This is a genomic window from Streptomyces sp. NPDC048473 (genome assembly GCF_043200155.1).
GTDB lineage: Bacteria > Actinomycetota > Actinomycetes > Streptomycetales > Streptomycetaceae > Streptomyces.
In genome coordinates, this window is record NZ_JBICXE010000006.1 from 228,615 (window position 1) to 284,973 (window position 56,359).

General features: G+C 70.7%; 49 protein-coding genes and 1 pseudogene (2 of these 50 only partly in view). 29 read left to right on the forward strand and 21 right to left on the reverse strand.

Annotated features, from left to right (window positions below):
* Together ACGFU7_RS13465 and ACGFU7_RS13470 are read left to right on the forward strand one after the other, a co-directional pair.
* On the forward strand, positions 1-695 hold the 3' portion of the coding sequence (locus tag ACGFU7_RS13465) for a diacylglycerol kinase (protein ID WP_393695266.1). 214 nt of this gene lie to the left of the window's left edge; only the last 695 of its 909 coding nucleotides appear in the window; its start codon lies beyond the left edge, outside the window; the stop codon is at positions 693-695.
* A 44-nt stretch (positions 696-739) separates the two neighbouring features.
* A complete protein-coding gene (locus tag ACGFU7_RS13470; protein ID WP_393695268.1) occupies positions 740-3,574 on the forward strand; it encodes a DEAD/DEAH box helicase in 2,835 nt (944 codons plus the stop codon).
* A gap of 206 nt (positions 3,575-3,780) precedes the next feature.
* Here the strand turns inward: ACGFU7_RS13470 and ACGFU7_RS13475 are convergent, their stop codons facing one another.
* From ACGFU7_RS13475 to ACGFU7_RS13495, 5 genes are all read right to left on the reverse strand, one after another.
* Positions 3,781-4,884 carry an LLM class flavin-dependent oxidoreductase gene (locus tag ACGFU7_RS13475; RefSeq protein WP_393695270.1) on the reverse strand — a complete coding sequence of 368 codons (1,104 nt, stop codon included), beginning with the start codon at positions 4,882-4,884 and terminating at the stop codon, positions 3,781-3,783.
* A gap of 187 nt (positions 4,885-5,071) precedes the next feature.
* Entirely contained in the window at positions 5,072-6,724 is a 1,653-nt protein-coding gene (atzF, locus tag ACGFU7_RS13480; RefSeq protein WP_393695272.1) for an allophanate hydrolase, read from the reverse strand.
* 11 nt (positions 6,725-6,735) lie between these two features.
* Entirely contained in the window at positions 6,736-10,260 is a 3,525-nt protein-coding gene (locus ACGFU7_RS13485) for a 5-oxoprolinase/urea amidolyase family protein (RefSeq protein ID WP_393695274.1), read from the reverse strand.
* Entirely contained in the window at positions 10,257-10,925 is a 669-nt protein-coding gene (locus ACGFU7_RS13490; RefSeq protein WP_393695276.1) for an urea amidolyase associated protein UAAP2, read from the reverse strand. The genes ACGFU7_RS13485 and ACGFU7_RS13490 overlap by 4 nt, the downstream gene beginning before the upstream one ends.
* On the reverse strand, positions 10,922-11,740 hold the full coding sequence (locus tag ACGFU7_RS13495; protein WP_393695278.1) for an urea amidolyase associated protein UAAP1: 819 nt from the start codon (positions 11,738-11,740) through the stop codon (positions 10,922-10,924). Before ACGFU7_RS13495 ends, ACGFU7_RS13490 begins: the two co-directional genes overlap by 4 nt.
* Positions 11,741-11,910: 170 nt before the next feature.
* Here ACGFU7_RS13495 and ACGFU7_RS13500 point away from each other — a divergent pair, with 170 nt between their 5' ends.
* Positions 11,911-12,543 carry a TetR/AcrR family transcriptional regulator gene (locus ACGFU7_RS13500; protein ID WP_393695279.1) on the forward strand — a complete coding sequence of 211 codons (633 nt, stop codon included), beginning with the start codon at positions 11,911-11,913 and terminating at the stop codon, positions 12,541-12,543.
* 228 nt (positions 12,544-12,771) lie between these two features.
* On the opposite strand, the gene ACGFU7_RS13505 is transcribed toward ACGFU7_RS13500, so the two are convergent.
* From ACGFU7_RS13505 to ACGFU7_RS13520, 4 genes are all read right to left on the reverse strand, one after another.
* Positions 12,772-13,215, reverse strand: coding sequence for an SPW repeat protein (locus tag ACGFU7_RS13505; protein ID WP_393695281.1), 444 nt, complete (start codon positions 13,213-13,215; stop codon positions 12,772-12,774).
* Between the two features lie 98 nt (positions 13,216-13,313).
* Entirely contained in the window at positions 13,314-14,294 is a 981-nt protein-coding gene (locus tag ACGFU7_RS13510) for an ADP-ribosylglycohydrolase family protein (RefSeq protein WP_393695283.1), read from the reverse strand.
* A 4-nt stretch (positions 14,295-14,298) separates the two neighbouring features.
* A complete protein-coding gene (locus tag ACGFU7_RS13515) occupies positions 14,299-15,837 on the reverse strand; it encodes an amino acid permease (protein ID WP_393695285.1) in 1,539 nt (512 codons plus the stop codon).
* 146 nt (positions 15,838-15,983) lie between these two features.
* Positions 15,984-17,624 (reverse strand): molybdopterin-dependent oxidoreductase, encoded by a 1,641-nt coding sequence (locus ACGFU7_RS13520; protein WP_393695610.1) that lies wholly within the window; start codon positions 17,622-17,624, stop codon positions 15,984-15,986.
* Positions 17,625-17,753: 129 nt separating this feature from the next.
* On the opposite strand from ACGFU7_RS13520, the gene ACGFU7_RS13525 reads away from it, so the two are divergent.
* The 3 genes from ACGFU7_RS13525 (at position 17,754) to ACGFU7_RS13535 (ending at position 20,466) form a co-directional block, all read left to right on the forward strand.
* Positions 17,754-18,416, forward strand: coding sequence for a PadR family transcriptional regulator (locus ACGFU7_RS13525; RefSeq protein ID WP_393695287.1), 663 nt, complete (start codon positions 17,754-17,756; stop codon positions 18,414-18,416).
* Positions 18,417-18,676: 260 nt separating this feature from the next.
* A complete protein-coding gene (locus tag ACGFU7_RS13530; RefSeq protein WP_393695289.1) occupies positions 18,677-19,690 on the forward strand; it encodes an ATP-binding cassette domain-containing protein in 1,014 nt (337 codons plus the stop codon).
* Positions 19,687-20,466 (forward strand): ABC transporter permease, encoded by a 780-nt coding sequence (locus ACGFU7_RS13535; RefSeq protein ID WP_393695291.1) that lies wholly within the window; start codon positions 19,687-19,689, stop codon positions 20,464-20,466. The genes ACGFU7_RS13530 and ACGFU7_RS13535 overlap by 4 nt, the downstream gene beginning before the upstream one ends.
* A gap of 9 nt (positions 20,467-20,475) precedes the next feature.
* On the opposite strand, the gene ACGFU7_RS13540 is transcribed toward ACGFU7_RS13535, so the two are convergent.
* Both ACGFU7_RS13540 and ACGFU7_RS13545 read right to left on the reverse strand, forming a co-directional pair.
* Entirely contained in the window at positions 20,476-20,946 is a 471-nt protein-coding gene (locus ACGFU7_RS13540; RefSeq protein ID WP_393695293.1) for an ABA4-like family protein, read from the reverse strand.
* The gene (locus tag ACGFU7_RS13545) at positions 20,943-21,944 is read right to left on the reverse strand and encodes a hypothetical protein (protein ID WP_393695295.1); all 1,002 of its coding nucleotides are present in this window, start codon (positions 21,942-21,944) and stop codon (positions 20,943-20,945) included. The genes ACGFU7_RS13540 and ACGFU7_RS13545 overlap by 4 nt, the downstream gene beginning before the upstream one ends.
* A gap of 153 nt (positions 21,945-22,097) precedes the next feature.
* Between ACGFU7_RS13545 and ACGFU7_RS13550 the strand changes: the two genes are divergently transcribed.
* Entirely contained in the window at positions 22,098-22,781 is a 684-nt protein-coding gene (locus ACGFU7_RS13550) for a MerR family transcriptional regulator (RefSeq protein ID WP_393695297.1), read from the forward strand.
* Between the two features lie 155 nt (positions 22,782-22,936).
* Here the strand turns inward: ACGFU7_RS13550 and ACGFU7_RS13555 are convergent, their stop codons facing one another.
* Together ACGFU7_RS13555 and ACGFU7_RS13560 are read right to left on the reverse strand one after the other, a co-directional pair.
* Positions 22,937-23,779: a siderophore-interacting protein gene (locus tag ACGFU7_RS13555; protein WP_393695299.1), complete on the reverse strand. Its 843-nt coding sequence runs from the start codon at positions 23,777-23,779 to the stop codon at positions 22,937-22,939.
* A gap of 46 nt (positions 23,780-23,825) precedes the next feature.
* Complete coding sequence (locus ACGFU7_RS13560) at positions 23,826-24,734, reverse strand: 5'-3' exonuclease H3TH domain-containing protein (RefSeq protein ID WP_393695612.1); 909 nt, start codon at positions 24,732-24,734, stop codon at positions 23,826-23,828.
* Between the two features lie 333 nt (positions 24,735-25,067).
* Here ACGFU7_RS13560 and ACGFU7_RS13565 point away from each other — a divergent pair, with 333 nt between their 5' ends.
* The 4 genes from ACGFU7_RS13565 to ACGFU7_RS13580 all read left to right on the forward strand — a co-directional run bounded on the left by ACGFU7_RS13565 (position 25,068) and on the right by ACGFU7_RS13580 (position 30,184).
* Complete coding sequence (locus ACGFU7_RS13565) at positions 25,068-26,132, forward strand: glycine betaine/L-proline ABC transporter ATP-binding protein (RefSeq protein ID WP_393695301.1); 1,065 nt, start codon at positions 25,068-25,070, stop codon at positions 26,130-26,132.
* Complete coding sequence (locus ACGFU7_RS13570; protein ID WP_393695303.1) at positions 26,125-28,755, forward strand: ABC transporter permease/substrate binding protein; 2,631 nt, start codon at positions 26,125-26,127, stop codon at positions 28,753-28,755. Before ACGFU7_RS13565 ends, ACGFU7_RS13570 begins: the two co-directional genes overlap by 8 nt.
* A 160-nt stretch (positions 28,756-28,915) precedes the next feature.
* The gene (locus ACGFU7_RS13575) at positions 28,916-29,461 is read left to right on the forward strand and encodes a helix-turn-helix domain-containing protein (protein WP_393695305.1); all 546 of its coding nucleotides are present in this window, start codon (positions 28,916-28,918) and stop codon (positions 29,459-29,461) included.
* A 15-nt stretch (positions 29,462-29,476) separates the two neighbouring features.
* Positions 29,477-30,184 (forward strand): helical backbone metal receptor, encoded by a 708-nt coding sequence (locus tag ACGFU7_RS13580; protein ID WP_393695307.1) that lies wholly within the window; start codon positions 29,477-29,479, stop codon positions 30,182-30,184.
* Here ACGFU7_RS13580 and ACGFU7_RS13585 read toward each other — a convergent pair.
* Positions 30,123-31,274, reverse strand: coding sequence for a TDT family transporter (locus tag ACGFU7_RS13585; RefSeq protein WP_393695309.1), 1,152 nt, complete (start codon positions 31,272-31,274; stop codon positions 30,123-30,125). The two genes, ACGFU7_RS13580 and ACGFU7_RS13585, sit on opposite strands and share 62 nt — an antisense overlap.
* A 70-nt stretch (positions 31,275-31,344) precedes the next feature.
* On the opposite strand from ACGFU7_RS13585, the gene ACGFU7_RS13590 reads away from it, so the two are divergent.
* Positions 31,345-32,268, forward strand: coding sequence for a LysR family transcriptional regulator (locus ACGFU7_RS13590; protein WP_393695311.1), 924 nt, complete (start codon positions 31,345-31,347; stop codon positions 32,266-32,268).
* Positions 32,269-32,295: 27 nt separating this feature from the next.
* On the opposite strand, the gene ACGFU7_RS13595 is transcribed toward ACGFU7_RS13590, so the two are convergent.
* Positions 32,296-33,066, reverse strand: a complete 771-nt coding sequence (locus ACGFU7_RS13595; RefSeq protein ID WP_393695313.1) for a gamma-glutamyl-gamma-aminobutyrate hydrolase family protein — start codon at positions 33,064-33,066, stop codon at positions 32,296-32,298.
* 121 nt (positions 33,067-33,187) lie between these two features.
* A complete protein-coding gene (locus ACGFU7_RS13600) occupies positions 33,188-33,883 on the reverse strand; it encodes a FadR/GntR family transcriptional regulator (RefSeq protein ID WP_393695614.1) in 696 nt (231 codons plus the stop codon).
* A gap of 109 nt (positions 33,884-33,992) precedes the next feature.
* On the opposite strand from ACGFU7_RS13600, the gene ACGFU7_RS13605 reads away from it, so the two are divergent.
* From ACGFU7_RS13605 to ACGFU7_RS13620, 4 genes are read left to right on the forward strand one after another with little or no spacing between them, the layout of a single operon-like run.
* Entirely contained in the window at positions 33,993-35,360 is a 1,368-nt protein-coding gene (locus tag ACGFU7_RS13605) for a glutamine synthetase family protein (protein ID WP_393695315.1), read from the forward strand.
* Between the two features lie 8 nt (positions 35,361-35,368).
* Positions 35,369-36,748, forward strand: a complete 1,380-nt coding sequence (locus ACGFU7_RS13610; RefSeq protein ID WP_393695317.1) for an aldehyde dehydrogenase family protein — start codon at positions 35,369-35,371, stop codon at positions 36,746-36,748.
* Between the two features lie 6 nt (positions 36,749-36,754).
* Positions 36,755-37,546, forward strand: a complete 792-nt coding sequence (locus tag ACGFU7_RS13615; RefSeq protein WP_393695319.1) for a 3-oxoacyl-ACP reductase — start codon at positions 36,755-36,757, stop codon at positions 37,544-37,546.
* Positions 37,547-37,555: 9 nt separating this feature from the next.
* Entirely contained in the window at positions 37,556-38,497 is a 942-nt protein-coding gene (locus ACGFU7_RS13620; RefSeq protein WP_393695321.1) for a DUF2510 domain-containing protein, read from the forward strand.
* A 2-nt stretch (positions 38,498-38,499) separates the two neighbouring features.
* Here ACGFU7_RS13620 and ACGFU7_RS13625 read toward each other — a convergent pair whose 3' ends face one another.
* The gene (locus ACGFU7_RS13625; RefSeq protein WP_393695323.1) at positions 38,500-39,702 is read right to left on the reverse strand and encodes an amino acid deaminase/aldolase; all 1,203 of its coding nucleotides are present in this window, start codon (positions 39,700-39,702) and stop codon (positions 38,500-38,502) included.
* A 565-nt stretch (positions 39,703-40,267) separates the two neighbouring features.
* On the opposite strand from ACGFU7_RS13625, the gene ACGFU7_RS13630 reads away from it, so the two are divergent.
* Both ACGFU7_RS13630 and mycP read left to right on the forward strand, forming a co-directional pair.
* A complete protein-coding gene (locus ACGFU7_RS13630; protein ID WP_393695616.1) occupies positions 40,268-41,164 on the forward strand; it encodes a hypothetical protein in 897 nt (298 codons plus the stop codon).
* Positions 41,161-42,360, forward strand: a complete 1,200-nt coding sequence (gene mycP, locus ACGFU7_RS13635) for a type VII secretion-associated serine protease mycosin (protein ID WP_393695325.1) — start codon at positions 41,161-41,163, stop codon at positions 42,358-42,360. Before ACGFU7_RS13630 ends, mycP begins: the two co-directional genes overlap by 4 nt.
* Positions 42,361-42,389: 29 nt before the next feature.
* Here the strand turns inward: mycP and ACGFU7_RS13640 are convergent, their stop codons facing one another.
* Positions 42,390-43,301, reverse strand: coding sequence for a serine hydrolase (locus ACGFU7_RS13640; protein ID WP_393695327.1), 912 nt, complete (start codon positions 43,299-43,301; stop codon positions 42,390-42,392).
* Positions 43,302-43,386: 85 nt separating this feature from the next.
* Between ACGFU7_RS13640 and ACGFU7_RS13645 the strand changes: the two genes are divergently transcribed.
* Entirely contained in the window at positions 43,387-44,115 is a 729-nt protein-coding gene (locus ACGFU7_RS13645; RefSeq protein WP_393695329.1) for an SseB family protein, read from the forward strand.
* Between the two features lie 93 nt (positions 44,116-44,208).
* Here ACGFU7_RS13645 and ACGFU7_RS13650 read toward each other — a convergent pair whose 3' ends face one another.
* The gene (locus ACGFU7_RS13650) at positions 44,209-44,571 is read right to left on the reverse strand and encodes a DUF1844 domain-containing protein (protein WP_362210136.1); all 363 of its coding nucleotides are present in this window, start codon (positions 44,569-44,571) and stop codon (positions 44,209-44,211) included.
* A 314-nt stretch (positions 44,572-44,885) separates the two neighbouring features.
* Here ACGFU7_RS13650 and infC point away from each other — a divergent pair, with 314 nt between their 5' ends.
* The 4 genes from infC to ACGFU7_RS13670 all read left to right on the forward strand — a co-directional run bounded on the left by infC (position 44,886) and on the right by ACGFU7_RS13670 (position 47,388).
* A complete protein-coding gene (gene infC, locus ACGFU7_RS13655; RefSeq protein ID WP_393695331.1) occupies positions 44,886-45,623 on the forward strand; it encodes a translation initiation factor IF-3 in 738 nt (245 codons plus the stop codon).
* A 121-nt stretch (positions 45,624-45,744) separates the two neighbouring features.
* The gene (rpmI, locus tag ACGFU7_RS13660) at positions 45,745-45,939 is read left to right on the forward strand and encodes a 50S ribosomal protein L35 (RefSeq protein WP_030918579.1); all 195 of its coding nucleotides are present in this window, start codon (positions 45,745-45,747) and stop codon (positions 45,937-45,939) included.
* Positions 45,940-46,045: 106 nt separating this feature from the next.
* Positions 46,046-46,429: a 50S ribosomal protein L20 gene (rplT, locus tag ACGFU7_RS13665; RefSeq protein WP_277325215.1), complete on the forward strand. Its 384-nt coding sequence runs from the start codon at positions 46,046-46,048 to the stop codon at positions 46,427-46,429.
* Positions 46,430-46,554: 125 nt separating this feature from the next.
* Positions 46,555-47,388, forward strand: coding sequence for a TrmH family RNA methyltransferase (locus ACGFU7_RS13670; protein WP_393695333.1), 834 nt, complete (start codon positions 46,555-46,557; stop codon positions 47,386-47,388).
* A 36-nt stretch (positions 47,389-47,424) separates the two neighbouring features.
* On the opposite strand, the pseudogene ACGFU7_RS13675 reads toward ACGFU7_RS13670, so the two are convergent.
* Positions 47,425-47,763 (reverse strand): annotated as a pseudogene (locus ACGFU7_RS13675) (helix-turn-helix domain-containing protein); the annotation flags it as partial.
* Between ACGFU7_RS13675 and ACGFU7_RS13680 the strand changes: the two are divergent.
* The 5 genes from ACGFU7_RS13680 (at position 47,750) to ACGFU7_RS13700 (ending at position 55,007) form a co-directional block, all read left to right on the forward strand.
* A complete protein-coding gene (locus ACGFU7_RS13680; RefSeq protein ID WP_393695335.1) occupies positions 47,750-48,913 on the forward strand; it encodes an ATP-binding protein in 1,164 nt (387 codons plus the stop codon). The pseudogene ACGFU7_RS13675 and the gene ACGFU7_RS13680 overlap by 14 nt on opposite strands.
* A gap of 147 nt (positions 48,914-49,060) precedes the next feature.
* A complete protein-coding gene (gene pheS / locus ACGFU7_RS13685) occupies positions 49,061-50,188 on the forward strand; it encodes a phenylalanine--tRNA ligase subunit alpha (protein WP_393695337.1) in 1,128 nt (375 codons plus the stop codon).
* Positions 50,188-52,701, forward strand: coding sequence for a phenylalanine--tRNA ligase subunit beta (pheT, locus tag ACGFU7_RS13690; protein ID WP_393695339.1), 2,514 nt, complete (start codon positions 50,188-50,190; stop codon positions 52,699-52,701). The genes pheS and pheT overlap by 1 nt, the downstream gene beginning before the upstream one ends.
* 343 nt (positions 52,702-53,044) lie before the next feature.
* Entirely contained in the window at positions 53,045-54,394 is a 1,350-nt protein-coding gene (locus ACGFU7_RS13695; protein WP_393695341.1) for a transcriptional regulator, read from the forward strand.
* An 82-nt stretch (positions 54,395-54,476) separates the two neighbouring features.
* On the forward strand, positions 54,477-55,007 hold the full coding sequence (locus tag ACGFU7_RS13700; RefSeq protein ID WP_393695343.1) for an NUDIX domain-containing protein: 531 nt from the start codon (positions 54,477-54,479) through the stop codon (positions 55,005-55,007).
* A 93-nt stretch (positions 55,008-55,100) separates the two neighbouring features.
* On the opposite strand, the gene ACGFU7_RS13705 is transcribed toward ACGFU7_RS13700, so the two are convergent.
* The gene (locus ACGFU7_RS13705; protein ID WP_393695345.1) at positions 55,101-55,961 is read right to left on the reverse strand and encodes a 3-hydroxybutyryl-CoA dehydrogenase; all 861 of its coding nucleotides are present in this window, start codon (positions 55,959-55,961) and stop codon (positions 55,101-55,103) included.
* A 216-nt stretch (positions 55,962-56,177) separates the two neighbouring features.
* On the opposite strand from ACGFU7_RS13705, the gene ACGFU7_RS13710 reads away from it, so the two are divergent.
* On the forward strand, positions 56,178-56,359 hold the 5' portion of the coding sequence (locus ACGFU7_RS13710; RefSeq protein WP_393695347.1) for a glycoside hydrolase family 10 protein. It continues 1,084 nt past the right edge of the window; only the first 182 of its 1,266 coding nucleotides appear in the window; the start codon lies at positions 56,178-56,180; the stop codon falls past the right edge of the window.

Consider the following 56,359-nt stretch of genomic DNA (forward strand, 5'->3'; position numbering starts at 1 on the left):
CCCTCGCCCTGCAGGCCGTTGCCGGAACGATGACCCCGCTCGGGGTCGTCGCCGTGGGCACCGGGAACGACTTCGCCCGCGCGCTCGGGATGCCGATACGGGATCCGGCCGCCGCCGGACGGCTGGCCGCCGAGGCGCTCAAGGCAGGCACCGTCCGCGAGATCGACCTCGGACGGGTCGGTGAGCGGTGGTTCGGGTCCGTGCTCGCCTCCGGCTTCGACTCCCGGGTCAACGACCGCGGCAACCGGATGCGCTGGGTCGGCGGACGGTTCAGGTACGACCTCGCGATCCTCGCCGAACTCGCCGCGTTCAAGCCCATCCCGTATCGCATCAGGCTGGACGGTGGACCGGTCCGGGAGGTCGAGGCGACGCTCATCGCCGTGGGCAACGGATCGACGTACGGCGGAGGTATGCGGATCTGCGCGGACGCCGTCATGGACGACGGGCTCTTCGATGTGACCGTCGTCGGGGACTGCAGCCGCGCCACGCTGCTGAAGGTCTTCCCCCGCGTCTACAAGGGAACGCACCTCAGCCACCCCAAGGTCACCACGCACCGGGTCTCCTCGATCGAGCTGGCCGCTGCCGGTGTCACCGCATACGCGGACGGTGAACAGCTCGGGGCGCTGCCGCTCACCGCGACCTGTGTACCGGGTGCGGTGAGAGTGCTCGTAGCGGGTTCTCCCACCGGGATTTAAAGATCGCGTCACTGTCAGAGGTGGCGGGTAGGCTCGTAAGCAAGATGACAGAGGACCTCTCACCAGCTGAGCGATACCAGGCTTCTCGGATCCGTGCCGCCGAGCTGGCCACCGCACTCGCGCCTTTCCGCGAGATGTACGAGTTCGATCTGGACCCCTACCAGATCGAGGCATGCGAGGCACTGGAGGCCGGCAAGGGGGTGCTCGTCGCCGCCCCGACCGGCTCGGGCAAGACCATCGTCGGCGAATTCGCCGTGCACCTCGCCCTGGAACAGGGCCGGAAGTGCTTCTACACCACCCCCATCAAGGCCCTGTCCAACCAGAAGTTCGCAGATCTGGTCAAGCGCTACGGACCGGACAAGGTCGGCCTGCTGACCGGTGACAACAGCGTCAACGGCGATGCCCCGGTGGTCGTCATGACCACCGAAGTGCTGCGGAACATGCTGTATGCGGGCTCGCAGGCGCTGCGCGGCCTCGGCTATGTGGTGATGGACGAGGTGCATTACCTCTCCGACCGCTTCCGGGGCGCCGTCTGGGAGGAAGTGATCATTCACCTCCCGGACTCCGTGACCCTGGTGTCACTGTCGGCGACCGTGTCCAACGCCGAGGAGTTCGGTGACTGGCTGGACACCGTCCGCGGCGACACCCAGGTCATCGTCTCCGAGCACCGCCCCGTGCCGCTCTGGCAGCACGTGCTGGCAGGCCGCCGGATGTACGACCTCTTCGAGGAGGAGACCGATCACGGCGGCCGCGGCGCCGGACGCCGCGAGGTCAACCCCGACCTCGTCCGGCTCGCCCGGATGGAGAACCAGCGGGGGTACAACCCGCGTGAACGCCGCCGCGGCAAGATGGTCCGCGAGGCGGACCGTGAGCGCGAGCGGCGCCAGCGCAGCCGGATCTGGACCCCGGCCAGGCCCGAGGTCATCGACCGGCTGGACGCCGAAGGACTGCTCCCCGCCATCACGTTCATCTTCAGCCGGGCCGGCTGCGAGGCCGCCGTGCAGCAGTGTCTGCACGCCGGACTGCGCCTCAACGACGAGGACAAGCGCCGCCTGGTCCGCGAGATCGTCGAGGAGCGGACCGCGTCCATCCCCGGCGAGGACCTCCATGTTCTGGGCTACTACGAGTGGCTCGAAGGGCTGGAGCGAGGCATCGCCGCGCACCACGCCGGCATGCTGCCCACGTTCAAGGAAGTCGTCGAGGAGCTGTTCGTACGAGGCCTCGTCAAGGCCGTCTTCGCGACGGAGACCCTCGCCCTCGGTATCAACATGCCCGCACGCTCGGTCGTGTTGGAGAAGCTCGTCAAGTGGAACGGCGAACAGCACGCCGACATCACCCCCGGCGAGTACACCCAGCTGACCGGGCGGGCCGGACGGCGTGGGATCGACGTCGAAGGCCATGCGGTGGTGCTGTGGCAGCGCGGCATGGACCCGGGGGCGCTGGCCGGACTCGCGGGTACGCGTACGTATCCGCTGCGGTCCAGCTTCCGGCCCTCGTACAACATGGCCGTCAACCTGGTGCAGCAGTTCGGGCGGCACCGCTCGCGCGAGCTGCTGGAGACCTCCTTCGCACAGTTCCAGGCCGACCGGTCGGTGGTCGGGATCTCCCGGCAGGTCCAGCGGAACGAAGAGGGACTGGAGGGCTACCGGGAGGGCATGACCTGCCACCTCGGTGACTTCGAGGAGTACGCGCGACTGCGCCGCGAACTCAAGGACCGGGAGACCGAGCTCGCCAAGCAGGGCGCGTCGCAGCGGCGGGCCGCGGCCGCGACGTCCCTGGAGAAGCTCAAGCCCGGCGATGTCATCCATGTCCCCACCGGCAAGTTCGCCGGACTGGCACTGGTCCTCGACCCGGGGCTGCCCGCCGGACGGACCAATGGGCACGGGCACCGCGGGCTCGAATACCACGACGGGCCGCGGCCGTTGGTGCTGACCGCCGAACGGCAGGTCAAGCGGCTCGCCTCGATCGACTTCCCCGTCCCGGTGGAGGCGCTGGAGCGGATGCGGGTGCCGAAGTCGTTCAACCCGCGCTCGCCGCAGTCGCGCCGCGATCTGGCCTCCGCGCTGCGGACCAAAGCCGGGCACATAGTCCCGGAGCGGCACCGCAAGGGGCGGTCCGCGGCGGCCGACGACCGGGAGATCGCCCGCTACCGGGCGGAGTTGCGCGCACACCCCTGCCACGGGTGTGACGAGCGTGAGGACCATGCGCGATGGGCCGAGCGGTATCACCGGCTGCAACGCGACACCAGGCAGCTGGAGCAGCGGATCGAGGGGCGGACGAACACGATCGCCCGTACCTTCGACCGGATCGTCGCGCTGCTCACCGAGCTCGACTATCTGCGCGGCAATGAGGTCACCGAGCACGGCCGGCGGCTTGCGCGGCTCTACGGCGAGCTGGATCTGCTGGCGAGCGAATGCCTGCGGGCCGGGGTGTGGGAGGGTCTGAACCCTGCCGAACTCGCGGCGTGCGTCTCGGCGTTGGTGTACGAGGCGCGGCAGGCCGATGACGCGGTGGCGCCGAAGCTGCCGTCGGGGCCCGCGAAGACCGCGATGGGCGAGATGGTCCGGATCTGGGGTCGGCTCGACGCCCTGGAGGAGGACTTCAAGATCAACCAGGCGGAGGGGATCGGGCAGCGCGAACCCGATCTGGGGTTTGCCTGGGCGGTCTACATGTGGGCGTCGGGGCGGTCGCTGGACGAGGTGCTGCGCGAGGCGGAGATGCCGGCGGGGGACTTCGTGCGGTGGTGCAAGCAGGTGATCGACGTGCTGGGGCAGATTTCGGCTGCGGCGCCGCGGGAGGGGAGTTCCGTGGCGCGGAGTGCGCGTAAGGCGGTGGAGGCGGTGTTGCGGGGGGTTGTGGCTTATAGCTCTGTGGGGTGAGGTTTGCGGGGCGGGGGTGCGCCTGCGGCGGGCTGGTCCCCTCCCCGCCCCTTCCCGGAACCGGGGCTTCTGCCCCGAGCCCCGGTCCTCGAGCGCCGGACGGGCTGGATGGAATGGTGCCGGGCGGGGAGGGAGGTGCCGGAACCGGGGCTTCTGCCCCGAGCCCCGGTCCTCAAGCGCCGGACGGGCTGGGAGTGTGCTCGTCGTTATGGTGCGGTTGTGCGGGCCGCGTCCCGCTTGGCCACTTCCTCGCGGACTATCGGGATGACGTGCCTTCCGAAGTCGATCGCGTCGTCCAGCAGGTCGTAGCCGCGAGCGGACAGGATTTCCACGCCCAGGTCGTAGTAGTCCAGCAGCGCCTGCGCCACCGTCTCCGGTGTTCCTACCAAGGCCGTCGAATTTCCGGCGCCGCCCGTTTCAGCCGCGGTCGGTGTCCACAGTGCCCGGTCGTGGCGCTCGCTCTCGGCGGCCACCGCGAGGAGTCGTCGGGAGCCGGCGTTCTCCGGGCTGTTCAGCGGATGGCGGCGGCTCAGTGGTGCGCCGGCCTTACGGGCCTTGATGCGGGCCAAAGTTCGGTGAGCCTTCTCCCAGGCCAGTTCCTCGGTCGGTGCGATGATCGGCCGGAAGGCGACTTGGATCTTGGGGACGTCCGTACGGCCGGCTGCCTTCGCTGCGGCCTTCACCGATGCGATCTGCTCAGCCGTCTGTGCCAGCGGTTCGCCCCACAGGCAGTAGATGTCGGCTTCGGCGCCACCGGCCGCGTACGCCGCCGGTGAGGAACCCCCGAACGAGACCCGCGGATGCGGCTGCTGCACGGGGAAGGTGTCGCTCACGAAGTCGTTGAAGCGGTAGTGCGTGCCCTCGTGGTCGAAGGGCTCGTGCGACGTCCACGCCTTCTTGATGATCTGGATGGCCTCACGGGTGCGCGCGTACCGCTCGTCCTTGGTGAGGAAGTCGCCCTCGCGCTGCTGCTCGTGGTCATTGCCGCCGGTGATGAAATGCACGGCGAGGCGGCCGTCGCTGATCCGGTCCAGGGTTGCGAAGGTCTTGGCCGCGAAGGTCGGGTACGAGACGTTGGGGCGGTGCGCGACCAGGATCTGGAGCGTCTCGGTGCGGGCCGCGATATAGGCGGCGGCCGGGGATGGATCGGGGGAGCCGGAGCCGTAGGCGAACAGCACCCGGTCCCATCCGTGGTCCTCGTGTGCGCGGGCCAGTTTGAGCGTGTACGCCTTGTCGAAGGACGCCCCGGAGCGGGGTGTCACTTCGGAACCTTCATTGGTTGCTGCGATGCCGAGAAACTCGACGGGCATGGCAAAGCCTCATCTCGTGCTGCGGGGGAACCGGTCGTGTGAAGCGCTGACGTCGGAGCAGTCAGAGACAACACGAGGCGGACCACACTCGACCGAAGTCGATGTGGTCACGGGTGACCAGCCGCAGCTGAGGGCGCATCTGCCCAGTGGAACAGGCCTGTTGGTGCCGAGTCAACTGTTTTAAGGATCAATGACCGAGGTACGCGCGCCAACCGCCGTGCGCTGTGATGTCCACGGCGCCTTCGAGCGCATACGGCTCGCAGAGGAAGCCGGGTGCTGTAATGCCGCCGGCCAGTTCGATCCGGCCCAGTGTCATGGGCGCAGGGAGAGCGGCGACGAGCCGCCCGAGCCCTTCGGCGGGCAGCTCCCACAGCTCTGCCTCGATCGCGGACCCGCCCTCCCCGATCCGTTCCAGGCCCGGCTTGGGCGGGTCCGTGCGCAGGGCGTGCAGGCGGTAGACGGGGGCGGTGGCCGTGGTACGGATCAGGCGGGCGCCCAGGGAGAGGAGTTGGGGGTTCAGGGGTTCGCCGCTCAGGTGGGCGCCCACCACCGTGATCCGGGAGGGCGGGGTCAGCAGCGTGGCGATTCGGGCCAGGCGTTCATCGGCGTGCGCCGGGCCGATCAGCATCACGCCGAACGGCAGGCCGTCCACCTCGCCCGCAGGGGCTGCCACCGCGCACAGGTCGAACAGGTTGGTGGAGTTGGTGAACCGGCCGAGGCGGGCATTGGCGCCCACCGGGTCGGCGGCGACCTCGGCGAGCGTGGGGTGGCCCGGTGCGGTGGGCAGCAGGAGGGCGTCCGCGTCGCCGAGCGCGGCTGTTGCGGCGGTGCGGAGGGCGGCCAGCCTTGCCTGGTCGGCGAAGAGCCGGTGTGCCGGGATGTCGCGGGCCGCGGTGATGATCCGGGCGACTGTGGGGTCGAGGCCGGGTGCGGTGGGTGCGCCGTCGATGAATGCTCCGACCGCGGTGTAGCGCTCGGCGACGAACGCACCCTCGTACAGCATTGCGGCGGCCTCGGTGAACGGGGTCAGGTCGATCGGCCGGAGCACCGCGCCCGCCGCGCGGAGGCGGGCGGCCGTCGACTCGTACGCCGCCGCCCAGCCGGGATCGAGTTCGCCGAGTTGCCCGGTGGGCGGGACCGCGATCCGCCAGGGGCCCGGAACACGGGAGCGGTCGGGCTGCGGGGTGGGGGTGGCCATCAGGGCCATCGCCTGTTCGGCCTCGGGGAGCGTACGGGCGAAGACCGTGACGCAGTCCAGGCTCGCGCAGGCGGGCACCACACCGTCCGTCGGGACCAGGCCGCGGGTCGGCTTCAGGCCGACGATGCCGTTGAACGCGGCGGGGACACGGCCGGAACCCGCGGTGTCCGTGCCCAGCGCGAGGTCCGCGATGCCCAGGGCGACGGCGACCGCCGAACCGGAGCTGGAGCCGCCGCTGACCCGGTCCGGATCGAGTGCGTTACGGACAACGCCGTACGGAGAACGCGTGCCGACCAGGCCCGTTGCGAACTGGTCCAGGTTGGTCGTACCGATCACCAGTGCTCCTGCGGCACGGAGACGGGCCACCGCCGGGGCGTCGGCGCTCGGCTCGTACGCGTACGAGGGGCAGCCCGCGGTGGTGGGGAGGCCGGCCACATCGATGTTGCCCTTGACGGCCAGCAGACGGCCTGCGAGGGGGAGGTGTTCGCCCGCGGCCAGGCGGACTTCGAGGCTCCGGGCCTCGGCCTCCAGGTCGGGTCGAGGCCGCAGATCGATCCAGAGTTCGGGGCGGTCGACCGCTGCGATACGGGCGTAGGCGGCCCGGATGCGAGTGAGGACGGGGGAGGGGGTGAGGGGCGGCATGTGTGTGTTCCTCAGGTTGTGTGGGCCAGGATCAGCAGGGGTGTGCCCGGCTCCACCTGGGCGCCCGTCCGGGTGAGGATCTCCGAGACGATGCCGGCCGCGGGGGCGTGGACACGGGACTCCATCTTCATCGCCTCCAGGGCCAGCAAGGGCTGACCTGCCGTCACCGTGTCGCCCACGGCGACATTCAGCTGCCAGACCGACGCGGCGAACTCCGCCTCCACCAGGTGGCCGCCCGGTGGCACCGACACCTCGGCGGCCGGGGGCGGCGGTGCCGCTGCCGCGTCCGCGCGGGCGAACTCGCCCGCCGCCTCCCAGGCATCCCGTTCGGCTGCGAAAGCGGTGCCCTGGCGTGCGCGGAACTCGGCGATCGAGTCGGCGTTCCGGGCGAGGAACTCCTCGTACCGCGCCAGTGAGAACTCTCCCTCCTCGATCCGTGGTATGAATCGGCCGGACGTGATGTCCGCGCGCAGCTCCAGGAGTTCGTCCGCCTCGACCGGGTACCACTTGATGCGGTCGAAGAACCGCAGCAGCCACGGCGAGCCCGGCTCGAAGGCGCCCCGCTGCTGCCAGCCCGACCAGACCTGTGTGGTGCGGCCCACGAACTGGTAGCCGCCCGGTCCCTCCATCCCGTAGACGCAGAGATAGGCGCCGCCGATACCGACCGAGTTCTCCGCGGTCCAGGTGCGGGCCGGGTTGTACTTGGTGGTGACCAGGCGGTGGCGCGGGTCCAGCGGTGTGGCGACCGGGGCGCCCAGATATACATCGCCGAGACCCAGCACCAGGTACTCGGCGTCGAACACCGTGCTGTACACGTCGTCGACCGAGTCCAGGCCGTTGACCCGGCGGATGAACTCGATGTTCCACGGGCACCAGGGGGCGTCGTCCCGTACCCCCGCCATGTAGCGGGCGATGGCCTCGCGGGTCGCCGGGTCGTCCCAGGACAGCGGGAGATGCACGGTGCGGGACGGGACGACCAGGGCATCGGTGGGCGGGAGCGCGGCCTCGATGCGGTGGAGCAGCTCCACGAGGCGGTGCTGGGGAAGGACGCTCGGGTCCAGCTGGATCTGGAGGGAGCGGATGCCCGGCGTCAGACCGGTGATCCCGGGAACGGCCTCTGCCGTCAGCGCCTCCATCAGGGCGTGGACGCGCATCCGCAGGGCCAGGTCCAGTTGCATCGGCCCGTACTCGACCAGGACGTTGTCGTCGCCGCTGCGGCGGTAGGTGAGCGTGGAGTCGCGGAAGAGGATGCCCCCGTCGACGAGGTCGGGGCGGGGCTCGCCCGTCACCGTCACGGGCCTGAAGCGGACCGTGTCGCCGGGCCGGAGCTGACCCAGCTTCCAGCGTTCGCCCGTCACCACCGTCGCCGGGCAGACGAAACCGCCCAGGGACGGGCCGTCGGGGCCCAGCAGTACGGGCATGTCGCCGGTGTAGTCGACCGCGCCCACCGAGTACGGCGTGTCATGGATGTTGGAGGGGTGCAGGCCGGCCTCGCCGCCGTCCGTGCGGGCCCAGCGCGGCTTCGGGCCGATCAGGCGGACGCCCGTTCGCGCCGAGTTGAAGTGGACCTTCCAGTCGGCGGCGTAGAAGTCATGGATGTCCTCCTCGGTGAAGAACTCCGGTGCGGCGTGCGGGCCTTCGGCCGCTGCCAGGTGCCAGGTCGAGTCGAAGCGGGGGCGATCCGCGTCCGGTACGGGGGAGGTCGGTGCGTCTGTCGCGCCGCCGTGCAGTACGTCGCCGGTGCGCAGGGCCCGGCCGCCGTGACCGCCGAAACCACCGAGGGTGAAGGTGGCCGCGCTGCCCAGGAACTCCGGGACGTCCAGGCCACCACCGGCGAACAGGACATACGTCCGCAGTCCGTGTCCGGCCGGTGCGCCGACCGTGAGGGTGCCGCCCGCCGGGACCGTCAACGGCTCCCACTGCGCTACCGGTCGGCCGTCCAGCGTGACAGGGGCGGGAGCGCCGGTCACACATACGGTCGTCGGGTGGGTGAAGCGCAAAGCCGGTCCCTGGAGCGTGCATTCGAGGCCGGGCGCGTCCGCGTCGTTGCCGAGGGCCGTGTTGCCGAGCCGGAACGACAGATCGTCCATCGGGCCCGACGGCGGGACGCCGACCTGCCAGTGGCCGGTGCGGCCCGGCCAGTCCTGCACGGTGGTGAGGGTGCCGCCGGAGACCACTTCGATGCGCGGAGTCGGGTCGGCGACCGTGGCGAGGGTGGCCGTGCAGTGCGTGGCGCTGCGCACCCGGTCATCGGCCAGGGCGGCCCGTACCAGGCCGAGATTGGTCTCGATGCCGTCGATCCGGGTGGCGGCGAGTGCCGTGTCCAGCCGCGCGAGGGCCTCGGCGCGGTCGGTGCCGTACGCGATGACCTTGGCCAGCATCGGGTCGTACGCCGTCGTCACCTCCGTACCCGTCTCGATCCAGGTGTCCACGCGCACGCCGTCGCCCGCGGGGAAGGCGACCCGGGTCAACAGGCCCGCGCCGGGGCGGTGGTCGCGGGCCGGGTCCTCGGCGTACACGCGTGCCTCGACGGCATGGCCGCGGGGCGGGCCCGGTTCGCGTACGACATCCGTGTCGCCCTGGGCGAGCCGCAGCATCCACTCGACGAGGTCGACGCCATGGATCTCCTCGGTGACCGGATGCTCGACCTGGAGACGGGTGTTGACCTCCAGGAAGTACGCCTCGGCGCGCGCCGCGTCGTACACGAACTCGACGGTGCCTGCGGAGCGGTAGCCGACCGCTGCGCACAACTCGCGTGCGGATCGCGCCAGTTGTGCGCGAATGTGGTCGGGCAGGGCGGGTGCGGGGGCCTCCTCCAGGACCTTCTGGTTACGGCGCTGGAGGGAGCAGTCGCGGTCTGTGAACGTCACCACCCGGCCGTTCCCGTCGCCGAAGACCTGGACCTCGACATGGCGGGCGTCCTCGACGAGGCGCTCCAGGAAGACACCGGCCGAGGAGAAGGAGGCGGCGGCGACCCGCTGCACCCGCTCCCAGGCGTCGGCGAGTTCATCCGCCGATCGACAGGCCGACATGCCGATACCGCCGCCGCCACCGGTGGCCTTGAGCATCACGGGGTAGCCGATGCGTCCGGCGGCGTCCAGCGCCGACGGCAGATCGCCGAGCAGCCCGGTGCCGGGGGCGAGCGGAACGCCCGCCGCCTCGGCCGCCGCGCGTGCGGTGTGCTTGGCGCCGAACAGTTCCAGCTGATCGGCGGTCGGGCCGACGAAGACGATCCCGGCGTCCTCGCAGCGGCGGGCGAACCCGGCGTCCTCGGAGAGGAATCCGTAGCCGGGGTGGATGGCGCCCGCCCCGGTGTCCTTGGCCGCCCTCAGGACCAGGTCGGCGTCGAGGTATGACTCCTTGGCGGGCGCGGGGCCGAGCCGCACCGCCTCGTCGGCGAGGCGGACGTGGGGGGATGAGCGGTCGGGGTCGGAGAAGACCGCGACCGTACGGATGCCGAGTCGGCGGGCGGTACGGATGATCCGTACGGCTATCTCGCCCCGGTTGGCGACCAGCAGCGTGTCGAAGTCCGTCATGCGGTGGCCTCGCTGATGGCGGCTTCGGTGATGGTGGCCTCGACCGCCGTGGGATCGAAACCGTTGCACGGGTTGTTGATCTGGGGGCAGTTGGAGATCAGGACCAGGACATCCGTCTCGGCGCGCAGCGTCACCCGCAGACCGGGGGCGGAGATGCCGTCGACGATGCCGAGCGTGCCGTCCTTCTCGACCGGGACGTTCATGTACCAGTTGATGTTGGAGACCAGATCGCGCTTGCCGAGCCCGTGCCGTGCGCCCTCGGCGAGGAAGTTGTCGACACAGGCGTGCTGCGACCAGGTGTGGTGACCGTAGCGAAGCGTGTTGGACTCCTTGGAGCAGGCGCCGCCGACCGTGTCGTGGCGGCCGCAGGTGTCCTCGGTGACCGTCATCAGAGGGGTGTGCTCGTTCGACATCAGCACGCTGCCGGTGGTGAGGAAGATGCCGCCCTGCGCGTGGACGGTGTCCGGGGCGCTGTAGCGGACGGCCGTGTCATGGGCGTCGTACACCAGGAAGTCCACCGCCTGATTGCCGTGCAGATCCGTGAGCGTGAGCTGCTCACCTGCGCGGACGAGCGAGGACCAGGCGGCGCGGGCGGGGATGACGGTGGTTGGGCGGACGGGGGCGGTGGCGGTGGCCGTGGTGCGGACGGTGCCGGTCGCGGTCATGCGAGCCCCCTGGCGGTGAGGAAGTCGAAGGTGTTGAGGAAGGCCCTGCGGCACTCCGGAGCGGCTTCCAGGAGCGGATCGCCCGGCCCCGTCGGGCGGGCGCGCCAGGCCAGCACCTCCAATGGGGTGCACACGTAGTCCGGGCGCGGATCCAGCGGATGCGGGACGTTCGCGATCAGTACGGTCAGGTCCTGCTCGGCGCGCAGCGTCACCGCGGCGCCTGCTCCGGCCGAGCCGGTGAAGTCCAGGGCGCCGTCCTCCCGTACCTCAACCCCCTGGAAGAAGGAGAGCGAGGGCGGCAGATCGCGCGGGCCGAGACCGTTCTTGGCCGCGGCCAGCTTGAGCAGTTCCCGGCCGGCGGGGGAGGCCGACTGCGGGGTGCCGTCGCCGTACCGCGCTGTGTTCCGTACGAGGGCCGAGGTTCCGCAGAGCGCGTCGTGGCGGCCCGAGGAGTCGGCGATCACCGAGGCGAGGACCCGGCCCTGGTCGGAGAGGAGCAGCCGGCCGGCGCCGAGGTAGGCATTCCACTGGACCTTCACCGTGTCGGCGGTGTTGAGCCGTTCCCACGGCCGCCCGTCGGCGTACAGCAGCAGATGGGCGCAGGCGTCGCCCGCGAGGTCCGTGAGCCGCAGCTCGGTGCCGCGGGCCAGGACGCGGTGCGCGTAATTGCCGCCCGCCACGGTCTCGGCCCAGACCGGGGTGCCGGGAAGGGGATCGGGCCAGTCGCTCGCGGGCACCACCGGCATGGACTCGGTACGGGTGCCGTGCTGGGCGCGGGCGTGATCCCGGGCCTCGTGTGTCGTCGCTGTCGCCATGGCTGGACCTCCGGCTCTACGGGCGGTTCTGACGCGGGCACTGCGACCTGTTTCTGTCGCGCGACAGAAATTAAGGCGCCGGGAAGTCGCGGTCATTGCCCGTCCGTTGCACGGGAGTTACCGAGTGCTCACCAAGATCGCGGCGGGTGCGGATGTGCGACGATCGGCCCATGTCCAGCACCGGAAGAAAGGTCGGCCGCCCGCGGGCCCAGCAGCGGCCGGACAGCGGGCTGACCGCGCGTGACGAACTGCTCACCGCGGCCGCCGAGCTGTTCACCACGCGCGGATACGCCGCGACCACCACCCGGGCCGTCGCCGAACGTGCGGGCATGCGCCAGGCGACGATGTACCACTACGTGGCGGGCAAGGAGGACCTGCTTGCCGAGCTCCTGGAGTCCACGGTCACCCCGTCGCTGGCGTTGGCGAGGCGGCTGCTCGCGGACGGGGAGCCGGCTGCGGAGGACCGGCTGTGGGAGCTGTGCCGCTCGGACGTGGCGCTGCTGTGCGGCGGTCCGTACAACCTCGGGGCGTTGTACGTACTGCCCGAGGTGCGCGCCGAGCGGTTCGCGGACTTCCACCGCGTCCGGGCCGAACTGAAGCAAGCCTACGGGCAGTTGCTGGTGGCTACGGAGGCGGGCGCGGCCCTCGGTGAGAGCGAGGCGGAGCTCCGTACGGACCTGGTGTTCGGGCTGATCGAGGGCGTGATCATGGTCCACCGGTCCGATCCGGGGCGTGCGGTCGGCGCGTTCGCGGCGGCCACGGCGGATGCGGCACTGCGGATCGTGGGTGTCAGCAAGGCCTGAGGCCCGGCGGCGGCGCGGACGGTTCGCCCGGGGCTGCGAACCCCCATCACGTCGGGGCGCGAACGCCCGTCGCCTTCCGGTGCGGATGCAGGGCTTCCCCGGCGCGGGCCGGTGAGTTGCTGTGGTCCGGGTGCCGCTTGAACGGTGCCGGTGGACGGGGGCACGGCACCGGGGCCCACCCGCCCTCGGCCGGTCCGCTTCACGCGGACCGGCCGAGGCGTCCTTGTTTCAGACGGTGTTCTTGCCGCTCTTCATCGACACGCCTGCGCAGACCAGCCCCAGCAGCACGGTCAGACCGCCGATGATGACGTTGTTGAGGATGACCCCGAGGTCCGGGCTGCTGCCGACGACCCACGTCGAGATGACCATCCAGGCGCCCATGGCGCAGATGGCCCAGCTCAGGCCGTACATCCGCTCCGGCATGACGGTGAATCCGAGGCCCAGCGCGGCGATCGCGATACCCATGATCAGGTTGTGCGTCACGAGCGCGGGCTGACTGGCCGTGAAGTTGAGCACCCAGGGCGATATGGCGCAGTAGAGACCGATGAGGAACACCGGTGCGTCCACGAGGGCCACATCACGGCCACCGAGCATTTGCGCATAGCGATCGCGCATTTCGGAGACATCGGGGTGACTGGCAATGTCACGGCCGGTGTGCGAGAGGTTTGACATGGGTTCGTCTCCTTCGCTCCTGCGGGCCTGGCCGCCGCTTTTGTGCGAATAGCGGCCTTCTATGCCATTCTGCGCTTATCTCACCCTTATATGTAGATTCAAGGCATGCGAATATCCGTGGGAATCGCACTGCGTGAGGCGCCGTCCAGCCGCCGGGCCAGGGTCACCAGATCGGGCATCCGCAGCACACGGTCCCCGTACCCCGGCAGCGGCACATGCAGGGGCTCCGTCCAGCGCGACGGAATCGCGTCGAAGCCGTACACCGCCCCCGCCAGACCACCGGTCACCGCCGCGACCGTGTCCGTGTCCCCACCCACGTCGACCGCTGCGGCCAGGGCGTTCTCGTACGTATGTGTCGTGCGCAGCGCCCACAGCGCGGTGCCCAGGCACGGCCACACCGCACCGTTGAACTCCGTTGCCGCGTCCGGATGCCAGCCGGGCGCGAGGACGGTGGCCCAGCGCTCGCGGTGATCCTCGTGTACGCAGTCCAGGGCGCCCGGGACTGCGGCGAGCGGATCGTCGCCGTCCAGCGCCACCCGGATCAGCTCGTGGAACACGGCGGTGCCCTCCCAGGCGGCCCGGTCGCCATGTGTCAGTGCGGCGATCCGGCGGGCGGCGTCCATCGTCGCGACCCGCCCCACCCGCGCGAAGTACACGGCCGGCGCGGTGGCCCGCATGAGCGAACCGTTGCCTGCCGCGCGCCCGTTGACCTGGAAGTGCAACGCTGCCGCGAGGTCCCAGGGGGCACCGCTCGTCAGCACGTCCTCGGTCTGCAGGCCGATGTCCTTCGGCCCACCCGCCGCCCACCGGCGAAACCGGCCGAACATGTCGGGGAGGTCGAGGCCGCCCTGCTCCAGCAAGGACTCCGCGACCAGAACGGCCATCTGGGTGTCGTCCGTGGCCTCGCCCGGGTCCCAGCCGCCGCCCCCGCACATCGTGCCGACGCCGTCCGGGAAACGGGCCGCGTACACACCGGTGGGACCGAACTCGAACGGCGCCCCCAGCGCGTCGCCGACCGCCGATCCGACGACGGCACCCGCCACCCGGTCCTGCCGGTCCACGATGCTCAGACGATTCATCCGGTCAGCGTAGGGAGGACGACCTCCTCCCGTACACGCGATAAACCGCACCGAGCAGCACCGTCGCGCCCAGGAAGAGGACCGTGAACCACTGGAAGTACCAGTGGCCGCCCGCCGGGTCGTACACAGCTGCCCGCGGCCAGGCCAGATCGACCGTCATGCCCGCCCCGTAGAGGAAGGCCAGGGCATTGACCGGAAGTCCCAGCCGGCCCAGCGAGAACAGCGGCCTGCCCGTCTCGTCGTGGGCCGGGCCGTCGGTGTCCGGGGTGAGCGGGATGCCGCGCAGCCGGCGCAGCAGCATCGGGCCCGTGACCATCGCGTACGCCAGATAGAGCATCGCGATACACGTGGTGCCGATCGCCAGGAACGCCTCCGGGGACGCCAGATTGAGCAGTCCGAGTGCCGCTGCCGCCGCGCCGACGAGCAGCGCGGGTGCGGCCGGCATTCCGGTGCGCGGGGAGACCTTCGCCAGCAGGGCGGAGCAGGGCAGGACACCGTCCCGGGCCATCGAGAACAGCATCCGGGAACCGGCGGTCTGGATGGCGAGCGTGGCCACGGCGACGGCGACCGCCACATCGGCGAGCAGCAGCCGCCCCACCCCGTCGCCCAGGCTGCTGGTCAGCACGTACGAGAGGCCCTCCGTGGCCAGTCGCCCGTCGGTGAGACTCGGCGCGGCCAGCACCCCGCCCAGGACCAGTAGCCCGCCGAGCACACCGGCCGAGGCGAGTGCCAGCAGGATCGTGCGGGGCGCGGTGCGGCGTGGGCTGTGGGTCTCCTCGCTCATCTCGCCCGCACTGTCGAAGCCGATCAGCACGTACGCCGCCGTGAACGAACCGACGAGGAGCGCTCCGATCGCGCCGCCCTGACCGCCGGTGTGCAAGGTGACACCGGGGCTGCGCTCGGCGTGCGTGAGCAGGAGCACCACGATGAGTACGGCACCGATGATCTCCGCCGTGACACCGACCCGGTTGACGGCCGACATGACCCGGTTGTCGAGCAGATTCACCGTCGTGGTGAGCGCCAGCAGAACCACCGCGAGCAGCGCCGCGTTGCCCGCGCCCGTCGGCGTGGTCGGCGCCGGGTCACCGCCCAGCAGCTGGAATCCCGACCAGAGCGCCGGAAGCACCACCTGGAGCGCGAGCGCCGCGGCGGCGACCACCACGATCTGCCCGATCACCATGATCCAGCCCGCGAACCAGCCGAAGGCGGGCGTGCTCAGCCGGGTCGACCACTGGTAGATCGCCCCCGACAGCGGGTAACGGGCGGCGAGTTCGGCGAAGCACGCGGCCACCAGCAGCTGGCCGATCAGCACCGCGGGCCAGGTCCAGAAGAAGGCGGCACCGCCGAACGAGAAGCCGAAGGCGAAGAACTGGAAGACGGTCGTGAGGACGGAGATGAAGGAGAACCCGGCCGCGAACGAGGCGTACCGCCCCATGGTCCGGTGCAGCTCCTGCGGGTAGCCGAAACCGGCCAGGGCTTCCTGGTCGCCCCGGCCGGTCTCGGGTGGGTCCGGTCGTACGTCGGTTGGTGCGGTGGCGGTCATGTCAGCCCCTGTCGCCGATTTCCTGTCGGGCGACAGAAATTAGGGACGGGCTGTTTCAGCCGAATGACGCGTCCATGTCCGCGCGGGGCCGAAGTGCTCACGGCTGCCTGTCGGTGGTTCCGGAAGCACTCGGCTGCGTCCCTGTCTCAGGAGACCTCGACCTCCACCGAGTGCCAGCCCGTCGCACCGTTCGGCACCGTGCCGGCCCGCTGACCGGTCTGGGTGGCGCCGGTGCCGTCCGTCGCGCGGACTTCGAGGGTGTGACGGCCCGATGTGGCCGGCCACTCCCACACCCACTGGCGCCAGGTGTCGCGGCTGTCCTCGGCCGCCAGCCGGGCCGGGTGCCACGGGCCGCCGTCCACCCGGACCTCCACCCGCGAGATGCCGCGGTGCTGGGCCCAGGCGACCCCGGCCACCGGTACGATGCCGGGCTTCGGGGAGGCGAGCGGGCGCGGGGTGTCGATCCGGGACTCGGTCTTGACCGGCGCCTGCTGGGACCAGCTCCGCTTGACCCAGTAGGCGTCGTACGCGTCGAACGTCGTCAGCTCGATGTCCTTGATCCACTTGCAGGCCGACACATATCCGTACAGGCCGGGTACGACCATCCGGACCGGAAAGCCGTGCGCGAAGGGCAGCGGCTCGCCGTTCATGCCGAGGGCCAGCATCGCGTCGCGCCCGTCCATGACCGCTTCGACCGGTGTGCCGATCGTCATGCCGTCGACGGAACGCGCCACGATCTGGTCGGCCGGCCCGCCCTTCGACGGTGGCCGCACCCCGGCCTCGCGCAGCAGGTCGGCCAGCCGTACACCGATCCACCTGGCGTTGCCGATGTACGGCCCGCCGACCTCGTTGGACACGCAGGCCAGCGTGATGTCGCGCTCGATGATCTCCCGGCGCAGCAGGTCGTGGAAGCCGACCGTGACGGGCCGCACCACACCCTTGCCGTGGATCCTCAGCCGCCACGCTCCCGCATCGAGGTGAGGCACGACCAGGGCCGTGTCCACCCGGTAGAAGTCCTTGTTCGGGGTGAAGAAGGGGCTCAGCCTCCGGATCCTCAGATCGGCACCGGCCGGTACGGCAGGCGCGGCGGAGTCGGGTTCGGGGAGGACCAGGTCATGGCGTGAGGCGGTGGCCCCGGCCTGGACGGAGGAGGTGAGCCGCCGTCCCAGGAGCCCCGCGCCGGCTGAGGCCGCCGCTGCCGCGGTCGCCGCGATCACGAAGCCGCGCCGGTCGAAGGTGCCGTACTCCTCCCCGGCCACCGGGGGAGGACCGGGAGCCGGCGTGAGCCGTCCGGCCAGGAGATACAGCACCCCCGCGGCGACCACGGCACCCACCACGGAGGGCAGCGCATCGGCGGGGCTGCCTCCCGGGCGCCCCACCGCCGCCACTGCCCCGACCGCCCCGAAGACCAGCACGGCAGCTGAGCCCGTCTGCCGGTGTCGCAGCGCCAGCACCCCGACCGCCATGGCGAAGACCGCCAGCAGCACCAGGATGCCCAGCTCCAGCACCAGCTTGTCCTGGGCGGCGAACTTCCGTACGGCGAAGTCCTTCAGGGCCGGGGGAGTGCGGTCGATGACCGCCTCGCCCACCGCCGCGACCGGCCCCGCCTCGGGACGTACGACAGCCGAGACCAGTTCGGCCACGGCCAGGGCGCAGAATCCGGCGATCAGACCGCTGAGCGCGGCGAGGGCGGTGCGGGCCCGGCGCGACCGCCCGGCCCTGGAGGCGCCGTGCCGTTGCGCATCGTTGCGATCCTCTTTCACGCGGCTTGCTCCCCGGTCGCACATCCCTGGCTGCAGTGCGCGAGATCCTTCCACGCATCGCAAAATTCGCGATACATCGTGGTTGACGCGTCCGGGTGAACGCGATATGTTCGGCCACGAGTATTCGTGGCGAAGTGAAGGGTGGTGGGGACGGTGGCCAAGCGGCGCAAGCTCAGCAACCCACTGGCGCTGACGGTCATGGTGCTGCTCGCCGAGCGTTCCATGCATCCGTACGAGATCGCCCAGACGCTTCGCCGGCGCGGCAAGGAACACAGCGTCAAGATCAATTTCGGCTCGCTGTACACCGTCGTCCAGAACCTGGAGAAGCACGGTTACGTCGAGGTCGCGGGCGTCCAGCGGCAGGGCAACCGCCCCGAGCGCACGCTCTACGGCATCACCGGGGCCGGGCGTGCGGAAATGCTCGACTGGCTCTCCGATCTGCTCGCCGTTCCGGCCGCCGAGTACCCGGTCTTCGAGACGGCCCTCTCGCTTCTGCCGGTGCTGCCGCCAAAGGACGTGGCGGAGCTGATGGAGACCCGGGAGGCGGCGCTGGCGGTCCAGGCGGCGGCGCTCCGCGGGGTCCTCGGTCAGCTGGGGGGGCAACTGCCCCGCGTCTTCGTCGTCGAGACCGAGTATCAGCTCCACATGATCGACGCGCAGCTGGAGTGGATCAAGAACTTCCACAAGGAACTCACCGAGGCCACGATCAGCGGCATCGAGGAGTGGAAGTCCTTCCATGAAACCGGCGAAGTCCCGAAGGACTGGCAGGACCTGGACGAGCAGGAGATCGTCCTGGACCCGGAGCGGAAGGCGTAACGCAGGACCGAAGAGAAGGCGTAACGCAGGACCGAAGAGAAGGCGTAACGCAGGACTGAAGAGAGAAAGACCCCGGTGGGCGCTGTTGGAGCAGCAACCTCCGGGGTCTCGAACCCCGGACCGGCCATGCCGTGAAGGCGAGCCAGGCGATCGAGGTGCGGCACACCCAGGATAGCCCGGCGCTCTTCACGCGGATCGGCTCGGCATGCCCGAGTGCTCGGTGGACCCGAGCACCCCGCTGACCACAGGAGAGCTCTGTCATGAGCACCCGTGCGCCCGCAGTGGCGGCGCGACACCTGATCAAGACCTATCCCGGCGATGTCACCGCACTGCGCGGCATGGACCTCGACGTCGATGCCGGCACGGTCTTCGGACTCCTCGGCCCCAACGGCGCCGGAAAGTCCACCACCGTCAAGATCCTCACCACCCTGGCCCGCCCCGACTCCGGCACCGCGACCGTCGCCGGACATGACGTGCTGCGCCACCCCGACCGGGTCCGCCGCGCGATCGGCGTCGTCGCCCAGAAGTCCGGCGCCGACCCGGTCGCCACCGGCCGCGAGAACCTCCTGCTCCAGGGCAGGCTGTACGGAATGCGGGGCGCCGCCGTCCAGCGCCGCGCCGATGAACTGCTGGACCGCTTCGACCTCGCCGACGCCGCGAAGCGCCAGGTCAAGGGGTACTCCGGCGGAATGCAGCGACGCCTCGACGTGGCGCTCGGCCTGGTCCACCGCCCCGAGGTGCTCTTCCTCGACGAACCCACCACCGGACTCGACCCCGAGGCCCGCACGGCCATGTGGGACGAGATCTCCCGGCTGGCCGGCGACGAGGGGCTGACCATCGTCCTCACGACGCACTATCTGGAGGAGGCCGACCGGCTCGCCGAGCGCATCGCGATCGTCGACCGCGGCCGGGTCGTCGTCGAGGGCACCCCCGACGAACTCAAGGGTGAACTCCGCGGCGACGCCGTCCACATGGAGCTGCGCGCCGAGGGCGACGCACAGGCGATCACCGCCGTGCTCGCCGGGCTGCCCGGGGTGTACGAGGTGCTGGTCGACGGCCGCCGGGTGAGCGTCCGCGCCGAGGACGGCGCCGCGGCCGTCCCCGTCCTGCTGGCCGCCCTGGAGCGGGCCGGTGCGGCGGTCGCCGCCGCCACCGTGGCCCGCCCCTCCCTCGACGACGTCTATCTGCGCTATGCCGGACGCCGTTTCTCCGAGGCCGAAGCCGCAGACGCGCGGCAGGTCCCTGCCCTCACCCCCGCAGGAGGCACCCGATGAGCAGCCAAGCCCTCGCCCAGACCTGGTACATGACCCAGCGTCAGCTCATGGCGATCATCCGGCAGCCGGTCTTCCTGGCGATCTCCCTGATCCAGCCGGTGATCTGGCTGTTCCTGTTCGGCAACCTCTTCAAGAAGGTCGTCGAACTCGGGGGCTTCGGCACCACGTCCTACCTGGACTACCTGATCCCGGGCATCGTGGTGATGAGCGCCCTCGGATCGAGCATGTGGGCCGGTATGGGCACCCTGGAGGAGATCGAACGCGGCACGCTCAACCGCTTCCTGACGACACCGGTCAGCCGCAACGCGCTGATGAACGCCAACGTCGTACAGAACGGCATCAGCACCGCCGTGCAGTCGGTGATCATCGTGCTGCTCGGCTGGGCCGCCGGTGCCACCTACCCGGGCGGGGCGGGGGGTCTGCTGATCCTCCTTGTCGCGTCGATCCTGCTCGGTACGGTCTTCGGTGCGCTCTCCAACGCTCTGGGCATGCTGGTCCGCCAGCGTGAGTCGATCATCGGCATCAACACGTTTCTCCTGCTGCCGCTGACCTTCCTTTCGTCCTCCTTCATGGCGCCGAGCCAGATGCCGTCGTGGATGCGGCACATCGCCGACTTCAATCCGGTCAACTGGGCGATGGTGGCGGGCCGTTCTGCGCTGACTGCCGACCCCGACCGGGGTCTGGTGCTCAGCCGCGGGGGAGCTCTGCTGGTCCTCGCGGTGGTGGCGGTGTGGCTGTCGACGCGCACCTTCCGCTCGTACCAGAAGTCCGTCTGACGGGCACCCCTACCGCAGCGACGCGTGGCCGACCCGGTCCGGGATTGCGTTCCCGGGCCGGGACTTCGGCGTCAGCACCGTCCGCAGCACGAGGAAGACCAGCAGCCCGAACGGCGACAGCAGAATCGTCAGCACCAGCAGCGGCCCCATCACCAGCGGAGAGACCCCCAGCCGGCGCCCTTCCAGGAACATCCACTGGCCCAGCAGCAGATCCCAGGCGATGACCTGCGCCCAGATCGCCCCGGCTCCGTTCGCCAGGGCCATCAGATCGCGGAAGGTGTCGATGTCGGGGCTGCGCACCGCGTCCCAGAGTTCGGGGAAGACCGGCACGGCCATGACCAGGTAGAGCGCAAGCACCGGCAGGACGGTGAGCGGCGATGCGGCGATGCGCGCCGTGGGGCGCCAGTTCGGCGCGAGGATCATGAGCAGCCAGAACGGGGCTGCCAGGAAGAACGAGATCTCGAAGAGCGCACCGGTCATGCCACGAGCTCCTTGTCGGCGGAATCGGGGTTGGAATCGGAATCGGGGTTGGAAGCGGAATCGGGGTTGGAAGCGGAATCGGAGGCGGAATCTGAATCGGAGGCGGAATCTGAATCGGCCTTCTGTGGCACGGGAGTTGACCTCAGCGCCCCATAACCGCAGACGGCGGTCGCCGCCGCGATCAGAGCCGCGGCGCCGAGCGTCGCACCGTCCGGGTGGATCAGCGGCTGACCGCGCAGCGCCTGCCAGGTGACCAGCGCGACGACCGCCGCGTACGTACCGGAGGCGACCAGCACCAGTCGCAGCCGGACCTGCGGGTCACGCAGCCGGGGGAAGCGTGGGGCCAGGGAGAGCAGCACGAGCAGGAAGAGCGGCAGCAGTTGGAGCGCGTGCATGCCGACGAAGTGCGGTATGCGCAGATCGCCGCCGGTCGTCGACCAGCCGGTGAGAGGCATCGACGGGCCGCCGTCCGGTACGCCGACGGAATGCGCGCCGATCACATCGGCGGTGTCCAGGTTCCCGGCCGCCCGCTGCTCGGGCGTGGGCTGCGTCATCAGGAAGCCGAATCCGGCGCCCACCAGGGCGAGCAGCACGCCCGAGCGGATCGCCCAGGCGGCGGCGCGGTCGGCGATACGGGCACGCAGCAGCAGGACGGCTATGACCAGTGTGCCGGTCCAGAGCACGACGACGGTGACGGCCATCGTGTTGAACAGCGTTTCGTCGAACGGGGTGGCGTGGTTGAAGTGGCTGCGCTTTCCGCGGATCACCTGTCCGGTGATGATCGCCATCTCGCCCAGACTGGACAGGGCGACCACGGTTCCGGCCCACCGGCCGACACGCCGGCCGCGGGTGACCAGCGTCAGCATCCAGGCCAGCGCGAGTGCGTACACGACGAACGAGACCGCGAACTTGAACGGCTTGAACCAGATCGCCGAGCCCGCCAGCACCCGCTCGTCGACCACCAGTCCCACCGCCGAGACGACGGCCATGACGGCCATCGCCGCCGCGAAGAGAACTAATGGACGGTGCCAGGAACGCCATGACGACATGAGGACTCCCTTGGTTATGGATAGTGGCACTCTCCGCTATCCGGTAGTGGGACTATCTATGATGGGTCGGGGGGTTGGCAAGCGCGGAAGGAAGAACACGCGGTGCGCATCGGCGAGTTGAGCCGCAGGTCCGGGGTTCCGGTACCGACGATCAAGTTCTATGTACGTGAAGGGCTGCTGCCTGCCGGGCAGTTGACCAGCCCGAACCAGGCGAGTTACGACACCGGCCATGAGCGCAGGCTGCGGCTGATCCGCGCCCTGCTGGATGTCGGCGGGCTCTCGCTCGCGGCCATCGGCGATGTGCTCCGGGCGGTCGAGGATCCGGAGCAGCCGGTGCACAAGGTGCTGGGCGTCGCGGCGAAGCGCCTCACCCCGCTGCAGGGGGACGAGTCGGGGCCCGAGTTGGACGAGGCCCGCGAAGAGGTGGCGGAGCTGGTGGAGCGGCGCGGCTGGCGGGCCGAGGCGCACGGCCCGGCCGGCGAGTGCCTGGCTGGGGTGATCGTCGCGCTGCGGCGGGCCGGGCACGGCGGGTATCTCGAACTGCTCGACGACTATGCGGCCGCCGCCGAACCGGTCGCGCGGGCCGACCTCGACTATGTGGGGCGGCGGGTGGCGCGCGAGGACCTGGTGGAGAGTGTGGTCGTCGGCACGGTGCTGGGGGAGGCGATGTTCAGCGCACTGCGACGGCTCGCGCATGTGGACGCGTCCGCCCGTGCGTACGGGGGCGACGGTGAGCGGGGTCCGGGTGGCGGCGACGGGACGGCGGTGCGGGTCGCCGGTGGATGAGCCGGCGCCCCGGGAACGCGTACGCCCCCGAGAACACGTACACCCCCCGGGAACACGTACGCCCCCCGGGAACGCGTACGCCTTGGAGAACACGTACGCCCCCGGGAACGCGTACGCCCCGGTCGGGGACCGGGGCGTACGGGAGTGAGCCGGTGTTACGCCGCGCTCTCCTGCTCGCGCTCCACCTGTGCGTTCCACTCGCGCTTGACCGAGCGCCAGGTGTCGTCGTTCTGGCCGAGCCGCCAATAGCCGGAGATGGACAGCTGGGAGAGCGGGATCTCGCGGTCCAGGCGCAGATGGCGGCGGATCTCCTTCACGAAGCCCGCCTCGCCGTGGACGAATGCCTGGACCTCGCCCGCCGGGAACTCCAGCTCCTTCACCGCGGCGGTCAGTGCCTCGCCGACCGGGCGCTCCCCGCGGTGCAGCCAGGTCACCTCGACCCCGTCGGGCGTCACGATCTTCTGCTCCTCCGAGGCGTCCGCCACCTCGACGAACGCGTGCACCCGCGCGCCCTCCGGCATCTGCTCCAGGGCGGCGGCGATGGCAGGCAGCGCGCTCTCGTCGCCCGCCAGGAGGTGCCAGTCCGCCGAGGCGGCCGGGCCGTAACCCCCGCCGGGGCCGAGGAAGGTCACCTGGTCACCCGGGACCGCCCGTATCGCCCACGGTCCGGCCAGGCCCTCGTCGCCGTGCACCACGAAGTCGATGGCCAGCTCCCGGGTGACCGGGTCCCAGGAGCGCACCGTGTAGGTGCGGGTGGTGGGCCACAGCTCCCGCGGCTGCTCCTCACGGATGCGGGCCATGTCGAACGGGTGCGCGTACTCCGCACCCTCGGGGGCGAAGCAGAGCTTGACGTAATGGTCGGTGAACCCGGAGAGCCCGAACTCGGCAAGGCCGTCACCGCCGAGCACTACGCGCACCATGTGAGGGGTGATCTGCTCGGTGCGCAGGACGTGGGCCCCCTGCGCCTTGGGTGCCTGCCGTGCCGGTCGTTCTGCCACGAGGTTCTCCCTGCTCCGATTGCTTAGGCTTACCTAAGTTAGCACCTCAGTCGCGCAGTGTGGAGAGCAGGCGCTGCAGGGCACCGCCCAGCCCCCACTGCTTCGCGAGGGCTTCGAGGGCAGCGGGATCGCGCGGTTCGGCGGGCAGCGCGGGGTCGAACTCCGGCAGGGGTACGTCACCGGCGACGCGGACCACCTTCGGCGCGATGGCCACATAGGCGCGGGCCTCGTCGAGCCGCTTGCGCTGCGAGGGCGTCAGCTTGGCGCCCGGATCGTCCACCGCGGCCATGATTCCGACCAGATCACCGAAGGCGTCCAGCAGTTTCGCCGCCGTCTTCTCACCGATGCCCGGGACGCCCGGCAGCCCGTCGCTCGGGTCGCCACGCAGCAGGGCCAGATCGACATAGCCGGAGCCGTCCACCCCGTACTTCTCCCGCAGCCATGCCTCATCCGTCAGCTGGAGCGAACCGACCCCCTTCAGCGGGTAGAGCACCCGCACCCCGCGGGCGTCGTCGACCAGCTGATACAGATCCCGGTCTCCGGTGACGATGTCCACGGGGCCGGTGGCCCGACCGGTGAGCGTGCCGATCACATCGTCCGCCTCATAGTCCGCGACGCCGACCCGGGCGATGCCGAGCGCATCGAGCACGTCCTCGATGATGGGCACCTGCGGGGCCAGGGTGTCGGGGGTCTCCTCCTCGTCGGGCAGCCCCTCGGCGGTCTCCACCGCGACGCGGTGCGCCTTGTACGAAGGGATCAGCTCCACCCGCCAGTGCGGCCGCCAGTCCGCGTCCATGCAGGCGACGAGATCGTCCGGCCGGTGGTCCTGCACCAGGCGCCCGATGAAGTCGAGCAGCCCGCGCACGGCGTTGACCGGTGTCCCGTCGGGGGCGCGTACCGAATCGGGAACCCCGAAGTAGGCGCGGTAGTAGAGGGAAGCGGTGTCGAGGAGCATCAGGCGTCGCGTCACACCCCGATGATGCCGCACCCCACTGACACCGGCCGTCGCGGACACCGGGGCGAGGGGGCGAGCCCTGACGGCGGCCGCTCATGCGTGAGCTGAGTCACTCTTGTGTTTGGCTTGTGTAAGCGGGGGCAGGCGCGCAGCCGGAGCGGATCACGTAGCAGTTTCAACTGATGCACGTGCCATGCGGACCGAATCCGCGCTGCTCCACGGTCTGCCGGAGGGGGTGGCAGACCGTTTTTCGGTTCAACCCGCGAGGTGTATGTGTCAAGGCTGCAAGCTGAGCACTTGTACAAAGTGTTCGGCAGACGACCCGATCAAGCTGTGCAGAAACTCGAAAGCGGCGCGGCCCGCGACGAGCTGCGCGCCGACGGAACGACCGCAGCGGTGATCGACGCCTCGTTCACTGTCGAACCGGGACAGATCTTCGTCGTGATGGGTCTGTCCGGGTCCGGAAAGTCCACGTTGCTGCGCATGCTCAACGGACTTCTGGAGCCCACAGCCGGACGCGTGCTGTTCGACGGCCAGGACCTGACCGCCCTGAGCCCTGCAGAACTGCGCCATGTCCGATCCTCCAAGATCAGCATGGTGTTCCAGCACTTTGCGCTCTTCCCCCACCGGAGCGTGCTGGAGAATGCCGGGTACGGCCTCGAAGTGCAGGGTGTGCCGCGCGCCGAGCGCGAGAAGCGCGCTGCCGAGGCGCTGGAGCTGACCGGTCTCGCCGGCTGGGAGAAGTCCTGGCCCGACGAGCTGTCCGGCGGTATGCAGCAGCGCGTCGGCCTGGCCCGCGCCCTCGCCACCGACGCCGACCTGCTGCTGATGGACGAGTCCTTCAGCGCGCTCGACCCGCTGATCCGCCGTGACATGCAGGACCAGCTGCTCGAACTGCAGAAGCGCCTGAAGAAGACCATCGTCTTCATCACCCACGACCTCAACGAGGCCATGCGCCTCGGCGACCGTATCGCCGTGATGCGCGACGGGAAGATCGTCCAGCTCGGCACCGCCGAGGACATCCTCGTCACCCCGGCCAACGACTACGTCGCCTCCTTCACCCAGGACGTCGACCGCACCCGGGTACTGACCGCGGGCGCCATCATGGCCGAGCCGCACACCGTCATGGGCACCAGCACGGACGACGGCGAGGAACTGCGTACCGCCGACGACGTCCTCAGGGCCGCCCCGGCCACCGTCACCGAGTCCACACCGATCATCGAGCTCTTCACGCCCTGCTCGCGGAGCGGAGTCGCGGTCGCCGTGACCGACGCCAAGGGCAAGCTCATCGGTGTCGTACCGCGCGCCCGGCTGCTCGCCGTCCTCGGTGAGCCGATGACCCCCGCCGAGGCCCCGCAGGACGTCACGACCACCGCGAAGAAGGTGGCCAGTGTTTAGGCTCCCTCTCGGTGACTGGGTCGACTCGGCGGTCGACTGGCTGCAGACCCACCTGTCCTGGCTGTTCGACGCGATCAGCTCGATCGTCAGCGGCATGTTCGACGGCATAGCCGCCGTGCTCTCCGCCCCCGCACCGTTGCTCTTCGCGGGCATCGTCGCCGTCATCGCCTGGTGGCTGCGCGGTCTGCTCGCGGGTGTGCTCGCCTTCGTAGGCTTCGCCGTCATCGACTCCGTCGAGCTGTGGGACGAAGCGATGGACACCCTCACCCTGGTGCTCGTCGCCACCATCATCGCGCTGGTGCTGGCCGTACCGCTGGGCATCTGGGCGTCACGCTCCAAGACCGTCAGCGCGGTGACCCGGCCGGTCCTGGACTTCATGCAGACCATGCCCGCCATGGTCTATCTGATCCCCGGCGTCATCTTCTTCGGCGTCGGCGTGGTCCCCGGCATCATCGCCACCATCATCTTCTCGCTGCCCCCGGGCGTCCGGATGACCGAGCTCGGCATCCGCCAGGTCGACGGCGAACTGGTCGAGGCGGCCGAGGCATTCGGCACCACGCGGCGCAACACCCTGCTGCGGGTGCAGCTGCCGCTCGCCCTGCCCACGATCATGGCGGGCATCAACCAGGTCATCATGCTGGGCCTGTCCATGGTGGTCATCGCCGGCATGGTCGGCGGCGGCGGCCTCGGTGGCGCCGTCTACCGCGCCATCGGCAACGTCGACGTCGGCCTCGGCTTCGAGGCGGGCATCTCCATCGTCATCGTGGCGATGTACCTGGACCGGATGACCGGCGCGCTCGGCCGCGAGGTCTCCCCGCTCGCCCGCCGCGCCCTCGCCAGGGCGCAGTCGATGGCCGGCGGACTGAAGGTCTGGAACCACCGCCCGCAGCCCGTCGTCGCGGTTGCCGGCATCGTCGTCCTCGCACTCGTCGCGGGTGGCCTGGGCCTCTTCGGCTCGTCCGGCTCGGACAAGTCCACCGCCGGCGGCTCGAAGATCGGTGCGGGCAAGAAGATCAGCATGGGCTACATCCCGTGGGACGAAGGCATCGCCTCCACCTTCCTGTGGAAGGAGATGCTGGAGCAGCGCGGCTTCCAGGTCGACGTCAAGCAGTACGAGGCCGGTGCGCTCTACACCGGTATGGCCAACGGTCAGATCGACTTCGAGACCGACTCCTGGCTGCCGGTCACCCACGCCAGCTACTGGAAGAAGTACCAGGACCGCCTGGAGGACATCGGCTCGTGGTACGGCCCCACCTCGCTGGAGCTGGCCGTCCCCTCGTACATGAAGGACGTCCGGTCGCTGGACGACCTGAAGGGCAAGTCCTCGCAGTTCAAGGGCCGGATCGTCGGCATCGAGCCGAGCGCCGGTGAGATGGGCCTGCTCAAGGACAAGATCCTGCCGGGCTACGGCCTGGACAAGGAGTACAAGGTCGTCGACGGCTCCACGCCGTCGATGCTGGCCGAGCTGAAGCGCGCGTACGCCAAGAAGGAACCGATCGTCGTTCCGCTCTGGTCGCCGCACTGGGCGTACAACCAGTACGAACTGACCAAGCTCAAGGATCCCAAGAACCTCTGGGGCAAGGGCGACGGCATCCACACCCTGGCCCGCAAGGGCTTCTCCGCCGACAACCCCGAGGTCGGCACCTGGCTCAAGAACTTCAAGATGAGCGAGGGCCAGCTCACCAGCCTTGAGGCGGAGATCCAGAAGGCCGGTTCCGGCAACGAGCAGGAGGCCGTCCGCACCTGGCTGAAGGCCAACCCGGGCGTTGCCGACAAGTGGACCCCGGTCGCGAAGGACGCCACGTCCAAGGGGGCGAACGGCAAGGACGAGCGCGACCGCGCTGTCGAGATGGCCTGGTTCCCCTGGGAGGAGGACATCGCCGCCACGTACCTGTGGAAGGCGGTCCTGGAGGAGCGCGGCTACAAGATCAACCTCAAGCAGTTCGAGGTCGGTCCGATGTACACCGCGATGTCCCGCGGCCAGATCGATGTGCAGTTCGACGGCTGGCTGCCGTACACCCAGAAGAACTACTGGAACAAGTACGGCTCCCGGCTGACCGACATCGGTTCGTGGTACGGCCCGACGTCGATCGAGGTCGCGGTGCCCTCGTACGTGAAGGACGTCAAGTCCCTCGCCGACCTGAAGGGCAAGTCCTCGCAGTTCAAGGGCCGGATCGTCGGCATCGAGCCGGGTACCGCCACGATGGAGAACCTCAAGAAGAACGTGCTGCCGGCGTACGGCCTGGACAAGGAGTACAAGGTCGTCGACTCCTCGACGCCCGGCATGCTCGCCGAGCTGAAGCGCGCGTACGCCAAGAAGGAGCCCATCGCGGTGCTGCTCTGGACGCCGCACTGGGCGTACAACGAGTTCAGCATGACCAAGCTCAAGGACCCCGAGAAGGCCTTCGGCAACGGCGACCGGCTCCACACCATCGCCGGCAAGGACTTCCCGAAGCAGTACCCGCAGCTGACGAAGTGGTTCAAGAACTTCAAGCTGAGCGAGGACCAGCTCGCCGGCCTGGAGAACCAGATCCAGAAGCACGGTACGGGCCATGAGGAAGAGGCCGTGAAGGCCTGGATGGAGAAGAACCCGGGCATTGCGGACAAGATGGCTCCGCAGTAGGGCTCTCAGCAGGGTCTGCAGGGAAAGGGGTGGGTGCCGCCGCCGGCGGGCCCGCCCCTTCCGTCTGTCCAAAAGACGTTCATCAGCCGGCCGACCTTGCGTAACCGTGTGCGTAATGTGCTGGCAGCCGGGAGGATGACGAGTCGGGAGGGAGCCGGACATGGACGACAAGGAAGCACTCCGCGTGGGCGCCGCGGTCCGCCGACGGCGCAGATCCCTGGGGCTCACGCTGGCCGCGGTCGCCACCCGCAGCGGTCTGTCCGTGCCGTTCCTCAGCCAGATCGAGAACGAGCGGGCCCGGCCCAGCGCCCGGTCCCTGGACCGGGTCGCCCAAGCCCTGGAGACCACCACGGCGCGGCTGCGCGCCGCCGCGGACTCGGCGCGCGCCGTCGATGTCGTACGGGCGGGCGAGGGCGACGGGGTACGCAGGGTGGTGCGCGGACGCCATCAGCTCAGCGCCCTGGAGTTCACCGGTGAACTCGACCTCGGGCGCGAGTTCCAGCACCGCAACGACGAAGTGATGTACGTGGTGCAGGGTGCCGCGGAGGTGGAGGCCGAGGGGCAGGCGTACCGGCTGGAGCAGGGTGACACCCTGTTCATGTCCGGCGGGGTGCGGCACCGCTGGCGGGCCACGATGCCCGGTACGCGGCTGCTGGTCGTCGCGGTCGCCGAGCACATCGATGCCACCTTCGAATCGCGCCGCTGAGAGGGGTTTCCCGCCGTGCGAGTCGTCTCCCTGGTCCCTTCGCTCACCGAGGCCGTCGCTGTCACCGCCCCCGGCCTGCTGGTCGGCGTCACCGACTGGTGCACCCACCCGGCCGGCCTGACCGCCGCCCGTATCGGCGGCACCAAGAATCCCGACGTGGCCGCGGTCGCCGCGCTGCGGCCCGATCTCGTCGTCGCCAACGAGGAGGAGAACCGCGAACCCGACCTCGCGGCGATCGGAGCCGCCGGGATCGAGGTGCTTGTCACCGGGATCCGCACGCTCGACCAGGCATTCGAGGAACTGGACCGGGTGCTGGTCACCGCCTGCGGACAGGCCAGGCCGCGCTGGCTGGACGAGGCCGAGGCCGCCTGGGCCGCGCTTCCGCCACCCCGCGCCCCGCGCCGTGCGGTCGTGCCCGTCTGGCGCAGGCCCTGGATGGTGCTGGGCCGCGACACCTTCGCCGGGGACCTGCTGGCCAGGCTCGGCGTCGAGAACGTCTACGCGGACCACGCCGAGCGCTATCCCCGTATCCCGCTCGACGCACTCAACACGGCGGGCGCCGATCTGGTCGTCCTGCCCGACGAGCCGTACCGCTTCACCGCGGACGACGGGCCCGAAGCGTTCCCCGCACTGCCCGCCGCACTCGTCGACGGGCGGTTCCTCACGTGGTACGGGCCGTCACTGGCGCAGGCGCCTGCGGCGCTGCGAGCAGCACTCCGCTGAGCAGCCCGCGCAGCGTCCGGAGCCCCGCCACCGCCCAAGCCGTCACCAGCAGCACGTACAGCGCGACGGCCAGCCAGGTGTACGCCGTGAGACCGGTGTGCCGGGCCAGGCCCGCGGCGCCCGTGACACACGTACCGACCGGGAAGGTGAAGCCCCACCACGTCATGCTGAAGGTCATGCCGTTCCGTACGGCCCGCACCACCAGCGCGACGGCCAGTGCCAGCCACAGCAGCGCGAAGCCCATCACCGGCACGCCGTACAGCACGGCGAACACCCCGAGCCCCGAGGCGTACGGCGCCCCGATCGCGCCCGGCGCCACATCGGCGAGCTGATTGACCGCGGTCGTCGACTGGCCCAGCGGGCCGAGGACCAGGAACAGCGTGGGCGTCAGCGCGAGCGGCAGCGGGCCCCGGTGGACGAGCCGGGCGAAGATCAGCGGCAGCATCACCAGCGTGGCCAGCAGACTCAGACCGAACATCGCGTAGCAGGCCAGCAGCATCGCCTCCTGCCACTGACCGGCCGGCAGCCGAGGCACCAGCAGCGGGCCGAGCGCCGCGGAGACCATCGGGGCCACCACCGGCAGCAGCCACACCGGCGACGCGGTGCCGGGCTCGATCCGATGGCGTACGACCATCAGATACGGAATCGCGACCGCGGCGGCAAGACCGATCACCGTGCCCGCCGCGTAGAGCACCACATCCAGGGCAAGGGCCGCCTGATGCCCGATGACGTCCCGGCCGACCACCATCGACGAGCCGCCGACCGCGAGCAGCGCCATCGAGAGACAGCCGTAGAACGGGGCGACGGCGGGGTCGAGCAGATGGGTGCGGGCCTGGTCGCGGTGGGCGATCCAGTGTCCGGCACGGGCCGTGAGCACCGCGGCGAGCATGACCGTCGCGAGCGCCCACACCACCGTGCAGGCACCCCGCAGTCCCGGGACGTGCACGGGCAGCGCGACACCCGCGCTCGCGACGATCGCGGTGCCCATGACGGTGGCGTACCAGTTGGGGCCGATGTACCGCAGATGAGGAAGGCGCAGAGGGGCCGAGTACGGGGCTGGGGACTGCTGCGTCTGCGGAAAGATGGCCATGCCACGATTTTCGCGGCGTGGTCGGGTCCCCGCCAGGGACTCCGCGTCTATGAGGTCATAAGCTGGCTTTATGGCCGATGAAGAGCATGTTCCCCTCTCCCACCGGGTCCCCGACCTCGGTGCGCTGGAGCTGCTGCTCGCCGTCGCCCGGCACGGCAGCCTGGGGCGCGCGGCACGGGACGTCGGCGTCACCCAGCCCGCTGCCAGCAGCCGCGTCCGGTCGATGGAGCGCCAGCTCGGCGTGGCCCTGCTGGACCGTTCGCCGCGCGGCTCCCGGCTCACCGACGCGGGCGCGCTGGTCACCGACTGGGCGCGCAGGATCGTCGAGGCGGCCGAAGCATTCGACGCGGGCGCGCAGGCGCTGCGCGACCGGCGGGACTCCAGGCTGCGGGTCGCCGCCTCCATGACCATCGCCGAATACCTGCTGCCGGGCTGGCTGATAGCGCTGCGCGCCGAACGGCCGGACACCGCGGTCTCGCTGCTCGCCGGGAATTCGGCGGCGGTCGCGGGGCGGCTGCTCGTCGGCGAGGCCGACCTCGGATTCGTGGAGGGCCTGTCCGTGCCGGAAGGGCTCGACGGCACGGTCATCGCCCACGACCGCCTGGTCGTCGTGGTCGCCCCGTCCCATGCGTGGGCCCGCCGCCGTACGCCCCTGACCCCGCAGGAACTGGCCGCGACCCCGCTGATCCTGCGCGAGCACGGCTCCGGCACCCGCCAGGTCCTGGACGCGGCCCTGGCCGTGCACGGCGGCCTCGCCCAGCCACTGCTCGAACTCTCCTCGACGACCGCGGTGAAGGGAGCGGCGGAGAGCGGGGCGGGACCGTGCGTGCTGAGCGAACTGGCGCTGGGGGAGGAGCTGTCCTCCAGGCGCCTGGTCAAGGTCCCGATCGCCGGGGTGCGGCTGAGGCGCCAGCTGCGCGCGGTATGGCCCTCGGGCCACCGCCCGACGGGTCCGGCGCGCGATCTGCTGTCGCTGACGGGGCGGGACACGTAGCGCGCCGGACGGCAGTCCGGCGAAAGGCTAAGGCCGCAAACGCTCGCAGGCCCCCGTGGCCGGCGGCGATGCGAGGTCCTCGGACGACGTACGGGCCGGGATCAGCCGGGCCGTCGACGCCGCCACCAGTGCCTGCACCAGCCGTGGGTCGTCGCCCATCTCCGGATGCCACTGCACCCCGAGCACCCACTGCGGTCCCGGCAGTTCGACCGCCTCGACCGTGCCGTCCGCCGCATGCGCCGAAGCCACCAGGCCGGGCGCGAGCCGTTGCACGCACTGGTGGTGGTAGGTGGGGACGGCGGACTCCTCGGGCACGATCGACGCGCAGAGCGTCCCCGGTACGGGTTTCACCGGGTGTGCGCCGAGGACTCCGGTCGCGCCCAGCGGGCCGGTGTGCCCGTCGAGGTGCTGGGTCAGGGTGCCGCCGAGCGCCACATTGAGCAGCTGCATACCGCGGCAGATGCCGAGCAGCGGCGTACCGGACTCCAGCGCGGCCCCGATCAGGGCCAGCTCCCAGGCATCGCGCTCCTGCGCGGGGGGACCGGTCCTGAAGTCGCGTTCCGCGCCGTACAGCCCGGGTTCCACATCGGCGCCGCCCGCGACGACGAGGCCGTCCAGCCGGGCCACCGCGGCCCCGGCCCGGGCGGGGGCGTCCGGCGGGAGCAGCGCGGCCAGGCCGCCGGACCGCTGGATCATCCGTGGGTAGGCGGCCGGGAGGAGGGCGGCGGGCAGCTCCCAGACACCCCAGCGGGCCACGGGCTCCAGATAGGTGGAGACGCCGATGAGAGGTTCGGACACGGGACGGTCCCTCCGGTCGGCCGCCTGCGCGGGCGGGCTCGGTTCCATGGCTTCAATGGTGGCAGAGAATACCTTTACGTTTCCGGAAGTGGTTCACCGGGGCGGGACCGGTGACCCCCGTTCAGGCCAGGAATCCGCGCAGCAGCGCGGCCGTACCCGCACAGTGCTCGCGCATCACCGCACGCGCAGCCTCCGCGTCCCCGTCGAGAATCGCCTCGACGAGACTCGCGTGCTGATGCTGCGAATGCTCCAGGTTCCGCACGAGCAGCGGTATGCAGTCCAGCAGATCGTTCAGGGTGGCCCGGACGGCCGCGTACTGCGCGGCCAGCGATGCGGAGCCGGAGAGTTCTGCCAGGGTCAGATGGAACAGGGTGTCGCGCCTGCGGTACTCGGGCAGAGGTGCTTCGTGAGTAGCCGCCAGAGCCGTACGCAGCCGGTCCGCACCCTCGTCCGTCAGCCCCTGCGCGGCGCACAGCCCGGCCGCCCCGGCCTCCAGCACTTCGCGGAAGCGCAGCACGTCCTCGATGTCGACGGACTCCACCTTCCGGCGCAGCTCGTCCTCGCCGGGGCTCCCGGTGCGGGGCAGCACGAACGTGCCGCCGTACCGCCCGCGCCTGCTCTCCACCAGGCCCTGGTCCTGCAGGATCTTCAGCACCTCGCGCAGCGTGACCCGGCTGATCCCCAGCAGCTCGGCCAGCTCGCGCTCGGCCGGCAGCCGCCCGCCGCCGGGCACAAGGCCGAGCCTGACCACCTGGAGGATCTGCTCCAGCGCCTCCTCGAAGCCGTTCCCCGCCCGGACGGGCCGCAGTACGGGCATCAGACGGTCGATGAACTCGCTTTCCTCGGCCACGTCCCGTTTCCCCTTCACAATTAATGGTTCTCTCGCATACCTTAAGCCTTCCGGCTGACCGAAGGAGGAGTATCCCGTGGCAGACCGAACACCACCGCTGGAGATCGAGGAGCTGCGCGTCCTCGTCAGAAGCGGTGAGATCGACACCGTCGTCCTCGCCTTCCCCGACATGCAGGGACGGCTGCAGGGCAAACGGTTCGCTGCCCGCTTCTTCCTCGACGAGGTCGTGGAGCACGGCACCGAGGGATGCAACTATCTGCTCGCCGTCGACACCGACATGAACACCGTCGACGGATTCGAGATGTCCTCCTGGGAGCGCGGCTACGGCGACTTCGCCATGCACGCCGACCTCTCCACCCTGCGCATGGTGCCGTGGAACGAGGGCACGGCCATGGTCATGGCCGACCTCACCCAGGAGGACGGCTCACCCGTCGCCGCCGCGCCCCGCCGGATCCTGAGCCGTCAGCTTGAGCGGCTGGCCGAGCACGGCTACACGGCCCATGTAGGCACCGAGCTCGAATTCATCGTCTTCAAGGACACCTACGAGCAGGCCTGGGACCGCAACTACCGCGATCTGACCCCGGTCAACCAGTACAACGTCGACTACTCCGTCCTCGGCACCGGCCGTGTCGAGCCGCTGCTGCGCCGTATCCGCAACGAAATGGCCGCCGCGGGTCTTACCGTCGAGTCCGCGAAGGGCGAGTGCAACCCCGGCCAGCACGAGATCGTGTTCCGTTACGACGAGGCCCTGGTCACCTGTGACCAGCACGCCGTCTACAAGACCGGCGCCAAGGAGATCGCCGCCCAGGAGGGCGTCGCCCTCACCTTCATGGCCAAGTTCAACGAGCGCGAGGGCAACTCCTGCCACATCCACCTCTCGCTCCGGTCCACCGACGAGGCCGGGCGCAGCGTCATGGCGGGAGAGGACGGCGGCATGTCACCGGTGATGTGCCACTTCCTCGCCGGACAGCTGGCCGCCCTGCGCGATTTCTCCCTCCTCTACGCACCGAACATCAACTCCTACAAACGCTTCCAGCCCGGCTCCTTCGCCCCGACCGCCGTCGCCTGGGGCCACGACAACCGCACCTGCTCGCTCCGCGTCGTCGGCCACGGCCGCTCGATGCGCTTCGAGAACCGGCTGCCCGGCGGTGACGTCAACCCGTACCTCGCCGTCGCCGGACTGATCGCAGCGGGCATCCACGGCATCGAGAAGGGCCTCGAACTCCCCGAGCCGTGCGGGAGCAACGCCTACACCGCCGACTACGACCACGTCCCCACCACACTGCGCGAAGCCGCCGAACTCTGGGAGAAGAGCGAGATCGCCAGGGCGGCCTTCGGAGACGACGTCGTCGCGCACTACCGCAACATGGCCCGCGTCGAACTCGAAGCCTTCGACGCCGCAGTGACCGACTGGGAGCTCCGCCGCTCCTTCGAACGCCTGTGAGGCACCCCGTGACCACGCCCGACCACCCGGTGGAACACCACGTACTCAACCCGGCGACGGAAGAACTCCTCGCCACCGTCCCGTCCACCACCGCCGCCGAGGTCGACGCGGCAGTCGTCCGGGCCGCAGCCGCTCAGCGCACCTGGGCCGCCCTCGCCCCCGCCGACCGCGCCCGGCTGCTGCGACGCTTCGCCGCCGCCGTCGACGGCGAAGCCGAACAGTTGGCCCGACTGGAGGTCCAGGAGGCCGGCCACACCCTCGGCAACGCCCGCTGGGAGGCGGCCAACGTCCGCGATCTGCTCGACTACGCCGCCGGGGGAGTGGAACGACTCACCGGCCGGCAGATCCCGGTCCCCGGCGGACTCGACATCACCCTCCTCGAACCCCTCGGCGTCATCGGCGTGATCGCACCGTGGAACTTCCCCATGCCGATCGCCGCCTGGGGTCTCGCCCCCGCCCTCGCCGCAGGCAACGCCGTACTCCTCAAACCCGCAGAGACCACCCCGCTCACCGCCCTGCGCCTCGCCCGGCTCGCCCAGGACGCAGGGCTTCCCGAACACCTCCTCCAGGTACTGCCGGGGGCCGGCGACGTGACCGGCAACGCCCTGGTCGAGCACCCCGGCGTCGCCAAGATCGTCTTCACCGGCTCCACCCGGGTCGGCAAGCAGATCATGGCCAAGTGCGCCGACCGCGTGAAGCGGCTCACCCTCGAACTCGGCGGCAAGAGCCCCAACATCGTCTTCGCCGACGCCGACATCGAGGCCGCCGCAGCAGCCGCACCCATGGCGTTCCTGGACAACGCCGGCCAGGACTGCTGCGCCCGCACCCGCATCCTGGTCCAGCGATCCGCGTACGACCGCTTTTTGGAACTCCTCGCCCCCGCAGTCGAATCGGTCGTCGTGGGCGACCCGTTTGACGAGAACACCCAGATGGGCCCGCTGATCTCGCGGGCGCAACTGGAACGGGTGCGCAGTTACGTCCCCGAGGACGCGACCGCCCTCAGCGGCAAAGCGCCCGAGGGGCCCGGCTTCTGGTTCCCGCCGACCGTTCTCACCGACGCCCGCCCGGACTCACCCGTCGCCACCGAAGAGGTATTCGGGCCGGTCGCCGTCGTCCTTCCCTTCGAGGACGAGGCCGACGCCGTCCGGCTCGCCAACGCGACGGAGTACGGCCTCGCCGGCTCGATCTGGACCCGTGATGTGGGCCGCGCGCTGCGCGTCTCGCAGTCGGTCCAGGCGGGGAACCTCTCCGTCAACTCCCACTCCAGCGTCCGCTACTGGACCCCGTTCGGCGGCTACAAACAGTCCGGACTCGGCCGCGAACTCGGCCCCGACGCGCTTGCCGCATTCACCGAGACCAAGAACGTCTTCATCAGCACGGAGGCCTGAGCCGACATGACCACCACCGACAGCGAGAACATCTGCCGCCGCCTGGTCGGCCGCACCGCCGTCATCACCGGAGCCGCCAGTGGCATCGGCCTGGCCACCGCACGCCGCCTGGCGTCGGAGGGCGCCCATGTCGTCTGCGGCGACATCGACGAGCGCGCGGGCAAGGCCGCGGCCGAGGAGGTCGGCGGCACCTTCGTACGCGTAGACGTCACCGACCCCGAACAGGTCGAGGCCCTCTTCAAGACCGCCTTCGACACCTACGGATCCGTCGACATCGCCTTCAACAACGCGGGCATCTCCCCGCCCGACGACGACTCCATCCTCACCACCGGACTGGAGGCATGGAAGCGGGTCCAGGACGTCAACCTCACCTCCGTCTACCTCTGCTGCAAGGCCGCCCTGCCCTACATGCGCCGCCAGGGGCGCGGTTCGATCATCAACACCGCGTCCTTCGTCGCGATCATGGGAGCGGCCACCAGCCAGATCTCGTACACCGCGTCCAAGGGCGGCGTCCTCGCCATGTCCCGCGAACTCGGAGTGCAGTTCGCACGCGAAGGCATCCGGGTCAACGCGCTGTGCCCGGGACCGGTCAACACCCCGCTGCTCCGGGAGCTGTTCGCCAAGGATCCGGAACGCGCGGCCCGCAGGCTGGTGCACATCCCGGTCGGCCGGTTCGCCGAAGCCACGGAGATCGCGGCGGCCGTCGCCTTCCTCGCGAGCGACGACTCCTCGTTCGTCAACGCCACCGACTTCCTCGTCGACGGCGGTATTTCCGGGGCGTACGTCACACCCCTCTAGAGTGGTGGGATGAGCAACGCGACACCGCCCGGCTGGTATCCGGACGCCGCTGCACCGGGCACCGAGCGGTGGTGGGACGGCACGGCATGGACCGCGCACACCCGCCCGATCGCCTCTGAACCCCAGCAGTTCGGGCCGCCCGAGCCGGTCGGGAACGCGTACGGGAACGGCAGCGGCAGCGCGGCGACCGGCGGGGGCGGTACCCGGATCGTCGCGCTCGCCGTGGCCGGACTGGTCGTTGTCGGCGCGGCCGTCACCGGAGCCGTCCTGCTGGGCAGGGACGACAGCGGTACGCAGCCGAAGGCCGGGCCGAGCAGTTCCGCGCCGCTCCCCACCGCGGACCACGACTCCCCGTCGCCGAGCGGGTCACCGGCCGAAGGTGACCCCAAGGTCCTCGTCGATCAGCTCAACGGCATCACGCTGCCGATCCCCGACGGCTGGGAGAAGCCCGAGAGCACCGTCGAAGAGGCCCTCACCATGCGCACTGTCGACTCCTACAGCTGCCCCGGCGACTCCTCCGACTTCTGCTACCACGGCACGGTGACCACCCGTACCGCGAGCGGCACGGACATCACCTCCGCCGAGGAGCTCGCCAAGCAGGACATCACCACCGCCGCCGACAGCGCCTACGAGGAGGACATCGTCGGCGACCGGATCCACGGCGGCATCACGTCCCACAGGCAACTCGCCTCCGCGTCCGTGAGCGTCGCCGGGCGCACCGGCTACCAGGTCCGCTGGCGGGTCACCACAGGCAAGGGCCCCGGCGGCTATGTGCAGTCACTCGTCTTTCCGTCGACGGTCGGCAGCGAATCACTGATCGTCGTGCGCTACGCCTTCGACGCGGGGCCCGACGGCCCGCCGCTCTCCCTCATGGACACCATCACCAAGGGGATCCGGCCGGTCGGCGACAGCGGGACGAGCGGCGGCGTGGGCAGCTCCGTGGCTCCCTGAGCTCAGAGGAACGTACGGCCCTCGCCGCGGTACGTCGGCACGGCCGCCGTCACCCGGTCGCCCTCGATCAGCTGCAACTCGTCGAAGCGTTCGCACAGTTCACCGGCCTTCGCGTGCCGGAACCACACCTTGTCGCCGATCAGCAGATCGTCGGCCGGGGCACCGAGCAGCGGGGTCTGCACCTCGCCCGGCCCCTCCTGCGGGTCGTAGCGCAGTCCCTCCGGCAGATACGGGACGGGCAGCCGGTCCGCACCCGCCGGTCCGGACGCCGGATAGCCGCCACCGAGGACCGTCACCACACCCACACCCGGCCTGCGCACCACCGGCTGGGCGAACAGCGCCGCCGGACGCGCCGTGAACGACGTGTAGTTGTCGAACAGCCGCGGTACGTAGAGCCCCGACCCGGCCGCGATCTCGGTCACCGCGCGCTCCGCCGCCGTGTGCTGCACACTGCCGGTGCCGCCGCCGTTCACGAACTCCAGGTCCGGCGCCACCGCCCGTACCGCCCGCACCACCTCGGCCCGCCGGGCGGCCAGTTCCTTGCGGCCCGCGGCCTGCATCAGCCGGATCGCCCGGGAGCGCAGCGGCCGGCCCGCGACCGAATCCCCGACCCCGGCGATATGACCCTCGTACGCCATCAGACCCACCAGCCGGAAGCCGGGCCTGCGCGCCACCGAGCGTGCCAGCTCGGCCAGTTGGGCGGGGGAGCGCAGCGGTGAACGCAGGGCGCCGATCCTGACCCGGCCGCCGAGCAGCCGCAGCGAGGTGTCCAGCTCCAGACAGACCCGGATCTCCTCGCGGCCACCGTCCCGTGCCGCGTCGATCAGCTCCAGCTGCGCGTGGTCGTCCACCATCACCGTCACGGCGGCGGCCAGCTTCGGATCGGCGGCCAACTCCGCGAAGGCGGACCGGTCGGCCGACGGATAGGCCAGCAGCACGTCGTCGAAACCGGACCGCGCCAGCCACAGCGACTCGGCCAGTGTGAACGACATGATCCCGGCGAACCCGGGCCGCGCGAGCACCCGCTCCAGCAGGGTCCGGCAGCGCACCGACTTGCTCGCCACCCGGATCGGCTTCCCTGCGGCCCGGCGGACGAGGTCGTCGGCATTGGCATCGAACGCATCCAGATCGACGATGGCGATCGGGGCGTCCAGATGGGCGGTGGCCCGGTTGTAACGGGTCCGGTCAGCGGCGCGGGCAGTCATGGCCGCAGCTTGCCAGACGGCCGTACCGCTGGGTAGGGGGATGATCTGCGCAGATCGTCGGGGGGCCGGGCGTCCCGCTCCCACCGGGGCCGTTCCACCCCGTAGAGTGACGGGCACGCGGCAATCAACGGGCCTGCCTGTGACGTCGATCCGCGCGCGGTACGGAACAGGACCAGGGGGGCGGATGAGTACCGAGGCGCAGCGCGCTCCTGTCCCGCCCCGCCCCACGACCCCACCACCGGCGCCCGCGCGCCCCGTGCAGGCCCCTCCCGCGACCTCCGCGAGGCTGTCCGTTCCGCCACGCCCGAAGACACCACCGCCCGCAGTACCCACGCCGACGTCCGGGCAGGCGGCGCCAGTAGGACCGGCCGCCCCGGTGTCGGCGCCCGCACCCCAGCGGCAGGAGCCGGACCCTCAGCCGGCGCCCGCACCCGAAGTACCGCCCGTGGAGACCACAACGCGGCTCCGGCCCGTGCCCCCGGCTCCCGCCCCCGCCGCGCCCGCCACCACCCCGCCCCGCCCCGGGCAGCCGCCCGCCGCGACCCGGCGGCGGCCCATCGGTGCCGTGGACCTCACCCCGCGCCCGGGAACGATCCCGCCACCGCCCGGGCCGGGGCACGTCCCGTACCCGTACCGGCAGCCGCACCGCCATCCGCTCCCCGAAACACCCGTCGAGACCACCACCCGGCTGCGCCCCATCCGTACCCGCCACCCCGTCAGGACCGCGACCGCCGTGGCCTGCGTCGTGCTCGGGCTCGGACTGATCGGCGGCGCGGCCACCGGCGCCTGGCTCACCAGCGACTCCTCGGCCGACCCCGCCGCCCACAGCGCCTACGTCGTGGGTCGCTCCGCCTGGCACAGCGTCCCCGTGGACACCCTCTTCCCACGCACGCTGGTCGGCGACGGAGCGGGTCCCGGCGGCGCCGACCGGGTCTGGACCCGCGTCGCCGTCGCCCCGGACAGCGGCTGCAAGGCGGCCCTGGACCCGCTGCTGGCCAGGACGCTCGGCCCGGTCGGCTGCGAGCGCATGCTCCGCGCCACCTACACCGACGCCACCAGCAGCAGCGTCACCACGGTCGGGGTGATCTTCACCGAGGGTGACACCGAGGCCATGAGAGCGCTGAGCACCCGTTTCGCCGACCAGCACCTCGACCGGCGCACCGACCTGATGCCCCGTACGTACCCCGTCAAGGGCACGGTCGCCGCCGGGTTCGGCGACCGGCAGCGCGCCAGCTGGACCATCCACGTACTGACCGAGGTGCCCGTCGTCGTGTTCGCCGTCTCCGGGTTCGCCGACGGGCGTACGGTCACCGATCCGCAACCCGTCGACAAGGCGACGGCCGCGAACGCCACCACGGCCGCCGCCCAGGCCGGGCTCGGCCACGAGGCCAAGGGAATCGCCGACCGGATCGAGCGCGGCCTGCACAGGACCATCACCGACCTCACGGAGAAGCCGGAATGAGCCGCCGCACCCGCCGACACCGCCGCGCCCTGGGTGCGGTCTGCGCCGCCACCGCGTTGGCGCTCCTGCCCGCGGCACCGGCCAGGGCCGATGCCATCCGGGACCAGCAGTGGGGCCTTCAGGCGCTCCACACCGATCGGGCCTGGCAGACGACCAAGGGCAAGGGGATCACCGTCGCCGTCGTCGACACCGGTGTCGACGGCAGCCTCCCCGACCTGGCGGGCCAGGTGCTGCCCGGCAAGGACATGATCGGCTTCGGCGCCGGCCGCGGCGACCGCTCCTGGGCCCGGCACGGCACCGCGATGGCCGGGATCATCGCAGGTCACGGCCACGGTGCAGGACGCGGCGACGGCGTGCTGGGCATCGCGCCCGAGGTGAAGATCCTCCCGGTCCGGGTGATCCTCGAAGCCTCCGACCCGGCCCGCGCCAAGGCCCGGGAGTCCCGCGGCACGGCCCTCGCCGACGGCATCCGCTGGGCCGCCGACCACGGCGCCGACGTCATCAACCTCTCGCTCGGCGACGACAGCGAGTCGGCGCACCCCGAATCGGGTGAGGACGCCGCCATCCAGTACGCGCTGAAGAAGGGGGCCGTCGTCGTCGCCTCGTCGGGCAACGGAGGCGAGAAGGGCGACCACATCTCGTACCCCGCCGCCTACCCCGGCGTGATCGCGGTCGCCGCCGTCGACCGGTACGGCACCCATGCCGCGTTCTCCACCCGCCGCTGGTACGCCACCGTCAGCGCCCCCGGAGTCGACATAGTCGTCGCCGCCCCCGACCGTCAGTACTACGTGGAGTGGGGCACCTCCGCCGCCTCCGCGTTCGTCTCGGGCGCGGTCGCTCTGGTCCGCGCCGCACACCCGGGACTGACGCCCGCCCAGATCAAGCAACTGCTCACGGACACGGCCCGCAGCGCCCCGGCATCCGGCCGTGACGACGCCCGGGGGTACGGCATCGTCGATCCCGCCGCGGCGATCAAGGCCGGAGCCGCGCTCCGTCCCGCCGGTCTGCGGGCCGACTCCGCAGAGGCCGGTTACGGAAAGCGGTACTTCGGCCCCGGCCCCACCCCCGAGCACCATGACAGCAGCCCCGCAGGCTGGCTCGCCCCCGCCGCGGGCGGCCTCGGAGCGGTCCTGCTGGCACTGGCCGTGGTGCTGTGGCGCGGCAGGGGCAACAGGCCGGCCACCGTACGGCGCTGAGCGCAGCTCCAGCAACGCTCAGGCCACGCTCACCGTGCGGCGTCGAGGACACCCACCGCCGCCTTCGCCACCGACTCGACGAGCGCGATCCCCGTTTCCTTCGTCCGCTGCCCGCCCGAGAGCACCGCCACCAGGTAGGTGCGGCCGTCCGCCCTCACCTGTCCGATGCTGTTGATGTCCCACAGCCCGGTCGTCGTCCGGGGCATCCAGCCGTTCTTCAGGGCCCAACTGCTGCCCGCCGCCGACACACCCCACTGCTGATCGGCCTCGACCTGCCCCATCAGCTCCTGCAGATACGTACGGGAACCCTCGCGCAGCTCCGATTCCGTACCGAACACCGCCTTGAGCAAAGCCAGTTGATCCGCCGCCGTGGTCCGGGTCAGCCCCCATGCGTGCGCCGCCGCCGTCCCGGTCAGGCCCAGGCGTTCATTGGCCGCGTCGAGTGCTTCCGCTCCGCCGATCGCCCGCAGCAGTGCGGTGGCGGAGGCATTGTCGCTCCGCTCGATCATGGCGGTCGCGTAGCCGCGCTCGCCGGCGGTGAGCGCGCGCTTCTCGTCCTGGGCCCGCAGGAGCAGCGCCGCGAGTATGTCGACCTTGACGATGCTGGCGGTGTCGTACGCCCCGTCGCCGTAGACCGCCCGCGCACCGCTCCCGGTGTCCAGCACCGCGACGGATACCTCCGCGTCACCCACGTCGGCCAGCAGCGGCTCCACCGCCGCGGCCAGCGCCGTGTCGAGATCCACCGTCGGCTCCTCACTCGTCGTTGCCGGGACCGGAGTGGTCCCGGCGGCCGGTACGGACGATACGGACGTCGCGGCGCGGGGAGCGTGATCCGACGACCGGCCGACCAGACAGATGCCACCCGCGGCCGAACCCGTCAGCAGGATCACGGCCGTCACGGATGCGGACAGGGCGGAGCCGCGGAATCTGTTTCGGGACATGCCCGGACGCTAGGAACGGCACCTGAGAACCGGCTGAGTCCGACCTGTCGGCAGGGTAAGAAACCCCAGGCACTACGCTCGCCCTGTGGCGCTGAAGAACATTCCGGACCCCGGTTACTCCGACGACGACGGCATGGCCGACCCGGCCCTGACTGCGGCACTCGCCGCCTGGGCCGAGGACCGGAAGGCCATCGGCCCGGTACTCGAAGCCCTCAAGGGCGCCCGGCTCCTTGTCCCTGTCGTCGCCGTGCTCGGGGAAGTGGAAGAGGACGAGCACGGGCTGCGTCGCGAGAAGACCAGTGACATGGCCGTCCCCACCCTTCAGGCGGGGGACCGCCGTGCCCTGCCCGCCTTCACCTCGACCGCCTCGCTGGCCCGCTGGGATCCGCAGGCCCGCCCCGTCGCCGTACCCCTGCACCAGGCGCTGCAGGCCGCCGCGCATGAGAAGGCGGACACGGTCGTCCTCGATCTCGCCGGGCCGGTCGCATTCGAGCTGACCGGCTCCGCGCTGCTCGCCCTCGCCGAGGGCCGCACCAGCGCCGACCCGCTGGACGACCCCGCGGTCATCTCGGCGGTACGGAACGCGGTCGCCGCCGAGCCCACGGTTCTCCGCGCCCACCTCGGCCCCGGCCGGGCCGACGGCACCCTCGCCCTCGTCCTCGCACCCGATGCGGACCCCGCCGACGCGGCCCGCCGGGTTGCGCAGCGGCTGGCGGCCGACGACGTCCTGCGCGCCCGCCTGGTGCGTGGCCTGGACCTGGCGCTGCTGCCGGCCGATGCGACCACGCCCGGTGAACCCCTGTTCACGCGCTGACTGCCCGCCCCTTCACTACGCGCGTGAGCCCCCGCCCTTCCCGGGCGGGGGCTCACGCGCGTAGTGCTGGTACGCAGGGACAGACGGGCGGGCTCAGCCGAAGACGGGGCCGGTGTACTTCTCGCCGGGGCCCTGGCCGGGCTCGTCCGGTACGAGCGACGCCTCGCGGAACGCCAGCTGCAGGGACTTCAGGCCGTCACGCAGCGGAGCCGCGTGGAAGGAGCTGATCTCGGTGGTGCTGGCGTCCAGCAGGCCGGCCAGCGCATGCACCAGCTTGCGGGCCTCGTCGAGGTCCTTGTGCTCGTCGCCGTCCTCGGTCAGCCCGAGCTTCACGGCGGCGGCGCTCATCAGATTGACCGCGACCGTCACGATCACCTCGACCGCGGGCACCTCCGCGATGTCGCGGGCCATGTCGTCGAAGCCGGGGGAATCACTGGTGGGGGTCGCGTCACTCATGCGCCATACGATAGGCCCACGCCTGCCCGCCCCCGTCCCCGGGAGCTGCGCGAGCGGTTGCCCCCGCACGGGTTCGCACCACCCCGGGGGAGCTGCTAACCTTGTGTAACGACCGGCTGGGCATCTATGTGTCCGGCCCACAAGTGGAGGCTCCGATCTCCCACCTGACCATCCTCCGGGACGGCAGGTCACCGGTCAGGTGGCGCCCATCGTTCCGTACGGACGATGGAGCCGCCCGATGCGCCCCGCGGTTGACCGCGGCGGTGTTCCGGTTTTCCAGGAGCCCCGCCTGTGTCCCGTCCGGGGCATTTTTGATGTGCTGGTGCGGTTGGTCTCAGGAAAACAGACGTTACGTGGCTGTCCGCCAGGCGGCCGCGTGGTGCTACCGAGGAGGATCCATCAGCGCCGAGCCCCGCATCAACGACCGGATTCGCGTTCCCGAGGTGCGACTTGTCGGTCCCAGCGGCGAGCAGGTCGGGATTGTTCCGCTTGCCAAGGCCCTGGAACTCGCACAGGAGTACGACCTCGACCTGGTCGAGGTGGCGGCGACCGCCCGTCCGCCCGTGTGCAAGCTCATGGACTACGGGAAGTTCAAGTACGAGTCGGCCATGAAGGCCCGTGAGGCGCGCAAGAACCAGGCGCACACGGTCATCAAGGAGATGAAGCTCCGGCCGAAGATCGACCCGCACGACTATGACACCAAGAAGGGTCACGTCGTCCGGTTCCTCAAGCAGGGCGACAAGGTCAAGATCACGATCATGTTCCGTGGTCGTGAGCAGTCCCGCCCCGAGCTGGGCTTCCGACTGCTCCAGCGTCTCGCTTCGGACGTGGAGGAACTCGGCTTCATCGAGTCCAACCCGAAGCAGGACGGCCGGAACATGATCATGGTTCTGGGCCCGCACAAGAAGAAGACCGAAGCCATGGCCGAGGCCCGCGAGGCCCAGGCCGCCCGCAAGGCGGAGCGTCAGGGTTCCACCCACGACGCCGAACCTGCGGACGAGGCTGCCGAAGCGCAGCCCGAGGCTCCGGCCGAGACACCTTCCGAGGCGTGACCTCAGGGGGCCGCCATCCAGGCGGCCCTGGGTCCCCCCGGAATTCCCACCAAGATCTGACGCCCCTGCTGTCCGGTGCCCGCACCGCGAGGGGCGCCACTGACGAGGAGAGAACGGCGCGATGCCGAAGAACAAGACGCACAGCGGTGCCAGCAAGCGCTTCAAGATCACCGGCTCCGGCAAGGTGCTCCGCGAGAAGGCCGGCAAGCGCCACCTGCTCGAGCACAAGTCGTCCAAGAAGACCCGCTCGCTGACCGGCACGGTCGTCGTGGCTCCGGCCGACGCCAAGAAGATCAAGAAGCTTCTCGGCAAGTGAGGCCCGGCCCCCGGTGAATCCGGGGGCGCGACCTCTGTCACACCGGGACCAATTCGTTTCCGGGCCGTGTGAGTCCAACCACGGCCCCGCTACAAGGAGTTAAAAAGTGGCACGCGTCAAGCGGGCAGTAAACGCCCACAAGAAGCGCCGGGCAATCCTCGAGGCCGCCAGCGGTTACCGCGGTCAGCGCTCGCGCCTGTACCGCAAGGCCAAGGAGCAGGTCACCCACTCCCTGGTCTACAACTACAACGACCGCAAGAAGCGCAAGGGCGACTTCCGTCAGCTGTGGATCCAGCGCATCAACGCCGCTGCCCGCCAGAACGGCATGACGTACAACCGCCTCATCCAGGGTCTGAAGGCCGCCAACGTCGAGGTGGACCGCAAGATCCTGGCCGAGCTCGCGGTCAACGACGCCAACGCGTTCGCCGCCCTCGTCGAGGTTGCCCAGAAGGCCCTCCCGAGCGACGTCAACGCCCCGAAGGCCGCCTGATCCAGGTCGCACTTCCTGTCTTCTGAGCCGGACCCGCAGGCGCTCGTCGTCTGCGGGTCCGGTGCGTTGCACGACATGTTCCGTACGTTCCTCACCTCCGTACGCAGAGAGGCTCGCCGCCGACCATGGGCACCCCCGAACTGATCTCCCCGCGATCGCCGCGCGTCACCGCCGCCCGGCGGTTGGCCAAGCGCAACTTCCGCGGCAAGGAGCGCAGGTTCATCGCCGAGGGGCCGCAGGCCGTGCGCGAGGCTGCCGAGCACCGAGGCAGCGACGGCGAGGCGACGCTGATCGAGCTGTTCGCCACCGTCGAGGCGGCCGAGCGGTACGCCGACATCGTCGACGCCGCCCATGCGGCCGGCGCCCGGGTGTACCTCGCGGACGGCGATGTGCTCGCCGATGTGTCGCAGACCGTCACCCCGCAGGGCCTGATCGGTGTCTGCCGCTTCCTCGACTCGCCGTTCGACGCCATCCTCGCCGCGAAGCCGAAACTGGTCGCCGTCCTCGCCCACGTACGCGACCCGGGGAACGCCGGTACGGTGCTGCGCTGCGCCGACGCCGCGGGCGCCGACGCCGTCGTGCTCACCGATGCCTCGGTCGACCTCTACAACCCCAAGTCTGTCCGGGCCTCGGTCGGATCGCTCTTCCACCTGCCGGTCGCCGTCGGTGTTCCGGTGGAGCAGGCCGTGCAGGGGCTGAGGGACGCGGGCGTACGGATTCTCGCCGCCGACGGAGCGGGCGACGACGACCTCGATGACGAGCTCGACGCGGGGACCATGGGCGGGCCGACCGCCTGGGTCTTCGGCAACGAGGCATGGGGCCTGCCGGAGGAGACCCGGGCGCTGGCCGACGCCGTCGTGAGGGTGCCGATCCACGGCAAGGCGGAGAGCCTCAATCTGGCCACGGCGGCGGCCGTCTGCCTGTACGCCTCCGCACGGGCCCAGCGCCCCCGCCACTGATCGGCAGCCGCGGTCCTGGCCCGGCACGGCCACCGCGACCAGTACCGCGTCGTCGGGGCGGCGGACGCCGCGGCCGGTCAGCTCGTGGAAGCGGGCGAAACGGTGCCGTCCCGTGTCGCGGTGGCGGTGCAGCGCGGCCGCGGTGTCCGCGATGGATCCGCTGCCGCGCAGGTGCCCGGTGACGGTCTCCAGCAGGCGTGCCGCCTCCGTGGCCGACACTCCGGGCCCGTCGAGACCGCCCAGCACATGGACGGCGGACCGCAGCAGTGCGCCCCCGCAGGGTGTCGCTCCGTCACCGACGACTAGTAGGGTGACGAACTCGGGGGCCCACTGCACCGGTTCGAGAGGTGGGGTACGGGATATGGCTGTCGGCATGAGCAGGCCGCGCGGGACACACGCGGCCGTCGTGCGCGCCTTCGAAGGCCCCGGCGCGGCGGGCGAACCGGCCGAAGGCCCGGATCTCGGACCCGTCGATGCGACCGTCGATCCCGACGACCTCCCCGACGGCCTGGTCATCGCCGACGAGACCGGCCGGGTCATCTGCTTCAACTCCGCGGCGGCCCGGATCACGGCCGTGCCCCGGGCCGCCGCTCTCGGCCGCCCCCTGGAGCACGCACTGCCGCTGGAGGACCTCAAGGGCCGCCGCTGGTGGGCGCTGACCGATCCGTACGGCGGCCTCGCCACCCGGGTCGGCCAGCCCGAGCGCAATCTGCTGCTGCCCGGCGGCCGCGAGGTCCTGGTCTCCGCACGGTACGTACGCGAGCACCCGACCGGTCCCGTACGCCGTCTGGTGATCTCGCTGCGCGGCACCGAGGCCCGCCGCCGCACCGAACGCAGCCACGCCGAGCTGATCGCGACGGTCGCCCATGAGCTGCGTTCCCCGCTGACCTCCGTCAAGGGCTTCACCGCGACCCTCCTCGCCAAGTGGGAACGGTTCACCGACGACCAGAAGCGCCTGATGCTGGAGACCGTCGACGCCGACGCGGGCCGCGTCACCCGGCTCATCGCCGAACTGCTCGACATCTCCCGGATCGACTCCGGCCGGCTGGAGCTGCGACGGCAGCCCGTGGACCTCTCCGCCGCCGTGGAACGCCACATCCAGGCCCTCACCGCGAACGGCCAGACCCCCGACCGCTTCCTCGTCCGCACCTGCCAGCCGCTGCCCGCGGTCTGGGCCGACCCGGACAAGGTCGACCAGGTGCTCGGCAACCTGCTGGAAAACGCGGTGCGCCACGGCGAGGGAACCGTCACCATTGAAGTCGCACCCGCACCCGCGAAGAGCGACGAGAAGGGAACGGCCGTCACCGTGAGCGACGAAGGCCCCGGCATCCCCGAGGAGTCGATGGGCCGTGTCTTCACCCGCTTCTGGCGGGGGAGCAAGCGCGGTGGTACGGGCCTGGGCCTCTACATCGTCAAGGGCATCGTCGAGGCGCACGGCGGTACGATCACGGTCGGCCGCGGCCCCGGCGGCGGTGCGGAATTCCGATTTATTCTGCCCGTGAGCACGCCGGCCTATCTGGTCTGAGCAGCCCACGGGCCTTCTACACATCCTCTGCCCCTTAGACTCGACTTTTGGCACCTTTGCGTCCTCCAGTCGTCGAGCGGGACCACGGGGGTCCGGGGAATGTCCCCCGGTAAACGCAGCATCAGCCAATCGGAAGCACGGGAAGAGATGTCGGCACCGAACAAGTCGTACGACCCAGTCGAGGTCGAGGCACTGAAACCGGAAGAGATCGAGCGCATGCGGGACGAGGCGTTCGCCGCCTTCGCCGCCGCGGGCGACCTCGACGCGCTCGCCCAGGCGAAGACGGCGCACACCGGTGGTACCTCGCCCCTGTCGCTCGCCAACCGGGAGATCGGCGCACTGCCGCCGCAGGCCAAGGCCGAGGCGGGCAAGCGCGTGGGCCAGGCCCGCGGCGCCGTGAGCAAGGCCTTCGCCGCCCGTCAGGCGGAGCTGGAGGCCGAGCGGGACGCCCGCGTGCTGGTCGAGGAGGCGGTGGATGTCACGCTGCCCTACGACCGCACCCCGGCCGGCGCCCGCCACCCGCTGACGACCTTCATGGAGCGCGTCGCGGACGTCTTCGTGGCCATGGGCTACGAGGTCGCGGAGGGCCCCGAGGCCGAGGCGGAGTGGTTCAACTTCGACGCCCTGAACTTCGTGCCCGACCACCCGGCCCGGCAGATGCAGGACACCTTCTTCGTCCAGGGCGCCGACGGTGCCAAGAACGACGAGTCCGGTGTCGTGCTGCGTACGCACACCTCGCCGGTCCAGGCCCGCACCCTGCTCGACCGCGAGCCCCCCGTCTACGTCGTCTGCCCCGGCCGCGTCTACCGCACCGACGAGCTCGACGCGACGCACACCCCGGTCTTCCACCAGATCGAGCTGCTCGCCGTCGACGAGGGCCTCACCATGGCCGACCTCAAGGGCACCCTCGACCACATGGTCCAGGCGCTCTTCGGCCCGGACATGAAGACCCGGCTCCGGCCGAACTTCTTCCCGTTCACCGAGCCGTCCGCCGAGATGGACATGGTCTGCTACGTCTGCCGCGGCGCGTCCGTCGGCAACCCGGACCGCCCCTGCCGCACCTGCGGCAGCGAGGGCTGGATCGAGCTCGGCGGCTGCGGCATGGTCAACCCCAAGGTGCTCATCGCCTGCGGTGTCGACCCCAAGAAGTACAGCGGATTCGCCTTCGGGTTCGGCATCGAGCGGATGCTGATGTTCCGCCACAACGTCGAAGACATGCGAGACATGGTCGAGGGTGACGTCCGGTTCACCCGGCCGTTCGGGATGGAGATCTGATGCGCGTCCCGCTTTCCTGGCTGCGGGAGTACGTCGACCTGCCGGCGACGGAGTCCGGCCGTGACGTACAGGCCAAGCTCGTCGCCGTGGGTCTGGAGGTCGAGACCGTCGAGCAGATCGGTGCCGGCCTCAAGGGCCCGCTGGTCGTCGGACAGGTGCTGACCATCGAGGAGCTGGAGGGCTTCAAGAAGCCCATCCGCTTCTGCACGGTCGACGTCGGCAGCGCCAACGGCACCGGCGAGCCGCAGGAGATCGTCTGCGGAGCCCGTAACTTCTCCGTCGGCGACAAGGTCGTCGTGGTCCTCCCGGGCGCCGTCCTGCCCGGTGACTTCGCGATCGCCGCGCGCAAGACGTACGGCAAGACCTCGCACGGCATGATCTGCTCCACCGACGAGCTCGCCATGGGCGACGACGGCACGCACGGCATCATCGTGCTGCCGCCGGAGCACGAGGCCGGCACCGACGCGATCGAGCTGCTCCAGCTCGTCGACGAGGTCCTCGACATCGCCGTCACGCCGGACCGCGGCTACTGCCTGTCCATGCGCGGCGTCGCCCGCGAGACCGCCATCGCGTACGGGCTGCCGCTGCGCGATCCGGCCCTCCTCGATGTGCCCGCGCCGAATGCGTACGGCTACCCGGTCAAGGTCGCCGACCCGATCGGCTGCGACAAGTTCACCGCGCGCACCGTCGTCGGCCTGCAGCCCGAGGCACGCTCCCCGATCTGGCTGCAGCGCAGGCTGCAGAAGGCCGGGATGCGCCCGATCTCGCTCGCCGTCGACATCACCAACTACGTGATGCTGGAGCTCGGCCAGCCGCTGCACGCCTACGACCGCACCCGCATCGACGGGCCGATCGGGGTGCGCCGGGCCCAGCAGGGCGAGAAGCTCACCACCCTTGACGGCACGGTCCGCGTCCTGGACGCCGAGGACCTGGTCATCACCGACAACCGCGGGCCGATCGGCCTCGCGGGCGTCATGGGCGGAGCCAACACCGAGATCGCGGACATCCAGGAAGGTGCGCACAGCACCACCGAGGTCGTCATCGAGGCCGCGCACTTCGACGCGATCTCGATCGCCCGGACCGCGCGCCGCCACAAGCTGTCCTCCGAGGCGTCCAAGCGCTTCGAGCGCGGCGCCGACCCGCAGGCCGCGGCCGCCGCCGCACAGCGCACCGTCGACCTGCTGGTGCTGCTCGCCGGCGGCACCGCCGAGGCCGGTGTCACCGAGGTCACCGCCCCCTCCGCGCCCCGCACCATCGCGATGCCCGCCAACCACCCCGACCGGGTGGCCGGTGTCGCCTACGGCCGCGAGACCGTCGTACGCCGCCTCCAGCAGGTCGGCTGCGACGTCTACGGGCAGGACGAGCTCCTCGTCACCGTGCCGTCCTGGCGGCCCGACCTGAGCGAGCCGAACGACCTCGCCGAAGAGGTCATCCGGCTTGAGGGGTACGAGAACCTTCCGTCCACCCTGCCGACGCCGCCGTCCGGCCGAGGGCTCACCGACCGTCAGCGGCTGCACCGCAGGATCGGCCGGGCGCTGGCCGGAGCCGGTTATGTCGAGGCGCTGAACTACCCGTTCATCGGCGACGCCGTGCTCGACCAGCTCGGTCTCGACGCCGACGACGCCCGCCGTCGTACGGTCGAGCTCGTCAACCCGCTCTCCGACGAGGAGCCGGCGCTGCGCACCACGCTGCTGCCGGGCCTGCTCGGCGCACTGCGGCGCAACGACGGCCGCGGCAGCCACGACCTCGCGCTCTTCGAGACCGGTCTGGTCTTCAGGCCGACCGGCAGTGAGACGCAGGCCGTGCGGCTGCCCGTCGACCGCCGTCCCACCGACGACGAGATCGCCGGACTGAATGCCGCACTGCCACGTCAGCCGCGCCGCGCCGCGGTCGTGCTCGCGGGCGCCCGCGAGCAGGCCGGCTGGTGGGGCAAGGGCCGCCCGGCCGACTGGGCGGACTCCATCGAGGCCGCCCGGACGATCGCCCGTGAGGCCGGTGTCGAGGTGACCGTCCGGAGCGAACAGCACGCGCCGTGGCACCCGGGCCGCTGCGCCGCGCTGTACGTCACGGTGAACGGCGCGGAGACCCTCTTCGGGCACGCCGGTGAACTGCACCCGCGCGTCATCAAGGAGCTCCACCTGCCGGAGCGCACCTGCGCCATGGAGGTCGAGCTCGACATCCTGGAGCAGGCCGTCGACGGCGCGCTCCAGGCGCCCCGGATCTCCGCCTTCCCGGTGGCGACCCAGGACGTCGCGCTGATCGTCGCCGAGAGCGTCCCCGCCGCCGAGGTGGAGCAGGCGCTTCGTGCGGGCGCGGGTGAACTCCTCGAATCGCTGCGGCTGTTCGACGTCTTCACCGGCGACCAGATCGGTGCGGGCCGCAAGTCCCTGGCGTACGCGCTGCGCTTCCGCGCGGCGGACCGCACGCTGACCGTGGACGAGGCCACGGCCGCCCGCGACGCGGCGGTGTCCCTGGCCGCCGAGCGGACGGGCGCGGTGCTGCGGGGCGCGTAACGCGCCACACATCATGAAGGAGGGGCGTATCCGGCGACCGGATACGCCCCTTCCGTGCTCGCCGAGCGGCACAGAACCGCTCTCGGGCGTTCCCCGCACCGTCCGCGCCGCCACGGAGTGTCGGGCAGGTCGGCGGAAACGGACGGCGCGGGTGCGGGTCGTCGACTGTACGAGGGGGAGCAGACGACCCGGCCGCCTCTTGCGAGACGACTGATTCAACCGATCCGCGCACCGGCGCAACAGAGCGCGCGGCGGGACGGTTCGGGCATTCCGTTCACACCCCGTGTGAATCGTGCTCCACTGGTGCGACACGCCTCGGCGTGCCGAACCACCGGAGGGGCAAATGGGGGCAACGGAGCCCAACATTCTGCTGGCGGCCCTGATCGAGGAGGCGGGCGTCTCCCGGGCGGGCCTTGCCGCGCACATCAACCGGGCAGGCCGCTCCCGCGGACTGTGCCTGCGGTACGAACACACCGCGGTGGCCCGCTGGTTGAAGGGGCAGCGCCCGCGCGGCCAGGTGCCGGACCTGATCTGTGAAGTGCTCGGGAACCGGCTGAACAGGCATCTTTCGCTGGACGACATCGGCATGGCGACCCCGGGCGCCGGCGCGGCCGTGCCCGCATCCACGCTCACCGGATTCGTCGAGCGGGCCACCGCGCTGTGGCGCTCCGACGAACAGCAGCGCCCGCACATACTCGCCTCGGCCGCCGTCACTGGCACCACGGCGGTGATGCCCGTCTGGGAGTGGGAGAACCCGCCCGAGGACGTCGATGTCTCCCGCAGCGGCACGACCCGGGTCGGCATGGCCGACATAGTGACCCTGCGCGCGGCCCGTGCCCACTACGAACTCATGTACCGCAGGGCAGGCGGAATCGCGACCCGTTCCCGCATCGTCGGCTTCCTCAACGCCGAGACCGCCCCGCTGCTGCGTGGCGGCTACAGCGACGCGATGGGGCGCCAACTGCACCGGGCGACGGGCGGGCTGGTGGCGGTCGCGGGCATCTGCGCATACGACTCCGACGCGCACGGGCTCGCCCAGCGCTACTTCCACCAGGCGCTGCGGCTGGCCAAGGCGAGCGGGGACCGGGGGCTCGGCGGCTATGTGATCGCCCTGCTGGTCAACCAGTCGCTGTTCCTCGCCGACTACCGGCAGTCCGTGGCCTTCGCACAGGCGGCGCTACGGGCCTCCGGCCGGCACATCACTCCCGCGCTGGCCGCCGATCTGTACGCGATGCAGGCCAAGGCGTACGCCCACATCGGCGACGCCACAAGCGCCCTGGAGTGCATCCGGCGCGCCGAGTCGGAGGCCGGACGCATCCGGCCGGGCCATGAACCGGACGAGACGGGGTACGTCCAGCCGGGCCTGGTCAATGTGCAGGTGGCCGAGGCCCTGCTCAGCCTCGGCGATCTGCCGGGGGCCAGGGAACACGCGGCGACGGCCGTACGGATCCCGGCGCACGACCGGGGCCGGGTGCACCGGCTGGCCATGCTGACCCATATCGAGCTTCGTCAGGGCGAGGCGGACCGGGCGGCTGCCACGGCCGTGGAGATGGCGGAGCGGGCCAGGGGCATGGAGTCGCAGCGGCTGCGCGACCGGCTGCGCGCGGTGCGCGAGGATCTGGTCGCGAGCGGCTGCGCCGACGCGGGGCGGGCCGCCGAACTGATCGACGGGGCGTTGCGCGTACCGATGTGAGCATGTACGGCTCCGGTACGTTCCCCTCCGGTGCCGCTCCTGCTGCGATGTTGCCACCTACTTGTCGGAAGGTGGCAGAACTGTGCAATGGACGAATCTGAACGAACAAACCGTGTATGAGAACCGCTGGTTCCGGGTCAATCTGGCGGATGTACTCATCCCCGACGGCCGCCATCTCGACCACTACCTCATCCGGCTCCGCCCCGTCGCGGCGGCCACCGTCGTCAACGGGGCCAACGAGGTACTGCTGCTGTGGCGGCACCGGTTCATCACCGACAGCTGGGGCTGGGAACTCGCCGCGGGCGTCGTCGAGGACGGCGAGGACATCGCGGCCGCCGCCGCCCGGGAGATGGAGGAGGAGACCGGCTGGCGCCCCGGCCCGCTGCGCCCGCTGCTGACCGTGGAGCCGTCGAACGGCCTCACCGACGCCCGGCACCACCTCTACTGGTCCGAGGAGGCCACCTGGACCGGCCACCCCAGCGACGACTTCGAGTCCTCGCGCCGCGAGTGGATACCGCTCAAGCTGGTGCCCGACATGATCGCCCGCGGCGAGGTCCCGGCCGCGGGCATGGTGGCCGGGCTGATGATGCTCCATCACTTACGGCTGGGATGAGGCTCCGCTCAAGGCTGGGATGAGGCTCCCGGAACCGAGAACGGGGCCGGCCGGGGGTTTCCCGGCCGGCCCCGTGCGGGCACGAGAGACGGATCAGGAGTACGGGTAGAAGCCCGAGCCCGTCTTGCGGCCGAGCCGGCCCGCGTCCACCATCCGCTGGAGCAGCGGGGGAGCGGCGTACAGCGGCTCCTTGAACTCCGCGTACATCGAGTCGGCGACCGAGGCCACGGTGTCCAGACCGATCAGGTCGGAGAGCTTGAGCGGGCCCATCGGGTGGGCGCAGCCGAGCTCCATGCCGTTGTCGATGTCCTCACGGCTGGCGATCCCCGACTCGAACATCCGGATCGCGGAGAGCAGATACGGAATCAGCAGCGCGTTGACGACGAAGCCGGAGCGGTCCTGGGCGCGGATCGGGTGCTTGTCGAGCACGTCCTGCACCAGGGCCTCGGCGCGCTTCACCGTCTCGTCGGACGTCGTCAGCGCGGGGATCAGCTCGACGAGCTTCTGCACCGGGGCCGGGTTGAAGAAGTGGATGCCGATGACCTGGTCCGGGCGAGAGGTCGCCACGGCCAGCTTCACCAGAGGGATGGAGGAGGTGTTCGAGGCGAGGATCGCGTCCTGCCGGGTCACCACCTGGTCGAGCACCTGGAAGATCTCGGTCTTGACCTGCTCGTTCTCCACGACGGCCTCGATGACGAGATCGCGGTCGGCGAACTCTCCGAGGTCGGTGGTGAAGCTCAGACGAGCCAGTGTCTCGTCGCGCTCCTCCGGAGTGATCTTGCCGCGTTCGGCGGCCTTCGAGAGGGAGTTGTGCAGCCGGGTGCGGCCGATCTCCAGTGCCTCGCCGGTGGTCTCGGCCACCTTGACCTCAAGACCGCTGCGGGCGCACACCTCCGCGATCCCCGCGCCCATCTGGCCACAGCCCACCACTCCGACGCGTGCAATGTCGGCCATAGAGTCCGTCACCTCGTGCCTTTCGCTGTTCTCCGTGTCGCAGGTTCCCGTCTGATTCCGGTGCCCGCCCCGACCCCCCGACGTTACTCCGCGACCTGCGGGTCATCGCGGGCCGGGGCGGGCATGCTCTGTGTTACGCCCGGATACCGGGGCGACGGACGAGGACAGAGAGACGGCAGGTGCAGCGAAATGCGGCAAATGGCCAGAAGAGGCTTTGTGGCTGGTGCGGCCGGAGTGGTCGCAGGGGTGGTGAGCACCATCACCACGGCCGGTGATGCCGTCGCGGTCCCGTCCCGGCAGACCGGCACCGGACCTACGGTCGTAGCGCCGCGCAAGGGCGGTCACCATGTGGAGCGGCGCGAGCTGCGCGGCATGTGGGTCGCCACCGTCGCCAACCT

Excerpts from the sequence above, each read along its gene's own strand:
- ACGFU7_RS13540 (WP_393695293.1), bottom strand. The coding sequence starts at position 20,946 with ATGACCGGTGCGCTCTTCGAGATCTCGTTCTTCCTGGCAGCCCCGTTC.
- ACGFU7_RS13585 (WP_393695309.1), bottom strand. The coding sequence starts at position 31,274 with ATGGCCATCTTTCCGCAGACGCAGCAGTCCCCAGCCCCGTACTCGGCC.
- ACGFU7_RS13510 (WP_393695283.1), bottom strand. The coding sequence starts at position 14,294 with ATGAATCGTCTGAGCATCGTGGACCGGCAGGACCGGGTGGCGGGTGCC.
- ACGFU7_RS13705 (WP_393695345.1), bottom strand. The coding sequence starts at position 55,961 with ATGGCCGACATTGCACGCGTCGGAGTGGTGGGCTGTGGCCAGATGGGC.
- ACGFU7_RS13650 (WP_362210136.1), bottom strand. The coding sequence starts at position 44,571 with ATGAGTGACGCGACCCCCACCAGTGATTCCCCCGGCTTCGACGACATG.
- ACGFU7_RS13515 (WP_393695285.1), bottom strand. The coding sequence starts at position 15,837 with ATGACCGCCACCGCACCAACCGACGTACGACCGGACCCACCCGAGACC.
- ACGFU7_RS13695 (WP_393695341.1), top strand. The coding sequence starts at position 53,045 with ATGGGGGCAACGGAGCCCAACATTCTGCTGGCGGCCCTGATCGAGGAG.
- ACGFU7_RS13620 (WP_393695321.1), top strand. The coding sequence starts at position 37,556 with ATGAGCAACGCGACACCGCCCGGCTGGTATCCGGACGCCGCTGCACCG.
- ACGFU7_RS13670 (WP_393695333.1), top strand. The coding sequence starts at position 46,555 with ATGGGCACCCCCGAACTGATCTCCCCGCGATCGCCGCGCGTCACCGCC.
- ACGFU7_RS13500 (WP_393695279.1), top strand. The coding sequence starts at position 11,911 with ATGTCCAGCACCGGAAGAAAGGTCGGCCGCCCGCGGGCCCAGCAGCGG.
- ACGFU7_RS13505 (WP_393695281.1), bottom strand. The coding sequence starts at position 13,215 with ATGTCAAACCTCTCGCACACCGGCCGTGACATTGCCAGTCACCCCGAT.
- pheT (WP_393695339.1), top strand. The coding sequence starts at position 50,188 with ATGCGCGTCCCGCTTTCCTGGCTGCGGGAGTACGTCGACCTGCCGGCG.
- ACGFU7_RS13575 (WP_393695305.1), top strand. The coding sequence starts at position 28,916 with ATGGACGACAAGGAAGCACTCCGCGTGGGCGCCGCGGTCCGCCGACGG.
- ACGFU7_RS13615 (WP_393695319.1), top strand. The coding sequence starts at position 36,755 with ATGACCACCACCGACAGCGAGAACATCTGCCGCCGCCTGGTCGGCCGC.
- atzF (WP_393695272.1), bottom strand. The coding sequence starts at position 6,724 with ATGCCGCCCCTCACCCCCTCCCCCGTCCTCACTCGCATCCGGGCCGCC.
- ACGFU7_RS13680 (WP_393695335.1), top strand. The coding sequence starts at position 47,750 with ATGGCTGTCGGCATGAGCAGGCCGCGCGGGACACACGCGGCCGTCGTG.
- infC (WP_393695331.1), top strand. The coding sequence starts at position 44,886 with ATGTGCTGGTGCGGTTGGTCTCAGGAAAACAGACGTTACGTGGCTGTC.
- ACGFU7_RS13490 (WP_393695276.1), bottom strand. The coding sequence starts at position 10,925 with ATGACCGCGACCGGCACCGTCCGCACCACGGCCACCGCCACCGCCCCC.
- ACGFU7_RS13485 (WP_393695274.1), bottom strand. The coding sequence starts at position 10,260 with ATGACGGACTTCGACACGCTGCTGGTCGCCAACCGGGGCGAGATAGCC.
- ACGFU7_RS13535 (WP_393695291.1), top strand. The coding sequence starts at position 19,687 with ATGAGCAGCCAAGCCCTCGCCCAGACCTGGTACATGACCCAGCGTCAG.
- ACGFU7_RS13520 (WP_393695610.1), bottom strand. The coding sequence starts at position 17,624 with ATGTGCGACCGGGGAGCAAGCCGCGTGAAAGAGGATCGCAACGATGCG.
- ACGFU7_RS13590 (WP_393695311.1), top strand. The coding sequence starts at position 31,345 with ATGGCCGATGAAGAGCATGTTCCCCTCTCCCACCGGGTCCCCGACCTC.
- mycP (WP_393695325.1), top strand. The coding sequence starts at position 41,161 with ATGAGCCGCCGCACCCGCCGACACCGCCGCGCCCTGGGTGCGGTCTGC.
- ACGFU7_RS13475 (WP_393695270.1), bottom strand. The coding sequence starts at position 4,884 with ATGCCCGTCGAGTTTCTCGGCATCGCAGCAACCAATGAAGGTTCCGAA.
- ACGFU7_RS13470 (WP_393695268.1), top strand. The coding sequence starts at position 740 with ATGACAGAGGACCTCTCACCAGCTGAGCGATACCAGGCTTCTCGGATC.
- ACGFU7_RS13545 (WP_393695295.1), bottom strand. The coding sequence starts at position 21,944 with ATGGCCGTCATGGCCGTCGTCTCGGCGGTGGGACTGGTGGTCGACGAG.
- ACGFU7_RS13560 (WP_393695612.1), bottom strand. The coding sequence starts at position 24,734 with ATGCTCCTCGACACCGCTTCCCTCTACTACCGCGCCTACTTCGGGGTT.
- ACGFU7_RS13640 (WP_393695327.1), bottom strand. The coding sequence starts at position 43,301 with ATGTCCCGAAACAGATTCCGCGGCTCCGCCCTGTCCGCATCCGTGACG.
- ACGFU7_RS13625 (WP_393695323.1), bottom strand. The coding sequence starts at position 39,702 with ATGACTGCCCGCGCCGCTGACCGGACCCGTTACAACCGGGCCACCGCC.
- rpmI (WP_030918579.1), top strand. The coding sequence starts at position 45,745 with ATGCCGAAGAACAAGACGCACAGCGGTGCCAGCAAGCGCTTCAAGATC.
- ACGFU7_RS13495 (WP_393695278.1), bottom strand. The coding sequence starts at position 11,740 with ATGGCGACAGCGACGACACACGAGGCCCGGGATCACGCCCGCGCCCAG.
- pheS (WP_393695337.1), top strand. The coding sequence starts at position 49,061 with ATGTCGGCACCGAACAAGTCGTACGACCCAGTCGAGGTCGAGGCACTG.
- ACGFU7_RS13530 (WP_393695289.1), top strand. The coding sequence starts at position 18,677 with ATGAGCACCCGTGCGCCCGCAGTGGCGGCGCGACACCTGATCAAGACC.
- ACGFU7_RS13600 (WP_393695614.1), bottom strand. The coding sequence starts at position 33,883 with ATGCCCGTACTGCGGCCCGTCCGGGCGGGGAACGGCTTCGAGGAGGCG.